This is a genomic window from Bacillus sp. JZ34 (assembly GCF_053903205.1).
In genome coordinates this window covers 4,300,001-4,357,500 of sequence record NZ_CP096403.1, presented here as the reverse complement: position 1 = coordinate 4,357,500, position 57,500 = coordinate 4,300,001, and the positions used below count along the sequence as shown (strand labels likewise).

The 57,500-nt window shown below is 45.3% G+C and carries 57 protein-coding genes, 2 tRNA genes, 2 rRNA genes and 1 pseudogene (2 of these 62 running past the window's edge); 61 read left to right on the top strand and 1 reads right to left on the bottom strand.

Annotation, left to right across the window (positions count from 1 at the left end):
* From M1D90_RS22150 to rsmI, 12 genes are all read left to right on the top strand, one after another.
* Positions 1–330, top strand: partial view of a 5-bromo-4-chloroindolyl phosphate hydrolysis family protein gene (locus M1D90_RS22150; protein WP_023855986.1) — the 3' portion only. The gene continues 288 nt to the left of window position 1, outside the view; only the last 330 of its 618 coding nucleotides appear in the window; its start codon lies off the left edge, out of view; its stop codon occupies positions 328–330.
* A gap of 16 nt (positions 331–346) precedes the next feature.
* Positions 347–1,540, top strand: a complete 1,194-nt coding sequence (locus tag M1D90_RS22145) for a toxic anion resistance protein (protein ID WP_224146600.1) — start codon at positions 347–349, stop codon at positions 1,538–1,540.
* Between the two features lie 139 nt (positions 1,541–1,679).
* A complete protein-coding gene (locus M1D90_RS22140) occupies positions 1,680–3,122 on the top strand; it encodes an aminotransferase class I/II-fold pyridoxal phosphate-dependent enzyme (RefSeq protein WP_456283050.1) in 1,443 nt (480 codons plus the stop codon).
* Positions 3,119–3,757 (top strand): dTMP kinase, encoded by a 639-nt coding sequence (gene tmk / locus M1D90_RS22135; protein WP_020449791.1) that lies wholly within the window; start codon positions 3,119–3,121, stop codon positions 3,755–3,757. Before M1D90_RS22140 ends, tmk begins: the two co-directional genes overlap by 4 nt.
* A 74-nt stretch (positions 3,758–3,831) precedes the next feature.
* The gene (locus tag M1D90_RS22130; RefSeq protein ID WP_003178156.1) at positions 3,832–4,161 is read left to right on the top strand and encodes a cyclic-di-AMP receptor; all 330 of its coding nucleotides are present in this window, start codon (positions 3,832–3,834) and stop codon (positions 4,159–4,161) included.
* Between the two features lie 11 nt (positions 4,162–4,172).
* Positions 4,173–4,613, top strand: a complete 441-nt coding sequence (locus M1D90_RS22125; RefSeq protein WP_020449792.1) for a YaaR family protein — start codon at positions 4,173–4,175, stop codon at positions 4,611–4,613.
* 11 nt (positions 4,614–4,624) lie between these two features.
* The gene (gene holB, locus M1D90_RS22120) at positions 4,625–5,614 is read left to right on the top strand and encodes a DNA polymerase III subunit delta' (RefSeq protein ID WP_020449793.1); all 990 of its coding nucleotides are present in this window, start codon (positions 4,625–4,627) and stop codon (positions 5,612–5,614) included.
* Positions 5,615–5,616: 2 nt separating this feature from the next.
* On the top strand, positions 5,617–6,444 hold the full coding sequence (locus tag M1D90_RS22115; protein WP_020449794.1) for a PSP1 domain-containing protein: 828 nt from the start codon (positions 5,617–5,619) through the stop codon (positions 6,442–6,444).
* A gap of 14 nt (positions 6,445–6,458) precedes the next feature.
* The gene (gene yabA / locus M1D90_RS22110) at positions 6,459–6,821 is read left to right on the top strand and encodes a DNA replication initiation control protein YabA (protein ID WP_256164616.1); all 363 of its coding nucleotides are present in this window, start codon (positions 6,459–6,461) and stop codon (positions 6,819–6,821) included.
* A 64-nt stretch (positions 6,822–6,885) separates the two neighbouring features.
* The gene (locus M1D90_RS22105) at positions 6,886–7,629 is read left to right on the top strand and encodes a tRNA1(Val) (adenine(37)-N6)-methyltransferase (RefSeq protein WP_020449796.1); all 744 of its coding nucleotides are present in this window, start codon (positions 6,886–6,888) and stop codon (positions 7,627–7,629) included.
* The gene (locus M1D90_RS22100) at positions 7,616–7,909 is read left to right on the top strand and encodes a GIY-YIG nuclease family protein (protein ID WP_020449797.1); all 294 of its coding nucleotides are present in this window, start codon (positions 7,616–7,618) and stop codon (positions 7,907–7,909) included. Before M1D90_RS22105 ends, M1D90_RS22100 begins: the two co-directional genes overlap by 14 nt.
* Positions 7,884–8,759, top strand: a complete 876-nt coding sequence (gene rsmI, locus M1D90_RS22095) for a 16S rRNA (cytidine(1402)-2'-O)-methyltransferase (protein WP_396279208.1) — start codon at positions 7,884–7,886, stop codon at positions 8,757–8,759. The genes M1D90_RS22100 and rsmI overlap by 26 nt, the downstream gene beginning before the upstream one ends.
* 49 nt (positions 8,760–8,808) lie before the next feature.
* Here rsmI and M1D90_RS22090 read toward each other — a convergent pair whose 3' ends face one another.
* Positions 8,809–9,099 (bottom strand): AbrB/MazE/SpoVT family DNA-binding domain-containing protein, encoded by a 291-nt coding sequence (locus M1D90_RS22090; protein WP_085959887.1) that lies wholly within the window; start codon positions 9,097–9,099, stop codon positions 8,809–8,811.
* A 507-nt stretch (positions 9,100–9,606) separates the two neighbouring features.
* Between M1D90_RS22090 and metG the strand changes: the two genes are divergently transcribed.
* From metG to M1D90_RS21845, 49 genes and pseudogenes are all read left to right on the top strand, one after another.
* Positions 9,607–11,595 carry a methionine--tRNA ligase gene (gene metG, locus M1D90_RS22085; protein ID WP_035337513.1) on the top strand — a complete coding sequence of 663 codons (1,989 nt, stop codon included), beginning with the start codon at positions 9,607–9,609 and terminating at the stop codon, positions 11,593–11,595.
* An 83-nt stretch (positions 11,596–11,678) separates the two neighbouring features.
* The gene (locus tag M1D90_RS22080) at positions 11,679–12,446 is read left to right on the top strand and encodes a TatD family hydrolase (protein ID WP_231006591.1); all 768 of its coding nucleotides are present in this window, start codon (positions 11,679–11,681) and stop codon (positions 12,444–12,446) included.
* 244 nt (positions 12,447–12,690) lie between these two features.
* Positions 12,691–13,887: a G5 and 3D domain-containing protein gene (locus tag M1D90_RS22075; RefSeq protein WP_020449801.1), complete on the top strand. Its 1,197-nt coding sequence runs from the start codon at positions 12,691–12,693 to the stop codon at positions 13,885–13,887.
* A gap of 167 nt (positions 13,888–14,054) precedes the next feature.
* Positions 14,055–14,615: a ribonuclease M5 gene (gene rnmV, locus M1D90_RS22070; RefSeq protein WP_035337508.1), complete on the top strand. Its 561-nt coding sequence runs from the start codon at positions 14,055–14,057 to the stop codon at positions 14,613–14,615.
* Complete coding sequence (gene rsmA, locus M1D90_RS22065) at positions 14,608–15,486, top strand: 16S rRNA (adenine(1518)-N(6)/adenine(1519)-N(6))-dimethyltransferase RsmA (protein WP_020449803.1); 879 nt, start codon at positions 14,608–14,610, stop codon at positions 15,484–15,486. The genes rnmV and rsmA overlap by 8 nt, the downstream gene beginning before the upstream one ends.
* A 159-nt stretch (positions 15,487–15,645) precedes the next feature.
* Positions 15,646–16,527 (top strand): sporulation peptidase YabG, encoded by an 882-nt coding sequence (gene yabG / locus M1D90_RS22060; RefSeq protein WP_023855980.1) that lies wholly within the window; start codon positions 15,646–15,648, stop codon positions 16,525–16,527.
* A 224-nt stretch (positions 16,528–16,751) separates the two neighbouring features.
* A complete protein-coding gene (gene veg, locus M1D90_RS22055; RefSeq protein ID WP_003178187.1) occupies positions 16,752–17,012 on the top strand; it encodes a biofilm formation stimulator Veg in 261 nt (86 codons plus the stop codon).
* A gap of 156 nt (positions 17,013–17,168) precedes the next feature.
* Complete coding sequence (locus tag M1D90_RS22050; RefSeq protein WP_003178189.1) at positions 17,169–17,354, top strand: small, acid-soluble spore protein, alpha/beta type; 186 nt, start codon at positions 17,169–17,171, stop codon at positions 17,352–17,354.
* Positions 17,355–17,590: 236 nt separating this feature from the next.
* Positions 17,591–18,460, top strand: a complete 870-nt coding sequence (gene ispE / locus M1D90_RS22045) for a 4-(cytidine 5'-diphospho)-2-C-methyl-D-erythritol kinase (RefSeq protein WP_025809574.1) — start codon at positions 17,591–17,593, stop codon at positions 18,458–18,460.
* 56 nt (positions 18,461–18,516) lie between these two features.
* Positions 18,517–19,370, top strand: a pseudogene (purR, locus tag M1D90_RS22040) (pur operon repressor); the annotation flags it as partial.
* Positions 19,368–19,745: a 2-iminobutanoate/2-iminopropanoate deaminase gene (gene ridA / locus M1D90_RS22035; protein ID WP_020449807.1), complete on the top strand. Its 378-nt coding sequence runs from the start codon at positions 19,368–19,370 to the stop codon at positions 19,743–19,745. The pseudogene purR and the gene ridA, both read left to right, overlap by 3 nt.
* Positions 19,746–19,925: 180 nt before the next feature.
* Entirely contained in the window at positions 19,926–20,219 is a 294-nt protein-coding gene (gene spoVG / locus M1D90_RS22030; RefSeq protein WP_003178198.1) for a septation regulator SpoVG, read from the top strand.
* A gap of 301 nt (positions 20,220–20,520) precedes the next feature.
* On the top strand, positions 20,521–21,891 hold the full coding sequence (glmU, locus tag M1D90_RS22025) for a bifunctional UDP-N-acetylglucosamine diphosphorylase/glucosamine-1-phosphate N-acetyltransferase GlmU (RefSeq protein WP_105980623.1): 1,371 nt from the start codon (positions 20,521–20,523) through the stop codon (positions 21,889–21,891).
* A 20-nt stretch (positions 21,892–21,911) separates the two neighbouring features.
* Positions 21,912–22,862 (top strand): ribose-phosphate diphosphokinase, encoded by a 951-nt coding sequence (locus tag M1D90_RS22020; RefSeq protein WP_020449809.1) that lies wholly within the window; start codon positions 21,912–21,914, stop codon positions 22,860–22,862.
* An 80-nt stretch (positions 22,863–22,942) separates the two neighbouring features.
* Positions 22,943–23,569, top strand: a complete 627-nt coding sequence (locus M1D90_RS22015; protein WP_456283049.1) for a 50S ribosomal protein L25/general stress protein Ctc — start codon at positions 22,943–22,945, stop codon at positions 23,567–23,569.
* A 116-nt stretch (positions 23,570–23,685) separates the two neighbouring features.
* Positions 23,686–24,252, top strand: coding sequence for an aminoacyl-tRNA hydrolase (pth, locus tag M1D90_RS22010; protein WP_026578998.1), 567 nt, complete (start codon positions 23,686–23,688; stop codon positions 24,250–24,252).
* Between the two features lie 56 nt (positions 24,253–24,308).
* Positions 24,309–24,539 (top strand): anti-sigma-F factor Fin family protein, encoded by a 231-nt coding sequence (locus M1D90_RS22005; protein WP_003178210.1) that lies wholly within the window; start codon positions 24,309–24,311, stop codon positions 24,537–24,539.
* 64 nt (positions 24,540–24,603) lie between these two features.
* The gene (mfd, locus tag M1D90_RS22000) at positions 24,604–28,137 is read left to right on the top strand and encodes a transcription-repair coupling factor (RefSeq protein ID WP_456283048.1); all 3,534 of its coding nucleotides are present in this window, start codon (positions 24,604–24,606) and stop codon (positions 28,135–28,137) included.
* Positions 28,138–28,274: 137 nt separating this feature from the next.
* Entirely contained in the window at positions 28,275–28,811 is a 537-nt protein-coding gene (spoVT, locus tag M1D90_RS21995) for a stage V sporulation protein T (RefSeq protein ID WP_020449813.1), read from the top strand.
* Positions 28,812–29,035: 224 nt separating this feature from the next.
* Positions 29,036–30,628 (top strand): putative polysaccharide biosynthesis protein, encoded by a 1,593-nt coding sequence (locus tag M1D90_RS21990; protein WP_096747835.1) that lies wholly within the window; start codon positions 29,036–29,038, stop codon positions 30,626–30,628.
* Positions 30,618–32,087: a bifunctional methyltransferase/pyrophosphohydrolase YabN gene (gene yabN, locus M1D90_RS21985; protein WP_456283047.1), complete on the top strand. Its 1,470-nt coding sequence runs from the start codon at positions 30,618–30,620 to the stop codon at positions 32,085–32,087. The genes M1D90_RS21990 and yabN overlap by 11 nt, the downstream gene beginning before the upstream one ends.
* A gap of 6 nt (positions 32,088–32,093) precedes the next feature.
* Complete coding sequence (locus tag M1D90_RS21980; protein WP_003178218.1) at positions 32,094–32,357, top strand: RNA-binding S4 domain-containing protein; 264 nt, start codon at positions 32,094–32,096, stop codon at positions 32,355–32,357.
* 76 nt (positions 32,358–32,433) lie between these two features.
* Complete coding sequence (yabP, locus tag M1D90_RS21975; protein WP_011197470.1) at positions 32,434–32,742, top strand: sporulation protein YabP; 309 nt, start codon at positions 32,434–32,436, stop codon at positions 32,740–32,742.
* Positions 32,739–33,365 carry a spore cortex biosynthesis protein YabQ gene (gene yabQ / locus M1D90_RS21970; protein WP_020449817.1) on the top strand — a complete coding sequence of 209 codons (627 nt, stop codon included), beginning with the start codon at positions 32,739–32,741 and terminating at the stop codon, positions 33,363–33,365. The genes yabP and yabQ overlap by 4 nt, the downstream gene beginning before the upstream one ends.
* A gap of 16 nt (positions 33,366–33,381) precedes the next feature.
* Positions 33,382–33,759 (top strand): FtsB family cell division protein, encoded by a 378-nt coding sequence (locus M1D90_RS21965; RefSeq protein ID WP_025809568.1) that lies wholly within the window; start codon positions 33,382–33,384, stop codon positions 33,757–33,759.
* A 79-nt stretch (positions 33,760–33,838) separates the two neighbouring features.
* On the top strand, positions 33,839–34,237 hold the full coding sequence (locus M1D90_RS21960) for a S1 domain-containing RNA-binding protein (RefSeq protein ID WP_003178226.1): 399 nt from the start codon (positions 33,839–33,841) through the stop codon (positions 34,235–34,237).
* 150 nt (positions 34,238–34,387) lie between these two features.
* Positions 34,388–34,461, top strand: a tRNA-Met gene (locus tag M1D90_RS21955).
* Positions 34,462–34,471: 10 nt separating this feature from the next.
* Positions 34,472–34,543, top strand: a tRNA-Glu gene (locus M1D90_RS21950).
* Positions 34,544–34,753: 210 nt separating this feature from the next.
* Entirely contained in the window at positions 34,754–37,243 is a 2,490-nt protein-coding gene (spoIIE, locus tag M1D90_RS21945) for a stage II sporulation protein E (protein WP_026578994.1), read from the top strand.
* Positions 37,244–37,319: 76 nt separating this feature from the next.
* Positions 37,320–38,057, top strand: a complete 738-nt coding sequence (locus M1D90_RS21940; RefSeq protein WP_020449820.1) for a vWA domain-containing protein — start codon at positions 37,320–37,322, stop codon at positions 38,055–38,057.
* A complete protein-coding gene (locus M1D90_RS21935) occupies positions 38,026–39,060 on the top strand; it encodes a protein kinase domain-containing protein (protein ID WP_020449821.1) in 1,035 nt (344 codons plus the stop codon). Before M1D90_RS21940 ends, M1D90_RS21935 begins: the two co-directional genes overlap by 32 nt.
* Positions 39,061–39,162: 102 nt before the next feature.
* Positions 39,163–40,593 carry a tRNA lysidine(34) synthetase TilS gene (gene tilS, locus M1D90_RS21930; protein WP_456283046.1) on the top strand — a complete coding sequence of 477 codons (1,431 nt, stop codon included), beginning with the start codon at positions 39,163–39,165 and terminating at the stop codon, positions 40,591–40,593.
* Positions 40,577–41,116 (top strand): hypoxanthine phosphoribosyltransferase, encoded by a 540-nt coding sequence (hpt, locus tag M1D90_RS21925; protein WP_003178236.1) that lies wholly within the window; start codon positions 40,577–40,579, stop codon positions 41,114–41,116. Before tilS ends, hpt begins: the two co-directional genes overlap by 17 nt.
* A 96-nt stretch (positions 41,117–41,212) precedes the next feature.
* The gene (gene ftsH / locus M1D90_RS21920) at positions 41,213–43,132 is read left to right on the top strand and encodes an ATP-dependent zinc metalloprotease FtsH (RefSeq protein WP_020449823.1); all 1,920 of its coding nucleotides are present in this window, start codon (positions 41,213–41,215) and stop codon (positions 43,130–43,132) included.
* A 200-nt stretch (positions 43,133–43,332) separates the two neighbouring features.
* Positions 43,333–44,109 (top strand): type III pantothenate kinase, encoded by a 777-nt coding sequence (locus M1D90_RS21915; RefSeq protein WP_003178242.1) that lies wholly within the window; start codon positions 43,333–43,335, stop codon positions 44,107–44,109.
* Positions 44,110–44,120: 11 nt separating this feature from the next.
* Positions 44,121–44,990: an Hsp33 family molecular chaperone HslO gene (hslO, locus tag M1D90_RS21910; protein ID WP_020449824.1), complete on the top strand. Its 870-nt coding sequence runs from the start codon at positions 44,121–44,123 to the stop codon at positions 44,988–44,990.
* Between the two features lie 52 nt (positions 44,991–45,042).
* Complete coding sequence (locus M1D90_RS21905) at positions 45,043–45,933, top strand: peptidyl-prolyl cis-trans isomerase (RefSeq protein WP_026578991.1); 891 nt, start codon at positions 45,043–45,045, stop codon at positions 45,931–45,933.
* Positions 45,934–46,008: 75 nt separating this feature from the next.
* A complete protein-coding gene (cysK, locus tag M1D90_RS21900) occupies positions 46,009–46,932 on the top strand; it encodes a cysteine synthase A (protein ID WP_020449826.1) in 924 nt (307 codons plus the stop codon).
* 198 nt (positions 46,933–47,130) lie between these two features.
* Complete coding sequence (locus M1D90_RS21895) at positions 47,131–48,561, top strand: anthranilate synthase component I family protein (RefSeq protein ID WP_186439859.1); 1,431 nt, start codon at positions 47,131–47,133, stop codon at positions 48,559–48,561.
* The gene (gene pabA / locus M1D90_RS21890; RefSeq protein ID WP_020449828.1) at positions 48,558–49,142 is read left to right on the top strand and encodes an aminodeoxychorismate/anthranilate synthase component II; all 585 of its coding nucleotides are present in this window, start codon (positions 48,558–48,560) and stop codon (positions 49,140–49,142) included. Before M1D90_RS21895 ends, pabA begins: the two co-directional genes overlap by 4 nt.
* Positions 49,139–50,008 carry an aminodeoxychorismate lyase gene (gene pabC / locus M1D90_RS21885; protein WP_096747836.1) on the top strand — a complete coding sequence of 290 codons (870 nt, stop codon included), beginning with the start codon at positions 49,139–49,141 and terminating at the stop codon, positions 50,006–50,008. The genes pabA and pabC overlap by 4 nt, the downstream gene beginning before the upstream one ends.
* Before the next feature lie 5 nt (positions 50,009–50,013).
* Entirely contained in the window at positions 50,014–50,871 is an 858-nt protein-coding gene (gene folP, locus M1D90_RS21880; RefSeq protein WP_035337486.1) for a dihydropteroate synthase, read from the top strand.
* A complete protein-coding gene (gene folB, locus M1D90_RS21875; RefSeq protein WP_023855968.1) occupies positions 50,864–51,226 on the top strand; it encodes a dihydroneopterin aldolase in 363 nt (120 codons plus the stop codon). The genes folP and folB overlap by 8 nt, the downstream gene beginning before the upstream one ends.
* Positions 51,223–51,723 (top strand): 2-amino-4-hydroxy-6-hydroxymethyldihydropteridine diphosphokinase, encoded by a 501-nt coding sequence (gene folK / locus M1D90_RS21870; RefSeq protein ID WP_020449832.1) that lies wholly within the window; start codon positions 51,223–51,225, stop codon positions 51,721–51,723. Before folB ends, folK begins: the two co-directional genes overlap by 4 nt.
* The gene (locus M1D90_RS21865) at positions 51,675–51,884 is read left to right on the top strand and encodes a helix-turn-helix domain-containing protein (RefSeq protein ID WP_031304995.1); all 210 of its coding nucleotides are present in this window, start codon (positions 51,675–51,677) and stop codon (positions 51,882–51,884) included. Before folK ends, M1D90_RS21865 begins: the two co-directional genes overlap by 49 nt.
* 16 nt (positions 51,885–51,900) lie before the next feature.
* Complete coding sequence (gene dusB, locus M1D90_RS21860; RefSeq protein ID WP_020449833.1) at positions 51,901–52,902, top strand: tRNA dihydrouridine synthase DusB; 1,002 nt, start codon at positions 51,901–51,903, stop codon at positions 52,900–52,902.
* Positions 52,903–52,986: 84 nt separating this feature from the next.
* On the top strand, positions 52,987–54,486 hold the full coding sequence (lysS, locus tag M1D90_RS21855) for a lysine--tRNA ligase (protein WP_146873940.1): 1,500 nt from the start codon (positions 52,987–52,989) through the stop codon (positions 54,484–54,486).
* Positions 54,487–54,781: 295 nt separating this feature from the next.
* Positions 54,782–56,331, top strand: a 16S ribosomal RNA gene (locus M1D90_RS21850).
* Positions 56,332–56,501: 170 nt separating this feature from the next.
* A 23S ribosomal RNA gene (locus tag M1D90_RS21845) occupies positions 56,502–57,500 on the top strand (it continues 1,931 nt past the right edge of the window).
* Together the 16S and 23S rRNA genes form the textbook arrangement of a ribosomal RNA operon.

Sequence of the window (57,500 nt, the reverse complement as noted above, 5' to 3'; positions counted from 1 at the left end):
ATTCAAACGATTAAACAAAATATAGAAATTCTCCGTATCGTCAGAAAAATTTACAGCATCACAAAGAACGAACCAAAGCGTTTTTACCAGGTTGAACGCTTTTATTATCAAAGCCTTGATTCAATTGTTGAACTGACGGAAAAGCATGCGTTTTTGGCGTCACAGCCAAAACGTAATGCGAAGCTTGAAGTTTCTTTAAGCGAAACACGCATGATGATCGATAAGCTTGCCAAGCAATTGGAAGACGACCTTTATGACTTGCTGAAAACAGACATTGACCACTTGGAGTTTGAACTGGACGTCGCAAAGCATTCAATGAAAAAAGGCTGACGGAGGAAAGCTGAAAATGAGCGAATATAAACCATCGTTACACAAAACTGGCGCACAGCTTAAAATTGATGATTTGCTTTTCGATCCTTTTGGACAAGGAGAAAAGTCTGTTTCCGGCATGGAGGAAGAACATCGCGGGCAGCAAGTAAATCTGGTTGATACGTTATCCGAAGAAAAACGCCGGCAGGCATTCCAACTGGCCGAACAGATCGATCCAAAACAACATGACAGCATGACTCTGTATGGAACGCAAGCTCAATCCAAACTCTTGAATTTTTCACACGAGATGCTTGAGCACGTCCAAAAAAAAGATATTGGTGAAATTGGGCAGGTCTTAAGCGACCTAATGAAAAAGCTTGAACAGGTCAGCCCTGATGAATTGAAAACTGAAAAAAGGAACTTTTTTTCCCGTTTTTTCGGAAGAGTATCCCATTCTGTTCAAGAAGTCTTATCAAGGTATCAAAAAACCGGCGCCCAAATAGACAGAATCAGCGTAAAACTTGAGCATTCCAAAAGCGCGCTGATCAATGATAATAAGATGCTCGAACGGCTGTATGAAAAAAATAAAGAATATTATGAAGCGCTGAATGTCTATATTGCAGCCGGTCAGCTGAAGCTTGAAGAATTAAAACATCAAACCATACCCGAATTAAAAGAGAAATCGAAAACAGAACATCATCATATGGCCGTTCAGGATGTAAATGATATGATTCAGTTTGCCGACCGGCTGGAAAAGCGGGTTTATGATTTAACATTGAGCAGACAAATTACACTGCAGAGCGCCCCGCAAATCCGTTTGATCCAACACACAAATCAAGTGCTGGCGGAAAAGATCCAATCATCGATTATGACAGCAATTCCTCTTTGGAAAAATCAGGTTGCTATTGCGCTTACTCTGTTGAGGCAGCGCCGAGCCGTAGAAGCTCAAAAAAAGGTTTCAGCCACAACAAACGAACTGCTCTTGAAAAATGCCGAGATGCTGAAGGCCAACACGATCGAAACTGCCAAGGAAAATGAGCGCGGCTTTATCGATATCGAAACATTGAAACAAGTGCAGGACAATCTGATCGGAACGCTAGAGGAGACGCTTAAAATTCAAGAAGAAGGCCGTTCAAAGCGCCTTCAGGCAGAAGAAGAAATAAGGGCAATGGAAGATGGTCTCAAGGCTAAGCTGCTGGACATGAAAGAAAACCAAAACCGTTTATCATAAGCAAGATAAACATTTACCAAAACGTCCGCCCTTTATGTAATCCGCCTTGAAGGGTATAATAAATGCAGAATGTCATACCGTCACCCGGGAGCACGAGGGTGACGAAGAAAATAGAGAAGATGACTAAAGGATCGGTTATATGAAGACACCTTTATATACAGCATTGGTGAACCATGCTGAAGGACATCATTATTCTTTTCACGTTCCGGGACATCACAATGGAGATGTCTTTTTTGATGAAGCGAAAACCTTTTTCGAAACGATTCTCAAAGTTGATCTAACTGAACTGACGGGTCTGGATGATTTGCATGAGCCATCAGGCGTCATCAAAGAAGCGCAGGATTTAGTTTCGCGGCTTTATGGCGCGGAAGAAAGTTTTTTTCTCGTCAATGGTTCGACCGTCGGGAATCTGGCGATGATCATGGCTGTTTGTCAGCCGGGTGACACGTTACTTGTTCAGCGGAACTGCCATAAGTCTGTATTTCATGCGATTGAACTTTCAGGCGCCCATCCGGTTTTTTTGACGCCGGAAATTGATGAGGCGATGGCCGTTCCCACACATATACTGTACGAAACGGCAAAAGATGCAATTTCACAATATCCGCACGCTAAAGGAATCGTGCTGACATATCCCAATTACTACGGACATGCTGTTGATCTGAAGCCGATCATAGAAGAGGCCCATCAACACGACATTCCCGTTCTAGTCGACGAGGCTCACGGCGCCCATTTTGTGCTGGGCCATCCATTTCCCCAGTCGTCGCTGAAAGCGGGCGCCGATGTTGTCGTTCAGTCTGCGCACAAAACGCTCCCGGCGATGACAATGGGATCTTATCTGCATATTAACAGCTGCAGGGTGAACAGGGACAGACTGGCATACTATCTCTCTGTACTTCAAAGCAGCAGTCCTTCTTATCCAATCATGGCATCTTTGGATATAGCTAGGGCATACGCCGAAAATATCTTGAAAACAAATCGAACAGCCGATATTGAGAAAGAGCTCCTCAACATGAGAGAAGCCTTTTCTCAAATAAACGGAGCCGAGATCGTCGAGCCGGCTGATGCCGGTATCCAGCAAGATCCGCTTAAGCTGTCTGTCAGATCAGCGTATGGCCACTCCGGTTTTGAACTGAAATCCATATTTGAAGCAAACGGCATCCATCCTGAATTGGCAGATGAAAGGCAAGTCCTGTTGATCCTGCCGCTTGAAGGAAAAAACAAGCCTGCGCCGGAACTGATCAGCACAATCGGCAAAGAAATCAGAGATACAGCTGTTCAACACGATTATCCTGCCGGAATCGGAATCCCTTCTGAAAAAGTCACAGCTTTGCCTTACCGGAAAAGCAAGTTGTCAGCCTTCAAAAAAGAATCGGTTCCTTTTACGGAAGCCGTGGGCAGAATAAGCGCGGAACCGGTCATACCGTACCCTCCGGGTATTCCGTTGATTATGGCGGGTGAGAGAATAACAAAAGAGACGATCAGCCGGCTGACGCGGCTCGTCGACCTGAATGTACACATTCAGGGCAGCAATCAGCTCAAACAAAAGCAATTAACTGTATATATAGAAGAGGAGAAATCATGAACGGATTATTTATTACTTTTGAAGGGCCTGAAGGTGCGGGAAAAACGACAATCCTTCAGGCTGCGGCAGACCAATTGACGAAAAACGGCTATTCTGTTCTTGCGACAAGAGAACCGGGCGGCATTGAAATATCTGAACGAATTCGCGAGGTTATTTTAAATCCAAGTCATACGGCTATGGATCCAAAAACTGAAGCCTTATTATATGCAGCCGCAAGAAGGCAGCACCTTGTCGAAAAAGTAAAACCGGCGCTTGAAAAAGGAAAAATCGTCTTATGCGACCGGTTCATCGACAGTTCACTTGCTTATCAGGGGTATGCCAGGGGACTCGGCATTGATGAAGTATTTTCTGTTAATCAATTTGCGATCGGCAATATGATGCCTAATATGACGATTTATTTCGACATCGACCCGGAAGAGGGAATGAAGCGGATCAATATAAATCATGCCAGAGAGAAGAACCGGCTTGATCTGGAAAAACTCCATTTTCATCAACTTGTTCAAAAAGGCTATAAAGAAGTTATGAACCGGTTTCCCGGCCGATTTCGGATCGTGGATGCCAGTCAGAATGTTGAACATGTGTTAAAAAGGGTAAATAACATCATTAAGGAAGCATTAAAAGAAAATCAGTTGTGACCTGTTTACCATTCATTGTTATAATGGTAGCAAGAGTATCCTTAAGTGTTTCCATCCAAAAGGGGGCTTTTCATATGAAGTTAATTATCGCTGTTGTTCAAGACCAAGACAGCAATAGGCTTTTAAAGGCTTTAACCGATCACAATTTTCGCGTGACTAAACTGGCGTCAACCGGCGGCTTTTTGAAATCGGGAAACACAACCTTCATGTTGGGTGTAGATGATATTCGAGTAGACAAAGCTTTAAGCTTGATAAAAGAAAACGGAAGCAAGCGCGATCAGCTGATTGCCCCTGTTTCTCCAATGGGCGGAAATGCCGATTCATATGTTCCTTATCCCGTTGAAGTTGAAGTGGGCGGAGCAACCGTTTTTGTACTGCCGATCGAGCAATTCCATCAATTTTAAGGGTTGAGGATATGAAAATAAGTCAAGAACTGCGTACAATGATAGAGAAACAGCAGACTCCGCCTGCAAGAGGAGAAAACGTTTCTGCTTCATTTAAAGAGAAGATGAATATACAAAGCGGCAAGCTACGAGTTGAACAGTTGACAATGCTTTTAACAGATATTGAAGCGTTCGGAAAACGCTTATCAAAGTCGAGGAACTTCAAGGATTTGGCCAGATTCAAAGGCTTGATCAAACGATTTGTAAAAGAGACCGTTGAAAACGGGCTGACGGTGGAGAATTCAAGAAGCTTCGATCTGTACGGAAACAGCCGGACATTGAGCATTGTAAAAGAACTGGACGAAAAGCTTGTGCAATTAACAGAGGACCTGATGGACCAAGAAAAATCTTCTATCGAACTTTTAGAACAGATTGGCGAAATCAAGGGTTTACTGATAAACCTTTACACATAGAGAGTGATGGTATGGCTACAACCTGGACAGAAATGCAGAAGCTTCAGCCACGGGTCATGAAGCTTTTGCAAAATAGTATAGAAAGAAACCGGCTTGCCCATGCCTATTTATTTGAAGGGCGCAAAGGGACGGGCAAATTAGACGCGGCAACCCTTCTGGCAAAAAGCTTTTTTTGCCTTGAAGACGGAGCGGAGCCATGTGAGTCGTGCCGGAACTGCCAGCGGATTGAATCAGGAAACCATCCGGACGTTCACGTCGTGCATCCGGACGGACTTTCGATTAAAAAGGGACAAATTCAGGCGCTTCAGGAAGAGTTTTCAAAGACCGGTTTGGAATCGCATAAAAAGCTGTACATTATCTCCCATGCCGATCAAATGACGGTCAATGCGGCGAACAGCCTTCTGAAGTTTTTAGAGGAGCCGAGCAGCGATACAATCGCTGTTCTTTTAACGGAACAGCCGCAAAAATTGCTCGATACGATCATATCGAGATGCCAAGTTTTATCCTTTCAGTCGTTGCAGCCCGAATCAATTGAAAAGGAACTGATCAAACAAGAGGTCTCACCGAATATTGCTGCCCTTTTGTCGAATATGACAAACAATTTATCGGAAGCGCTCGAATTGAGTCGAAATGATCAGTTTGCAGAGTCGCGAGCGAAAGTGATAAAATTGTATGAAGTCTTACACCAGCGAAAAGGACATGCTTTTTTCTATATTCAAGATCAGTGGATGCCCTTTTTCAAGGAGAAAGACCACCAAGAAATGGGTCTTGATATGCTTTTATTTATATATCGCGACGTGTTGTCCATTCAGTTGGGACATGAAGATAAAATACTATTTCAGGACTTATTCCAATCATTAAAACAGCATGCGCTGCAAACAACACAACAAAGAGTGACAAACCAGATACTTGCTGTTTTAGAAGCAAAAAAACGGCTTTATTCCAATGTGAATGCTCAAGGATTAATGGAGCACTTGGTTTTAATGCTGCAGGAGGGATAAGCTTGTACAACGTTATTGGTGTCCGTTTTAAAAAAGCGGGCAAAATATATTATTTCGATCCGAACGGATTTCAGATAGATAAAGACAGCTGTGTGATCGTCGAAACGGTTCGCGGTGTTGAATACGGGCAGGTTGTCATCGCCAACAAGAAAGTAGACGAGAATGATGTCGTGCTGCCTTTAAGAAAAGTGATCAGAGTTGCGGATGAGCGCGACCGCCTGATCGTTGAAGAGAATCAAGAAGCTGCGCTGTCCGCCTTTGATGTCTGCCAGAAAAAGGTTAACGAGCACGGCCTTGAGATGAAGCTGGTCGATGTGGAATTCACTTTTGACCGCAACAAAGTCATTTTTTATTTTACGGCTGACGGAAGAGTCGATTTTAGAGAACTCGTCAAAGATTTGGCGTCAATCTTTAAAACGAGAATCGAACTGAGGCAAATCGGCGTCAGGGATGAAGCGAAGATGCTGGGCGGCATCGGACCGTGCGGAAGAATGCTTTGCTGTTCCACATTTTTAGGTGATTTTGAGCCCGTGTCTATTAAAATGGCAAAGGATCAAAATCTGTCGCTGAATCCGACGAAGATTTCCGGACTATGCGGACGGCTGATGTGCTGTCTGAAATATGAAAACGATGAATACGAAACAGCAAAAGAACAGCTTCCGGATATTGGGGAAGTGATCGCCACGTCCAACGGCCCGGCAAAAGTCGTCGGCTTGAATATTCTTGAACGCATTCTCCAAGTTGAACTGACAGACTGTGACAAAGTCGTTGAATATACGTGGGATGAGCTGTTGCAAGAAGGTGTCGTATCTGCACAAACCACAGATTAACGAGGTGTGAAACCTTGGATAAAAAAGAATTGTTTGATACAGTGATAAGTTTAGAAGAACAAATCGGGTCCCTTTACCGCCAGCTTGGAGATCTCAAGCAGCATATCGGGGAAATGATTGAAGAAAACAATCATTTACAGCTTGAAAACGAGCATTTGCGCAAGAGGCTGGAAGAAACGGATCAAAGGCTAAAAAACGTAAAATCCGATGAAAAAGAGATAAAAGCAGAAAAGACAGGGCATGCTGATATTGGAGAAGGCCATGATAATTTGGCGCGCCTGTATCAGGAGGGTTTCCATATTTGCAACATCCATTACGGAAGTGTTCGCAAAGAAGGAGACTGCCTGTTCTGCCTCTCGTTCTTAAATAAAAAATAAGAAAGGCTTCCGGCGGAACGGAAGCCTTTTTAACGGTACAATGTGTTTAGGAAAGGGAAAAGACATGATTCAATTAAAAGACGATGAACGACTGGATTATTTACTTGCAGAAGATATGAAAATCGTGCAAAGCCCGACAGTTTTTGCGTTTTCCTTAGACGCCGTTCTGCTGTCGAAATTTGCATATGTTCCGATACAAAAAGGAAACATCATTGATCTGTGCACAGGGAACGGGATTGTTCCGCTGCTTCTCAGCACCCGCACAAAAGCCGCCATCACCGGGGTGGAAATTCAGGAAAGGCTGTATGACATGGCTCTCCGCAGCGTGGAATACAACAACCTACAAAAACAGATTCATCTCATCAGGGACGACTTGAACAATATGCCGCAGGTGCTCGGATATAATAAAGCTGATGTCGTCACATGCAATCCTCCTTATTTCAAGACGCCGCAAAAAACGGAGCAAAACTTAAATGAACATCTGGCCATTGCCAGACATGAAATTTACTGCACGCTTGAAGACGTCGTTCGCGTCAGCAGCAAGCTGTTAAAGCAGGGCGGCAAACTCGCTCTCGTTCACCGGCCGGGGAGGCTGCTCGAAATCTTTGAATTGATGAAGGCCTTCCAAATCGAGCCGAAGCGCGTCCAGTTTGTTTACCCGAAAAAAAGTAAAGAGGCCAACACCATTTTAGTGGAAGGAATAAAAGACGGCCGGCCTGACCTGAAAATTCTGCCTCCTTTATTCGTATATGATGAACAAGATCAATATACACCTGAAATAAGGAAGATTTTATATGGAGACGAGTAGCCATTATTTTTACGTGCTTTCGTGCCGGGACGGTAGCTTGTACGCCGGCTATACAAACAATATCGAGAAGCGCCTGAAAACCCATAATGACGGGAAAGGTGCGAAGTATACGAGGGCAAGGCTGCCGGTAAAACTCCATTATGCAGAGTGCTTTTCAACAAAGCGAGAGGCGATGCAGGCCGAATACTATTTTAAAAAATTATCGAGAAAGAACAAAGAACGTTATATAGAAGAAAAAAGACGGGAGGGTGTTGATTATCAACCGGCAAAAGAGCTTTGACCAAAAATCAGACATGGGCATGTTATATCTCGTTCCGACACCCATCGGCAATTTGGAGGATATGACATTTCGAGCGGTTTCTGTGTTGAAAGAGGCGGACATTATTGCTGCGGAGGATACGAGGCAGACGAAGAAATTGTGCCATGTATACGAAATCGAGACACAGCTTGTCAGCTACCATGAACACAATAAAGAAAGCAGCGGACACAAAATTTTGGAATGGCTGAAAGAAGGTAAAAATGTCGCGCTGGTCAGTGACGCCGGAATGCCGACAATATCTGACCCCGGGGCTGAAATCGTCCGCGATTTTATCGAAATGGGCGGCTATGTCGTGCCTTTGCCCGGTGCAAATGCTGCTTTGACCGCACTGATAGCCTCAGGCATTGCGCCGCAGCCGTTTTTCTTTTTCGGTTTTTTGGACCGTAACAAACGTGAAAGGAAAAAACAGCTCGAGGCTTTGAAAAACAGACAGGAGACGATGATTTTTTACGAGTCCCCGCATCGGCTGAAAGAAACCTTGTCAGCCATCAGAGAGGTATTCGGCAACCGGCAAATCGCATTGACAAGGGAACTCACGAAAAAATTTGAAGAGTTTATCAGAGGTTCGATCGAAGAAGCACTCACATGGGCTGAACAGGAACAGGTACGCGGAGAGTTTTGCCTTGTGATCGAGGGAAGCCGTGAAAAAACGATCGAAGAGTCGTTCTGGTGGGAGCACCTTTCAGAAAAAGAACATGTCGAGCATTATATCAGCGAAGGATATCATTCAAAAGAAGCCATTAAAAAAACCGCGGTAGACCGCGGCGTTCCGAAACGGAAGATTTATGACGCTTATCATATTCAAAACTAAAAAAACCGCCCTTGCTTCGGCAAGAGCGGTTTTTGTATAATCAAAATAATTATTTTTGAGATTGAAGTTGTGCTTGAATTTCGTTAATGATTTGCTCAGCGCCTTCAGGGCTAAGAACCAATTTACCGCCTGCAAGTTTAAGGTTGTCATCAGAAACTTCACCTGTAACTTGGCAAGTCATGTTTGGTTTATATTTTTTCAAGATGATTTTTTCGTCATCTACATAGATTTCAAGAGCGTCTTTTTCCGCGATTCCAAGCGTACGGCGAAGTTCGATCGGAATCACCACGCGTCCTAGCTCATCAACTTTACGTACAATACCTGTAGATTTCATATTCATTCTCCTCCCGAAAGATTGTTATTTTTATAGGTGTTTATTATCTTCGTCATTATTCGACAAAATCCTTACAGTCCTAGCATAACAAGGTTTCCAATAAACGTCAATCATTTTCTTTTCTATTGTTTGTAAAAATTAGATCATATAGTCAAAAGACCTTGGAAGAACTGATGTAACAAGGGAAATGAAGATGATAAAACAGTAGGATCAATCAAAAAAAAGCCCTTAAATCAAGACTTTCGAACTAAGGTTTTTCCTCATATCGATTATATACGACATTATTCGACAATGAAAGCATTTTTTTGTCGAAGTATAATATTTCTTTCTGTTAAAAAATTTGTAATCGACCGTATTCATGATGGATCGACAATGTATATTTTCTTGAACTTGAAGGCTAAGATGGTATCATATAAAGAGGGATTATATATTGAGTATATACTGAATGAATACACATGCCGCTCTCGTCCTTTGGGCGGGAGTTTTTTGACATTTTAATTGGGAGGTTCCATCATGCCGCAAGAAAAAAATACGTTTTACATCACTACACCCATTTATTACCCAAGTGGAAAGCTACATATTGGACATGCCTACACAACCGTTGCCGGTGATGCGATGGCTCGGTATAAAAGACTGAGAGGCTTTGATGTCAGGTACTTAACAGGTACAGATGAGCACGGACAAAAAATCCAGCAAACGGCGGAGAAGGAAAATATTACTCCGCAGGAATTGGTCGATCGTGCGGCAGAAGACATTCAGCAGCTTTGGAAAAAGCTCGACATATCCAATGACGATTTCATACGGACGACAGAGGAACGTCATAAAAACGTGATCGAAAAGGTTTTTCAGAAGCTGCTTGACAATGGTGATATATATCTTGATGAATATGAAGGCTGGTACAGCATACCTGACGAAACGTTTTACACCGAAACCCAGCTCGTTGATGTTGAGCGAAACGAAAAAGGCGAGGTAATCGGAGGAAAAAGTCCTGACAGCGGCCATCCCGTTGAGTTAATCAAAGAGGAATCTTACTTCTTCCGCATGGGAAAATATGCGGACCGGCTGCTCGCTTTCTATGAAGAAAATCCTGAATTCATTCAGCCTGAATCCCGCAAAAATGAAATGATCAACAACTTTATTAAACCGGGTCTTGAGGATTTGGCTGTTTCCCGGACGACGTTCGACTGGGGAATAAAAGTGCCCGGCAACCCGAAGCATGTCATCTATGTTTGGATAGACGCGCTGTTTAATTACATTACGGCACTTGGCTTTAATACGGCAAACGATGAAAATTATCAAAAATATTGGCCGGCAGACGTTCATCTTGTCGGTAAAGAGATCGTCCGTTTCCATACCATTTACTGGCCGATTATGCTGATGGCATTGGACCTTCCGCTGCCGAAAAAAGTTTTTGCCCACGGATGGCTGCTGATGAAAGACGGAAAAATGTCTAAATCAAAAGGAAATGTGGTCGATCCAGTCACATTAATCGACAAATACGGACTTGATGCATTGCGTTATTATCTTCTCCGCGAAGTGCCGTTCGGTTCTGACGGCGTATTTACACCGGAAGGATTTGTCGAGCGGATCAACTATGATTTAGCGAATGATTTAGGCAACCTGTTAAACAGAACGGTCGCCATGGTCAACAAATACTTTGACGGCCGGGTTCAGTCATACGAAGGCCCGGTTACCGCTTTTGACGAACAGTTGTCATCATTCTCACAAAAGACAATTGAAGCGTACGAACAGGCGATCGAAAATATGGAGTTTTCTGTAGCGCTTTCTTCATTGTGGCAGTTTGTCAGCAGAACGAATAAATACATTGACGAGACAGCCCCATGGGTACTGGCAAAAGATAAGGACAAAGAAAAAGATCTTCAATCGGTCATGTACCATTTGGCAGAGTCGTTGCGCATCACTGCTGTATTGCTGCAGCCGTTCTTAACGCAGACGCCTGAAAAGATTTTTGCACAGCTCGGTGTTACGGATGCGTCATTGAAAAACTGGGACAGCATTAAAAGCTTCGGCCAGCTGAAATCGGTCAAAGTACAAAAAGGAGAACCGTTGTTCCCGCGTCTTGAAGCGGAAGACGAAGTCGCTTATATCAAATCAAAAATGCAGGGAACGGCTCCAAAAGAAGAACCGAAACAAGAGGAAAAAGCAATTGAAAGGCTTCCGGAAATCACAATAGACGATTTTATGAGCACGGAGCTGAGAGTGGCTGAAGTCATCCATGCCGAACCCGTCAAAAAAGCGGACCGTCTGTTAAAGCTTCAGCTTGATTTGGGCTTTGAAAAACGCCAGGTCGTTTCAGGAATTGCCAAGCACTACAAACCTGAAGAGCTTGTCGGCCGGAAAGTCATTTGTGTAACAAACTTAAAACCGGTCAAACTAAGAGGAGAACTTTCTCAAGGCATGATATTGGCTGGAGAAGACAACGGCGTTCTGTCGCTTGCAGCGGTAGACAGTTCATTATCAAACGGAACGCGAATCAAATAAATGTTGGCAAAGGGTGTTCCACGTGTAACATTTCGTCGAACACCTTTTGTTTTTCGACAATATCTAAAAAAGGTGGCATTTTGATGTTATTTGATACACATGCACATTTAAATGCCGAGCAATTTAATGAGGATTTGGAAGAAGTCATTGCTCGGGCAAAGGAAGAAAAAGTGGAGCACATTGTTGTTGTGGGATTCGATCGTCCGACGATTAAGCGCGCAATGGAATTGATTGAAGCATACGATTTTATTTATGCTGCCATCGGGTGGCATCCGGTTGATGCAATTGATATGACCGATGAAGATTTGGCTTGGATCAAAGACCTCTCTGCCCATGAAAAAGTTGTGGCGATCGGTGAAATGGGACTTGATTATCATTGGGATAAGTCGCCGAAGGACGTTCAAAAAGAGGTGTTCAGAAAACAGATTGCTTTGGCAAAAGAAGTCGGCTTGCCAATCGTGATTCACAACCGTGATGCAACAGAGGATGTCGTTTCTATTTTGCGGGAAGAAGGGGCCGAGGAAGTCGGCGGGATCATGCACTGTTATACCGGAAGCGCCGAAATTGCACAAGAGTGCATAAATATGAATTTCTACCTATCTTTCGGCGGTCCCGTCACATTTAAAAATGCCAAAAAGCCGAAGGAAGTGGTCAAACAAATACCAAATGACCGACTTTTAATTGAGACGGACTGCCCGTATTTAACGCCGCATCCATACAGAGGAAAGCGGAATGAACCAAGCTATGTGAAGCTTGTCGCCGAACAAATTGCTGAATTGAAAGGGATGACTTATGAAGAAGTAGCGGCCATCACCACAGAAAATGCAAAAAAACTTTTCGGCATCAGCTGACACGATTTGATATCGAGCCTTGTTCAAGCTTGTCTCTTCGGGGGACGGTTCTAAAAAGTTCTACATGTCTGTTTGCACTCATAGGATATCTTTGTCGACAAGTCTTTCTTTCTTTTATGAGGTGGTTTTCCCATAATAAAAGAGATGGCGGGCTTGCGGAGAAATAGAGAGGAGGGTTGACAGGCTTGTAGATACTCTATATAATCTCCCCGAGGAGAAGGAGGCGTTTTTCATCATACAAAAAATGAAAAAGCTGTTTTCCGTAAAGCTTAGCAAAAGCAGATGGATACTGATTGCTGCTGGACTGCTTGTCGCAGGAAGCGGAACTGCTTACGGAGCACATGAGCTCGCTAAACAGCAAGTCACCATTTCGATAAACGGGAAAAAGCAGGATGTTCGCACGAATGCTGAAACCGTAGGTGAACTGCTGAAAAGCTTAGACATCGAGACGAGGAAAGAAGATCACATCTCTCCCGCTGAAGATACAAAATTAACGGCGAACACGAATGTTGAGTATGTTGCCGCAAAACCTGTTCATTTCGCGGTCGACGGACAGGAAAAAGAAATCTGGACAACAGCGGGTACTGTCGGCAAACTGCTGAAAGATTTAAATCTAGAGTTGGCGGAACACGATCAAATTGAACCCTCAGTTGATAAAGAAATAACGAAAGACATGAAGCTGACTTTGCAAAGGGCTTTTAAAGTAACCGTAAAGGATGCCGGTAAAGATAAAGATATATGGACGACTTCGACTACGGTCGCTGACTTTTTAAAACATCATAAGATCAGCATAAAAGGCGATGATGAAGTTAAGCCTGCGCTTGATAAAAAGCTGACAAAAGATCAGGCGATTCACATTACTCGTATCAAAAAAGTCACCGATGTAGTGGAAGAGAACATCCCTTTTGAAGTCCGCAAAAAAGAGGACGATTCACTTGAAAAAGGGAAAGAAAAAGTTGTACGGGACGGTAAACATGGCAAGCTTAAAAAGCACTATGCCGTTGTTATGAAAAACGGCAAGGAAGTTTCCAGAGAACTGGTTAAAGAGGAAACAGCCGCTGAAAGCAAAGCCAAAATTATTGCTGTCGGTACAAAGCAAGCCGCAGTGGCTACAGTCAGCGCGAATGTATCGCGCGGAAATCAATCCTCAGGAAAAGAATTTTATGTATCCTCTACAGCTTATACGGCAAGCTGCAACGGATGCTCTGGCCACACTGCGACCGGCGTTAACTTGAAAAATAATCCGGGTGCTAAAGTGATCGCTGTCGATCCGAGCGTCATTCCGCTGGGTTCTAAAGTACATGTAGAAGGATATGGCTACGCGGTTGCAGCCGATACAGGCTCAGCCATCAAAGGCCGTAAAATCGATGTATTCTTTCCGAGTAAGTCTACAGCTTACCGCTGGGGTAACAAAAGAGTTAAAATCAAGGTGTTGAACTAAATATCATTTATTACGCTTCTTATATAAGCAGAGGGATTTTGCGCCCTCTGTTTTTTTGGTTATAATAGATCCATCTTGTTTTCTAATTAATTAGACGGTTTTATTACAAAAAGGTTTCAATAATTTTAAAAATGTAATAAAAGGTTTTTCACTATACGGAGGAAGAAATGAAGATTAAAGAAATCATTGTTGTCGAAGGCCGTGATGACACAGCAAAAATCAAATCGGCTGTTGATGCTGATACGATTGAAACGAACGGATCTGCCATAGGGGAAGACGTCATCAAACGGATTCGGCTTGCCCAGGAAACGCGCGGGGTCATTATTTTAACCGATCCTGATTTCCCGGGGGAAAAAATCAGAAAAACGATTGCAGAAAAAGTCCCCGGCTGCAAGCATGCATTTTTACCCAAGCATTTGGCAAAGCCTAAAAATAAGCGCGGAATCGGTGTTGAACATGCTTCGCTTGAGGCAATCCGCGAATGCTTAAAAACCGTTCAGGAGGAAATGGAGGCGACGGAACCTGAGATTGAGGCTCAGGATTTAATCGAAGCCGGCCTGATCGGGGGCCCTCTGGCAAAACAAAGGCGGGAGCGGCTCGGCGAGATATTGAATATCGGCTATACAAATGGGAAACAGCTTCAAAAGCGGCTGCAAATGTTTCAGATCAAAAAGAGTGATTATTTAAGCGCACTGGATGTTGTGCTGCGGGAGGAAGAGCATGAATAAAGATATCGCCACCCCAATTAGAACTAAGGAAATTCTCAATAAATACGGATTTTCATTCAAAAAAAGCCTGGGGCAGAACTTCTTGATTGATACGAACATATTGGACAGAATTGTCGACCATGCGGGAGTGACGGAGCGTACCGGCGTGATTGAAATCGGTCCGGGGATCGGGGCATTGACCGAGCAGCTGGCAAAGCGTGCGAAGAAAGTGACGGCCTTCGAAATCGACCAAAGGCTCCTGCCGATTTTAAAAGATACGCTTTCTCCGTATGATAATGTGACTGTCATTCACCAGGATGTCCTGAAAGCCGATGTCCGGGCGGTAATGGACGAGCAGTTTCAAGACTGCGATGAGGTGATGGTTGTCGCCAACCTCCCGTATTACGTCACGACTCCCATCATCATGAAGCTTTTAGAAGAAAATCTGCCGCTGAAAGGGATCGTCGTCATGCTTCAAAAAGAGGTGGCGGACCGAATGGCTGCGAAACCTTCTACAAAGGAATACGGGTCCCTTTCCATCGCGGTTCAGTTTTATACCGAAGCCAAAACGGTCATGAATGTGCCAAAGACTGTATTTGTCCCTCAGCCTAACGTGGATTCCGCGGTCATCAGGCTGACGCTGAGGGGAGAACCGGCTGTCGCGGTTCAAGATGAAGCCTTTTTCTTTCAAGTCGTAAAATCCAGCTTTGCACAGCGCCGAAAAACGCTTTTCAACAACCTCGTTAACAACCTGCCGAATGGCAAAGAGAATAAATCAAAAATTGAAAGAGCGCTTCAGGATTCACAAATCGACGGAAAACGACGCGGGGAATCGCTGAGCATTGAAGAGTTCGCTGTCTTATCTGACCGCTTGAGAGCAGTCCTTCTTTAATGGAGGGCTTTTTTTATTTGAAGCCGGGCTTTAAGCCTGATCAGGCTTGTCATCCGTTCACCACTTGAAGGGCGGGCACATAGGCTAAAGAAGCACCTTTACTTTTCATTGCTTTATATTCATCAGGATGGGGCTTAGTCTATGTGTGGAGTGAAAAGCATGCAATTTAAAATAGGCGATATGGTCGTCAGAAAATCTTATCGAAGAGATATCTTATTTCGAATTATACGAATTGATCAATCGGCAAATGGAGAACCTGTGGCCGTTTTGCACGGAGATGAGGTCAGATTAATCGCTGACGCATATTTAACGGACTTGGAGATGGTCCGCGAGGCTGAGCGGCAGATGAGAAAGCGGGAAGAAGAATCGAGAATGAAGGAATCCCTCGATCTTCTCCGCCAGGATTACAAACTCCTTCACAATAAACATGAGTACCGCGCCACAAACCAATATAACAATCAACAGCAGTACTTTCATATGCCTGGAAGAGTCCTTCATTTAGACGGGGATTCGGCTTATTTAAAAAAATGTCTGGCGCTCTATGAAAAGATCGGGGTTCCTGTATACGGCATTCATTGTTATGAAAAGAAAATGTCATCGGTCATCGAGGAACTGATCGATGAGTACCGCCCGGATCTTCTCGTCATCACCGGACACGATGCCTATTCTAAGCAGAAGGGTGATATTAACAATCTGGATGCCTACAGGCATTCAAAAGATTTTATCGAAACCGTTCAAAAAGCGAGAAAAAAAATTCCCCATCTTGATCAGCTTGTCATTTTTGCAGGCGCATGCCAGTCCCATTTTGAATCACTGATCAGAGCCGGTGCAAATTTTGCAAGCTCTCCGTCAAGAGTCAACATCCATGCGCTTGATCCGGTCTATATAGTCGCAAAAATCAGCTTCACTCCGTTTATGGACCGCATTAACGTCTGGGAAGTGCTCAGAAACACCCTGACGAGGGAAAAGGGACTCGGAGGCATTGAGACGCGAGGCGTATTGCGAATCGGAATGCCATATAAAACAAAAGAAAACGATTAAACGAGCCCGCCGGATGGCGGGTTTTTGCCATACAGCCGAATGTTTTTACCTTTTTTTAAAAAAACATACATAATGAAACGAAAAATGAGGAAAATAAGGGAAAGTCGGCGTATAATTTGTCACAAATATTTTATTGACAGAGGCTTATGAACGTTGATATAATTTAAATTTTATTTGACAAAAATGGGCTTCTGGTGTATACTGAATATAGTGAGGTGGATGCAATGGCGAAAACGTTGTCCGATATTAAAAGATCGCTTGATGGACATTTGGGAAAAAGGCTGACGTTAAAAGCAAACGGTGGCCGCCGAAAAACGATTGAGCGTTCGGGCATTTTAGCTGAGACGTACCCTTCTGTTTTTGTGATACAACTAGACCAAGACGAGAATTCGTTTGAAAGAGTTTCATACAGTTATGCGGATATTCTTACTGAGACGGTTGAATTGAGATTTTCTGATGATAAAACCAGCTCAGTAGCCCTTTAATAAGCAGCGGACTTTATGTTTGCTGCTTTTTGTTTTGCCTTTTTTTATCCAGAATTTTTCGGGGAAGTTCTGCACAAATCGAGCAAAGCTAATACATGTCACTTGTTTTATGATGAGTCAGACGGATGGTATGATACTTGAAAGGGGCTGTTTCGCATGGGCAGACGTCGAAGCATCATGTCAGAGGAATTCAAAAATGAATTGGCTAAGGATCTTGGATTTTACGACACGGTAAAAACCGAGGGCTGGGGCGGAATTCGGGCCAGAGACGCCGGTAACATGGTGAAGAGGGCCATTGAATTAGCCGAACAGCATATGGCTCAAAACCAGCAAAATCATTAAAACAGTGACATACGGAGGGCGCTTCTGTCCTCCGTTTTTTTCATTGATCTGCATTCAGCCGATCAGGTGCTGCAAACGCCTTGAGGATTCGCTGAAGGGGGCAATCGCGATCTGCGGGAATGACCGCATGCTAAGAGCGCGGTGTCCTGCACGGGCGCATGCATTTGTACGTCCTGTACTTCAAAATATGTTACAATGTGGATACTTATGTTTAGATGGAGAAGTAGGTGAATGGATTGCGTATTTTAGAGAAGGCGCCGGCTAAAATTAATTTGTCGCTCGACGTTCGCCGCAAACGTCCAGATGGGTATCATGAAGTAGAGATGGTCATGACGACAATTGATTTGGCGGATCGGATTGAATTAACCGAGCTGGCAGAAGATAAAGTAACGGTTTCCTCGCATAACCGCTTTGTTCCCGACGATCAGCGAAACCTTGCTTATCAGGCTGCAATGCTCATGAAAGAACGATACGGCATTAAAAAAGGTGTTTCTATATTTATTACGAAAGTGATTCCCGTTGCTGCGGGGCTTGCGGGAGGAAGCAGCGATGCGGCTGCCGTCTTCAGAGGGCTGAACCGGCTGTGGGATTTGAAGCTTTCGATGAATGAACTGGCTGAGCTTGGCGCTGAGATCGGATCTGATGTCTCCTTTTGCGTACATGGAGGAACGGCTCTTGCAACGGGAAGAGGAGAGAAAATCCGTCATATCGAGACTCCGCCGCACTGCTGGGTTGTGCTGGCAAAGCCGACGATTGGCGTATCAACTGCAGAAGTGTACAAGCAGCTGAAAGTCGATGAGATTGAACATCCGGATGTTCAAGGTATGATTTCTGCGATCGAAGAGAAGAATTTTCAAAAAATGTGCGACAAACTCGGCAATGTTCTCGAATCTGTTACATTGAATATGCATCCCGAAGTCGCGATGATCAAAAATCAAATGAAGCGGTTTGGCGCCGATGCTGTGCTGATGAGCGGGAGCGGCCCCACTGTGTTCGGATTGGTTCAATACGAATCAAAAGTACAAAGAATCTATAACGGATTAAGAGGGTTTTGCGATCAGGTTTATGCGGTGCGGATGATCGGAGAACAAAATGAACTTGATTAAATCCGTATGTTAAGTTATATTATTTTTAAAAATATTCGGATTTTGGAGGTAAGTGCATGAAGTTTCGTCGAAGCGGCAGATTGGTGGATCTGACAAATTATTTGTTGACCCATCCGCATGTCTTAGTGCCATTAACCTTCTTTTCAGAACGGTATCAATCTGCTAAATCATCCATTAGTGAAGATTTAACCATTATTAAGCAGACCTTCGAGCAGCAGGGGATCGGGACGCTTCAGACCGTGCCGGGAGCAGCAGGCGGCGTTAAATACATTCCAAAGGTAAAACGCGATGAAGCGGAGGAATTTGTAAAGTCGCTCGGTGAGTCATTGATCGATTCGGAACGGATATTGCCCGGCGGATATTTGTATTTAACCGATATCCTTGGCAAGCCCTCTGTATTAACGAAGGCCGGCAAGATTTTTGCTTCAGCTTTTTCAGACAGGGAGATCGATGTCGTGATGACGGTGGCGACAAAAGGAATTCCTCTGGCATATGCGGTAGCCAGCTACCTTGATGTGCCGACGGTGGTCGTCAGAAAAGACAATAAGGTAACTGAAGGTTCAACGGTCAGCATTAACTATGTGTCTGGATCTTCCAACCGCATTCAGACGATGTCTCTTGCAAAACGCAACTTGCAGACGGGCTCGCGCGTTTTGATTATAGACGACTTTATGAAAGCGGGAGGAACGATCAACGGTATGATCAATCTTCTCGAGGAATTCAATGCCCATGTAGCAGGCATCGGTGTTCTTGTGGAGGCTCAGGGAGTCAAGGAGCGGCTGGTCGATGAGTACATGTCCCTTTTGACTCTTTCTGAAATTGATATGAAGGAAAAAAAGGTGGAAATCCAAAACGGAAACTTTCAGCGTTTTTTTGCAGACAATGAATAGGAAATGGGGAGTTTGAGATGACAAAGGTTGTTCAGACAAAAGAAGCACCGGCGGCGATCGGACCGTATTCACAAGGAATTGTTGTCAATAATATGTTTTACAGTTCAGGGCAAATTCCACTGACCCCGTCGGGTGAAATGGTGACTGGAGACATCACAGAACAGACGCATCAAGTTTTCCGCAATTTAAAAGCCGTGCTGAAAGAAGCGAACGCCTCTCTGGAGACTGTCGTCAAAGCAACTGTGTTTTTGGCGGATATGAATCAGTTCGCAGAGGTGAATGAAGTTTACGGACAGTACTTCGATACCCACAAACCGGCGAGATCATGTGTTGAGGTGGCAAGGCTGCCGAAAGACGCGCTCGTTGAAATAGAAGTCGTCGCATTAGTAAAATAGAAAAAACTCCGAAAAGATGGTTTTGGTCTCCAAAATCATCTTTTTTGTTTGGAAAATTTGTCAATTCAGTGTTTTTTTATCCCAATATTACAAAAATATTTTTAATTATGCAGGAAAACAAAAAAAACCGTTGAATAGTTACACTAATGTTTTTATATTGGGAAAAGGTGGTGAACTACTGTGGAAGTTACCGACGTAAGATTACGCCGCGTGAATACCGATGGTCGCATGAGAGCGATTGCATCCATCACGCTGGATCACGAATTTGTAGTGCATGATATTCGTGTAATTGATGGAAACAATGGTCTTTTCGTTGCGATGCCAAGTAAGCGTACACCTGATGGAGAATTTCGTGATATCGCTCATCCAATCAACTCAAGCACCCGCGGAAAAATTCAGGACGCGGTGTTAAATGAATATCATCGTTTGGGTGACGTTGAGGAAATAGAATATGAAGAAGCTGGAGCTTCTTAAAAAAAGAAGGGCTTATGGATAAGCCCTTTTTGTTTTGAAAAAAAATAATCTTATCATAATAAAATGACAATATATGGTTTGTGATTGCGTATAACAGAAACAGGAGGTAAAACATATGGCGGTTTGAGAATCCCATCCCGAAGGAATCAATTTGTCTCCCTGATCAGTAAATCCTAAATATACTCTGAATATCCAAAATATGCTGTCTTGATTTTCTGATTTCTCATTTTGGCTTGCTTGAAATCAACTCATATTTAGGATATATTTTTCTATGGATAATAGGGATAATGGAGGCCAATACATGGATAAGCGGTTTGCAGTTGTGTTAGCAGCTGGTCAAGGAACAAGAATGAAATCAAAGCTTTATAAAGTTCTTCATCCGGTTTGCGGAAAACCTATGGTCGAGCATGTTGTCGACGAAGCTCGCAAGCTATCATTAGAAAAACTTGTCACAATAGTTGGACATGGAGCCGAAGATGTCAAAAAACAGCTCGGGGAAAAAAGCGAATATGCCCTGCAGGCTGAACAGCTCGGAACAGCCCATGCCGTTAAGCAGGCCAAGTCGATTCTTGGAAGCGAAAAAGGAACGACTATCGTCATTTGCGGAGATACACCGCTTTTAACTGCCGAAACGATGGAAGCCATGCTCAATGAGCACCAGAAAAAAGCAGCAAAAGTGACGATTTTAACCGCTGTAGCGGAGGATCCGACAGGCTACGGACGCATTATTCGCAATGAAAACGGCGATGTTGCAAAAATTGTCGAACATAAAGATGCAACAGACGAGGAAAGACTTGTCAAAGAAATTAACACAGGAACTTATTGTTTTGACAACGAAGCTCTTTTTCAAACGATCGAGCAGGTTTCCAATGACAACGTACAAGGGGAATATTATCTTCCGGATGTCATTGAGATCTTGAAAAATCAAGGTGAGACTGTAGCCGCTTATCAGACTGGCAACTTCCAGGAAACGCTCGGAGTCAATGACAGAGTCGCCCTTTCACAAGCGGAAATTTATATGAAGCAGCGGATCAATAAACGCCACATGCGAAACGGCGTAAGCTTAATCGACCCCGACAACACATATATTTCACCGGAAGCCGTCATCGGCAGAGATACCGTGATTTATCCCGGCACCGTTATTAAAGGGCGGGTTGTCATCGGTGAGGACGCGGTCATCGGACAGAACAGCGAACTCGAAAACAGTACGATCGGCAGCAGAACGGTTATTAAGCAGTCCGTTGTCGTGAACAGTGAAGTCGGTGACGATGTTACAATTGGACCGTTTGCTCATATCAGACCCGATTCAAAGATCGGCAATGAGGTAAGGATCGGGAATTTCGTCGAAGTGAAAAAATCGGAATTTGGTGATCGCAGCAAAGCATCTCATTTAAGCTACATAGGGGACGCGGAAATCGGAACGGATGTCAATCTCGGCTGCGGGTCGATTACCGTAAATTATGATGGGAAACATAAGTTCAAAACGAAGATTGAAAATGGGGCATTTATCGGCTGCAACTCCAATTTGGTCGCTCCGGTGACAATCGGCGAAGGTGCATACGTAGCTGCGGGTTCAACGATTACCGACGATGTACCAGGCAAGGCTTTGTCTATTGCCAGAGCAAGACAAGTCAACAAAGAAGACTACGCTGAGAACATACACAAAAAATAATCCTAAATCGGAGGTTTACCATGTCTAAATATGAAGACGACAATTTGAAGATTTTTTCTTTAAACTCAAATCCGGGTCTTGCGAAGGAAATCGCAGATATCGTCGGAGTTGAGCTGGGGAAGAGTTCTGTTAAACGCTTTAGCGACGGTGAGGTTCAAATTAATATTGAAGAAAGCATCCGCGGCTGCGACTGCTATGTCATCCAATCGACAAGCGCACCGGTGAACGAGCATATTATGGAGCTTTTGATTATGGTGGATGCGCTGAAACGCGCATCGGCGAAAACGATTAATATCGTGATGCCTTACTACGGCTATGCCCGTCAGGACCGTAAAGCCCGTTCCCGTGAGCCGATCACAGCCAAACTGGTGGCAAACCTGCTGGAAACCGCCGGAGCTACCCGTGTGATTGCACTTGATCTTCACGCGCCGCAAATCCAAGGTTTCTTTGATATACCGATCGATCATTTAATGGGTGTTCCGATTTTAGGTAATTATTTTGAAGAGAAAAATTTCAAGGATGTCGTGATCGTGTCCCCTGACCACGGCGGTGTGACGCGTGCCCGCAAATTGGCGGACCGCTTGAAAGCGCCGATTGCGATTATCGATAAACGCCGACCTAAGCCGAATGTAGCCGAGGTTATGAATATCATCGGACATATTGAAGGGAAAACAGCCATTTTAATTGATGATATTATTGATACGGCAGGAACGATTACGCTTGCGGCTAATGCGCTCGTCGAAAGCGGCGCAGAGGAAGTGTATGCATGCTGTACACATCCGGTTCTTTCCGGTCCGGCGATCGAAAGAATCGACAATTCGAAAATTAAAGAGCTCGTTGTGACCAACAGCATTGAGCTTCCTGAAGAAAAGAAAATCGCGAAGTTCAAGCAGCTTTCTGTTGCACCGCTTCTGGCAGAAGCGATTATTCGTGTGCATGAAAAACAATCTGTCAGTTTCCTGTTCGATTAATTTGCTGATTCTGGTTTAAAGTTTTGTCGTTATGGGTATGGTTTTAGAAAGACCAATCTAACGATAGGATGGTGCTGAACATGGCAATTTTAAAAGCGGAAGAAAGAACGGATTCCAGACGGTCTTCTTTAAGAAAGATCCGGCAATCCGGGTATGTGCCGGGTGTCATTTACGGAAGAAACCTGGAAAACAAATCCGTTGCGTTAGACAGTATTGAGCTTTTAAAAATTTTGCGAGCTGAGGGCAAAAATACGATTATCAACTTGGATATAAACGGAGACCAGCACTCTGTTATGGTGACTGAGCTGCAGACGGATCCATTAAAAGATTCAATTGTACATGCCGATTTTAAAGTGGTTGATATGGAAGCGGAAATGGAGGCGACGGTTCCTGTAAACCTTACGGGTGAAGCAGAGGGGATTAAACAGGGCGGTGTTCTACAGCAGCCGCTTTACGAGCTGTCTGTCACAGCGAAGCCGAAGAACATTCCGCAAACGATCGAGGTCGATATTTCCAGTCTCGAAGTCAACGATGTTCTAACCGTCGGCGATATTCCGTCTAAAGGCGATTATTCATACAACCATGAGCCTGATGAAGTTGTTGCATCCATTCTTCCTCCTCAAAAGCAGGAAGAAACGGAAGCCGAATCAGCCGCTCAAGACGTTGAGGAACAAGAAAAAGGCACTGAAGAGGAAAAAGAAGAATAAGTACGTAAGACGTAATCCTCCCGCGGTTACGTCTTTTGTGCTAGAATGAGGGGAAATTAGGATGCTCCCCCTCAGTATGCTGAGGCAGGGTTTTGCTTAAGGGAGGATATAGAATAATGCTTGTGTTTGCAGGATTGGGCAATCCGGGTAAAACATATGAAAATACGAGACATAATGTAGGATTTATGACGATCGATGAGCTTTCAAAAGAGTGGAACGTTCCGCTTGATAAAACAAAGTTCAACGGTCAATACGGAATCGGATTTGTTTCCGGCAAAAAGGTTCTACTTGTTAAGCCGCTTACATATATGAATTTATCGGGAGAATGTTTGAGGCCGCTTTTGGACTATTATGAGATCCCTGTTGACAATTTGAAAGTGATTTACGATGACTTGGATCTTCCGACCGGAAGAATCCGTCTGAGGACGAAAGGAAGCGCAGGAGGCCATAACGGCATCAAATCGATGATTCAGCATCTGGGAACAACTGAGTTTAACCGGATCAGAATCGGAATCGGCCGTCCGGTCAACGGCATGAAAATCGTCGATTATGTGCTTGGCGCTTTTACAGATGAAGAAGAGCCGGTGATACAAGAGGCCGTCAGACAATCGGCCAAGGCCTGTGAAGCTTCTCTGGAAAAACCTTTTTTAGAAGTCATGAATGAATTTAACGCTAAGGTATAAGGCAGAAGGGAACGGAACATACTAGTTTTAAAAAGACTCGGTATGGAGGTTCCTTTATGGCTTTACATTATTATTGCCGGCATTGCGGCGTTAAAGTCGGAAGTCTTGATCATTCTTATGTAAACAGTGAACAGTTAGGCTTTAACCACTTAACAAACGATGAAAGAAACGATATGATTTCTTATATGGATAATGGGGATTTACACGTGAAGACGATATGTGAAGATTGTCAAGAAGCGCTTGAGCGAAACCCGGATTATCACCAATATCATTCGTTTATTCAATAAATAGCTTTGGTGTAGAGACTAGACCAAAGCATTTTTCTATTTGAGGAAGAGAGGAGGGGCTCATTTGAACAATATTCAATCCTATATCACAAAAAGCGATGATTTTAAATCCATCGTCAACGGCTTGAACGAAGGGCTGAAGGAACAGCTGCTTGCGGGGCTCTCCGGATCTGCCCGGTCGTTATTTACAGCCGCTCTTACAAAAGAAACGAGACGGCCGGTATTTTTAATTACGCATAACCTTTATCAGGCTCAAAAAATTACAGATGACTTGACAGGGCTGATAAAAGATCAGCCTGTCCTTTTATATCCTGTCAACGAATTGATTTCTTCTGAAATTGCGGTGGCAAGCCCTGAGCTGCGCTCGCAAAGGCTTGATGTCTTAAATCGGCTTGCAAGCGGTGAAACGCCTATCGTTATTGCTCCGGCAGCAGCCGTCAGAAGAATGCTGCCCCCTGTCGAAGTATGGCAAAACAGTCAGATTCGCATTGAGACGGGGCGCGACATCGACCCGGAACAGCTGCTTCAGAAGCTTGTTCAAATGGGGTATGAGCGTACGGATATGGTGGCGGCTCCAGGCGAATTCAGTATTCGCGGGGGGATTATCGATGTCTATTCATTGACCGAAGAAAACCCTGTCCGGATTGAATTGTTTGATACAGAAGTTGACTCGATTCGTATATTCAATACGGATGATCAGCGCTCACTGGAAACGCGCGATGAAGTAACGATCGGCCCTGCGAAGGAACTGATCGTGCGGGATGAAGATCGGCAAAGAGCGCTTGAACAAATCGATAAAGGTCTTGCCAACAGTCTTAAAAAGCTGAAGCTTGATAAACAAAAGGAAATTCTCGATCAAAATATCGCGGAAGATAAAGAGCGGCTCAAGGAAGGTCATATCGGCCAGGAAATGGTTAAATACCTTTCTTATTTCTATGAGAGGCCTGCTAGTTTACTAGATTATTTCCCAAAAAATACTTTGCTGATACTAGATGAGATCAGCCGTATTCATGAAATGGAAGACCAGCTTCAAAAGGAAGAGGCAGAATGGATTACGAGCCTGCTGGAAGAAGGGAAAATCCTTCATGATACAGCAATGTCATTTCCTTTTCACAGCCTCATTTCAAAACAGTCCCGCCCGATTTTGTATTACTCGCTGTTTTTAAGGCATGTGCAGCACACCAGTCCGCAAAACATCGTCAATGTTTCAAGCAAGCAAATGCAGAGCTTTCACGGACAAATGAATGTGCTCAAAAATGAGATTGAACGGTTTAAGAAATCGAAATATACAACGGTTTTTCTAGGGGACAGCAAAGAACGCGTCGAAAAACTTGCGTCTGTATTGTCCGATTATGAGATCGAAGCCGCCCAGGCCGACCAGGATGCAGCGCTTGCCCAAGGCCAGATTTACATTATGGAAGGCGGTCTTCAATCCGGCTTTGAACTTCCGATGATCAAGCTGGCCGTCATTACCGAAGAAGAACTGTTTAAAAAGCGTGTCAAAAAGCAGGCGCGCAAACAAAAACTGACCAATGCCGAACGGATCAAAAGCTACTCGGAGCTTCAGATCGGCGATTATGTCGTCCATGTGAACCACGGTATCGGAAAGTATTTAGGGATTGAAACGCTGGAGATCAACGGCATTCATAAGGATTACCTGAATATTCACTACCAGGGAAGCGACAAGCTTTACGTACCGGTTGACCAAATTGATCAGGTGCAAAAATACGTCGGTTCCGAAGGCAAAGAGCCGAAGCTTTATAAACTCGGGGGAAGCGAATGGAAACGGGTTAAGAAAAAGGTTGAAAGCTCTGTCCAGGATATCGCCGATGACTTGATCAAGCTTTATGCCGAAAGGGAAGCAAGCAAAGGTTACGCGTTTTCTCCCGACCATGAAATGCAGCGTGAGTTTGAAGCCGCATTTCCTTATCAGGAGACAGAGGACCAGCTGAGATCGATCCATGAGATTAAAAGAGACATGGAAAAAGAAAGACCGATGGATCGGCTCCTTTGCGGCGATGTGGGCTACGGCAAAACGGAAGTGGCGATCCGCGCCGCCTTTAAAGCGATTGCAGACGGAAAACAGGTCGCGATCCTCGTGCCGACTACGATCCTCGCACAGCAGCACTATGAAACGATATTGGAACGTTTCCAGGACTACCCGATTAATCTCGGTTTGCTCAGCCGGTTCCGGACGAGAAAAGAAGCAAATGAAACGATCAAGGGCTTAAAAAACGGAACGATTGACATCGTAATCGGCACTCACAGGCTGTTGTCCAAGGATGTCGTGTACAAAGATCTTGGACTGCTTATCATCGATGAAGAACAAAGGTTTGGTGTCACGCACAAGGAAAAAATTAAACGCATTAAAGCGAATGTCGACGTTTTGACGTTAACGGCAACTCCGATACCTCGAACCCTTCATATGTCCATGCTCGGTGTCAGAGATTTGTCAGTCATTGAAACGCCTCCGGAAAACCGCTTCCCTGTACAGACGTACGTTGTCGAATACAACGGGGCCCTAGTCAGAGAAGCGATAGAACGCGAGCTGGCCAGGGGCGGTCAGGTTTACTTCTTGTACAACCAGGTGGAGGATATTGAAAGAAAAGCGGAAGAAATCTCGATGCTTGTGCCTGATGCCAAGGTGACGTATGCCCATGGGAAGATGACAGAAAACGAACTCGAATCGGTCATGCTGAATTTCTTAGAGGGAGAATCGGATGTGCTCGTCAGCACAACGATTATTGAAACGGGCGTTGATATTCCAAACGTCAATACCCTAATTGTATTTGACGCAGATAAGATGGGGCTTTCCCAGCTGTACCAGCTGAGGGGCCGTGTCGGGCGCTCAAACCGTGTAGCTTACGCTTACTTTACGTACCGGAAGGACAAAGTCCTTACGGAAGTGGCCGAAAAAAGGCTTCAGGCGATTAAAGAATTTACAGAACTCGGGTCAGGATTTAAAATCGCGATGCGCGATTTGACGATCCGCGGCGCCGGAAACCTTTTAGGTGCGCAGCAGCACGGGTTCATTGATTCTGTCGGTTTTGATTTATATTCGCAAATGCTCAAGGAAGCAATAGAAGCTCGCAAGGGAGATGTACCGCAAGCTGAAAAATTTGAACCGGAAATCGATTTGGAGCTTGACGCATATATTCCGCAGACTTATGTGACAGACGGCAAGCAAAAAATAGATATGTATAAACGGTTCAGAGCGATTTCAACCATTGAAGAAAAGAGCGAGCTTCAAGACGAGATGATCGACCGCTTCGGCGAATACCCGAAAGAAGTCGAATATTTATTCGCCATCGCAGAGGCGAAGGTATATGCCATCACCGAACGCGTCGAGCTGATCAAGCAGGATAAAGACGCCGTCAGACTGACGATTGACGAAAAAGCTAGTGCCGAAATAGACGGCCAAAAACTGTTTGAACTCGGCAGTAAGTACGGCAGACAGATCGGCCTCGGGATGGAAGGAAAGAAATTGAAAATTTCGATTCAAGTGAAAAACCGAAATCCGGAAGAGTGGCTGGAAACGCTTCTCGAAATATTGAAAGGCCTTCAAAACGTTAAAAAGCAAACGATCGCTTCATCATAAAAATTTGTTGTTTCTCGCGTATATTACATTTGATGTGAAGGATACTAAAACCAATCAAGAGTGGAGAGTGTTACATAAGTACACAGCTCTGTTTATATCCACCAGATATATCATCAAATGAAAGAGAGGCAGCAGAGATGAAAGCAACTGGTATCGTACGTCGAATTGATGATTTAGGCCGGGTCGTGATCCCGAAGGAAATCCGCAGAACTTTGCGCATTCGTGAAGGAGACCCTTTGGAAATATTTGTGGACCGGGATGGGGAGGTTATTTTAAAAAAATATTCTCCGATCAGCGAGCTCGGCGACTTTGCAAAGGAGTATGCTGATGCGCTTTATGACAGCATGGGCCATTCCGTGCTGATTTGCGACCGGGATGTGTATATCGCAGTATCCGGGGGGTCTAAAAAAGACTATTTAAACAAATCGATCAGCGACATGGTCGAAAAGGCGATGGATCAGCGAAATTCTGTTTTGGAAGGAGACGCCAAGACAATTCAGCTTATTGATGGTATTGACGAAGAGGTTGCTTCTTATACCGTCGGTCCGATTGTTGCAAACGGCGATCCGATCGGAGCGGTTGTCATTTTTTCGAAAGACCAGTCAATCGGCGAAGTGGAACATAAAGCGGTTGAAACCGCCGCTGGTTTTTTGGCCCGTCAAATGGAACAATAGGTCTCATTCCTTTTATTTTGACATTCCTGCTCGAACGAGCTGGAATGCCGAAAGCGTTTTTCTCAGCTTGAATCAGCATCAGCAGTTGGAACAGCACCTTTTGGGCTGTTCTTTTTTAGTTCACAGTTGCAGGCGGGGTATGAGTCTTGAATATGGTATAATAAGCACGTTTCGTGCGCTTTTTAGAAAGCTGAGAGAAAGCGCATTGGAAGGAGCTTAAAGGGATGGGGTTTTTAAAAGGCCAAAGACAATGGATTTGGCAAGGCGCCTTTGTTTTATCATTGGCGGGGATATTATCAAAGATATTAAGCGCTGTATATAGAGTGCCTTTTCAAAATATAGTTGGAGATGTCGGTTTTTATATTTTTCAGCAGGTGTATCCGATGATCGGAATATCTGTGATGCTTGCCACCTCCGGGTTCCCGGTCATCATTTCAAAGTTGTTGAATGATTACGGGACGGCAAACCGGGCAAAAATTCTCCGGGTGTCTATGTTTTTTTTGTCGGTCGTGGGCCTTGGCTTTTTTCTTCTCTTGTTTGCCGGAGCCGAAGCCATCGCAGGGTTTATGGGTGATCCCGACCTTGACGGGGTGATCCGCGCGGTGTCGTTTTCTTATTTGCTGCTGCCGCTCGTGTCTTTGCTTAGAGGCTATTTTCAAGGAGGCGAACGGATGCTTCCGACGGCACTTTCTCAAATTGGAGAACAGACACTCAGGGTCGGGGCGATCCTCATTTTGACGTGGTGGCTCGTCAAAAACGGCTTTTCCTTATATGACGCCGGGGCAGGGGCTGCCTTTGGCTCCCTTGTCGGCGGCCTTGCGGCGTTTTTCATTCTCGCCGTGTTTTGGGCCAAGCGTGAAAAGCATCCCGCTGCCGCCGGGATAGAGGCCGGTACAGGCGATATTTTGAAGCAGCTGTGTCTGTACTCGGTTACGATTTGCACGGCCGGCCTCATGCTGATTCTCATCCAGCTCGTCGACGCATTGAACTTGTATTCATTGCTGGCCGGACAAGGAATGGACGAACTTCAGGCGAAACATACAAAAGGGGTGTATGACAGAGGTCAGCCGCTTTTGCAGCTTGGAACCGTTTTTGCTGCGAGCATTGCGACAGCTCTTGTCCCGTCCCTTACAAAAGCGAAGAAAAATGGAGAAACGGCGGTTCTGGAGGAAAAGATCCGTTATTCGCTAAAAATGAGCTTCGTCATCGGCACTGGAGCAGCCGCCGGTCTGATATGCATTTTGGAGCCGGTGAATGTCATGCTGTTTAAGAACAGCGATGGAACGGCTGCGCTGCAGATTTTCAGCGTGTCGATTCTGTTTGCATCGTTGGCGATCACGATGACTGCTGTTTTGCAAGGACTCGGCAATACATGTCTTCCAGCTGTTTCCGTCTGCTGCGGCTTTTTTGTGAAAGCCGTATTGAACGAGTTCCTGATCCCCGGTTTCGGCATTTCCGGCGCCGCTTTTGCGACTATGATGTCATTCGCTGCTGTCGCTGGACTCAATTTTTTTCAGCTGAAAAGGAAAGGCTGGATCAAGTTGCCGGAATACAGGATAGCGGGAGTTTTGCTGTCGGCTGTGATCATGTCGGCCGCTCTGGCGGTGTGGCTTTTTGCTTTTGAAGCGGCCATACCTCATGAAAACAGATGGATCGCGGCGGCGGAAAGTCTTAGCGCCGTATTCGTCGGCGGCATTGTCTTTTTGTCCGGTATCTTCACATTACGCGTGTTTTCAGAAAAAGAACTTGAGCTTGTACCTTTTGGCAGCAAGCTCCTGACATTAAAACGAGAAAGGGGCGGCAGGCATGGCCGGTAAAATCACGGTAGTCGGCCTGGGGGCAGGCGATATGAATCAATTAACCCTCGGTGTATATAAACGGCTCACACAAGCGGAGGTTCTTTATGTCAGGACGAAAGACCATCCGTTAATAGAAGACCTGAAAAAAGAAATAGCTGAGATGCATTTTTTTGATGAGGTCTATGAAAAGCATGATCAATTCGAAGATGTTTACGAGGAGATCGTAGAGCGGCTGTTTGAGGAGGCGAAGCAGCGCGATGTGCTCTATGCCGTTCCGGGCCATCCGTTCGTCGCTGAAAAAACGGTTCAGCTTTTGCTTGAGAGGCGGGGCGCTCATCAGGCCGATGTCGTTGTCGAGGGAGGCCACAGCTTTATTGATGCGACATTAAATGCTTTGCAGATCGATCCGATTGACGGGTTTCAGTTTGTCGACGCCGTCCGGTTTTCCGCTGACGAAGTCGAGCTCCGTCATCATTTGATTATTTGCCAGGTATATGATCAAATGACGGCATCAGAGGTCAAACTGACGTTGATGGAAAAGCTCCCTGATGACTATGAAGTCGTCATTGTCACAGCGGCCGGAAGCAGTATGCAAGACATTCGGACAGTGCCTCTTTACGAATTGGACAGAAGTGTCGGTATCAATAATTTAACGAGCGTCTACGTTCCGCCGGTCAAAGACGAGGAGGTTCTGTACAAGGAATTTTCGATGTTCCGCAGCGTCATCAGGAAGCTGCGCGGACCGGACGGCTGCCCGTGGGATCGGAAACAAACCCATGAATCGCTCAAAAAATACTTAATTGAAGAATGCTATGAGGTGCTCGAGGCGATTGATGAAGAAGATCCCGACCACCTTGTTGAGGAGCTCGGCGATGTGATGCTCCAAGTTCTGCTGCATGCGCAGATCGGCGAGGATGACGGTCTTTTTAAAATTGACGATGTGATTCGCGGCATTACGGCAAAAATGATCAGAAGGCATCCGCATGTCTTCGGAGAAGTATCTGTTCGTGATGAGGCCGACGTCATGGTAAACTGGGAAGAGATCAAGAAACAGGAGAAACAAGCGGACGATCCATCCCTTCTCGACGACATTCCAAAGCCGCTGCCTGCTTTGTCAAAAGCGAACAAGCTTCAGAAAAAGGCGGCAAAGACCGGATTCGACTGGTCGAATGTCCAGGATATTTGGGATAAAGTTCACGAGGAAATGAAAGAATTTTCTTCAGAAATTTCCGAAGCCGAACAGTCCAGCAAAAAAATGAAAGAAGAGTTCGGCGACCTTTTATTCGCTCTCGTGAACATCGGCCGGTTTTATAAAATTGAACCGGAAGAAGCCCTGGCGATGACAAATGCCAAGTTTTACAGAAGGTTCACGCATATTGAACAATCTGCAAAGCGCATGGGCAAGGATCTGGAAAGTATGACGCTTGAAGAAATGGACGAATTGTGGAATGAAGCGAAAGACATTGAAAGGAGCTGACAAGTGATGAGACTCGACAAATTTCTCAAAGTATCAAGGCTGATTAAAAGACGGACGCTTGCAAAAGAAGTGGCTGACCAGGGAAGAATTTCGATCAATGGCCAGCAGGCGAAAGCAAGCTCTGTTGTCAAAGCGGGAGACGAGCTTGCGGTGCGTTTTGGCCAAAAGCTTGTAACCGTCAAAGTCAATGAATTGAAGGATACGACAAAAAAAGAAGAAGCCGCTGATATGTATACCGTTCTCAAAGAAGAGAAGCTGGGAGGAGAATAGGCTTGTTCTAAAAAAATCCCCCGTCTCATACAATGCAGTATCGAATCTTTAGTATGAGGATATGGGGGATGAATCGATGAATGTATATTATGATCAGCACAACCCTTCCGGCGGGGCATCTGGTCCTGAACATAATGTGACGATGAAGGGCCGCAAGCTGCTGGATATATCCGGTGTCAAACAGGTCGAGAGCTTTGACAATGAGGAATTCTTACTTGAGACGGTCATGGGCATGCTGGCAGTCAGAGGCGAAAACCTGCAGATGAAGAATCTCGATGTGGAAAAAGGCGTTGTCTCCATCAAGGGAAGAGTGCTTGATCTCGTCTATTTGGATGAGCAGCAGGGGGAGAAAGCTAAAGGATTTTTTAGCAAGTTGTTTAAATGACGCTGACCACTCAGTTCTATACGATGCTGGCCATGGCCGGAATGGGGGCATGGCTTGGCGCTTCCCTTGACACCTACACCCGTTTTGTCGTTCGCTCAAAAACAGCAAGGTGGCTGTTGTTTCTCCATGACTTTTTGTTTTGGGTGGTACAAGGTCTCCTTTTTTTCTATGTTTTGCTGAGCGTGAATGAAGGGGAATTCCGAATTTATATCTTTCTGGCGGTCATGCTTGGATTTGCCGCTTATCAAAGCCTTTTTAAGCAGATCTATATCAAGCTTTTGGAATGGATGATTTCCTTTTTCATATTCATCTCCAGGCTGGTCTCAAAGATGATGCAGATGATGGTGTTTCGGCCTGTTGTATGGACGTTTCAAGCTATTTTTGCCATCATTCTTTTTACAATGAGAAATATCTATGTTCTTTTTCGTTTTTTTGCGGTATGTTTATATAAGATATTAAAATTTGCAGGATATCCGATTTATTTTATACTATATCAATGCTGCAGGCTTCTTCCCGCCCCGGTTCGGGGATTGTTGAGACGCTTTTTGCAAAAAGGAGCAGGATTTTTCGAAAAGGGGAAGAAACTATTCATAACAATTAAGGCAAAACTTTTAAAAAAATGAGGGGAGGCCGTCTGGAATGAATGATCCCACGAGACGCAACATATCGCAAATACAGAACGAATACAAAGAGCAGATGGAGCGAAAACAGCAGCAGCTGAAAAGAAAAAGACGCGGTCTATACAGACGGTTGATGGTTTTCGGCGCCGTTGTGCTGCTGTCGGCGATTGTGATTGTCAGTTCGCTTTGGTCGCAGACTTCGGATATCAGCGCGAAGCAAGAGAAGAAAGAAGACCTTTTGAAACAATTGGAACAACTGGAAGCAAAAAAATCGGATTTGAAAGATGAGATTGTGAAATTAAAGGATGAGGACTACGTTGCAGAGCTTGCCAGAAAGGATTATTACCTCTCAAAAGATGGCGAAATCATCTTCAAGTTTGAAGATAAGAGCAAGTAGCCTTGTTGACACTTAATTTTTTCTTTATGTATAATTAAACAAATGATCTTTTTTAAGTCTAAGGAGGAGCACTTTTTTTATGTCGATTGAAGTTGGCAGCAAGTTGCAAGGGAAAGTAACAGGTATTACAAATTTCGGAGCGTTTGTTGAACTGCCTGGAGGATCAACAGGTCTTGTTCATATTAGCGAAGTAGCCGATAACTACGTGAAGGACATTAATGATCATCTGAAGGTTGGTGATCAAGTAGAAGTTAAAGTCATCAATGTTGAGAAAGATGGGAAAATCGGCTTGTCGATCAAAAAGGCTGTAGACCGTCCTCAATCATCAAGACCTGCGAGACCTAAAAATGATTTCCGCTCTAAAGAAACGTTTGAACAGAAAATGAATAAGTTTTTAAAAGACAGTGAAGATCGCTTATCGTCTCTAAAACGCAACACGGAATCAAAACGTGGAGGGCGCGGAGCAAGAAGAGGTTAACTTGCTGCTTTCTATATATACGAAAGGCATTCGTCTTATCCCAACGGATGCCTTTTTATTGTCTTATAAAATTTTTATTAAAATTTCTATTGACGGATAGGACAATCCTTTGTATTATAGAACTTGTGCGTTAAAAGAAATCAACAACATGGCGGTGTAGCTCAGCTGGCTAGAGCGTACGGTTCATACCCGTGAGGTCGGGGGTTCGATCCCCTCCGCCGCTACTTATATGAAGGCCCGTTGGTCAAGTGGTTAAGACACCGCCCTTTCACGGCGGTAACACGGGTTCGAATCCCGTACGGGTCATTCCGGAAACCGGCTTCTTCTGAAGCCGGTTTTTTTGCTGCATAAAAATACGCAAAATAACGGGAATGGACTCGACTTATCAAGAGTGATTGAAGCATGCTACAAAAAGCGTCGAACAGTTCTTTGAATTCATTACCTTCTTTTGACAAAATCCTATTTCATCTTTCGTTATAATGGCAAGCAACGAATAAACGAGTGGGAGATGAGAGCATGGAAAAAGCGGAAAGAAGAGTGAACAGCCCAATAGCTGGACCTGTTGTTCAAAAATTGTATTCATGGATTGGCAGCAAGACGAAGCTTGTAATGCAGCATTTATATTCCCTCTTTTTTTATAAAGGGCTGATCTATATGATCATCGGTTTTTTATTGGGACGAGCCTTCATTCTGTCAGAGGTCATTCCCTTTGCTCTTCCATTTTTCGGAGCGATGCTTTTAATTAAAAAAGATAAAGCTTTTCTTGCATGCCTGGCACTTCTTGCCGGGGCTCTGAGCATATCGCCTCAGCATTCGCTGTTCGTGCTTGCGGCTCTGTTTGCATTTGCGATATGTTCCAAAATGACGTCTCTTATTATAAAAGACCGCGTCAGAACGCTGCCTGTCGTCGTCTTTTTAGCGATGGCTGTGACAAGATGCGGATTCGTATATGCCGAATACGGAACGGTTTCGGGTTATCACTATATTATGGCTTTTGTTGAAGCCGGGTTATCGTTTATCCTCACACTGATTTTTTTGCAAAGCCTGCCGATTGTTACATCAAAGCGGGCGAAACAGTCGCTGAAAATTGAAGAGATCATTTGTTTTATGATTTTAATCGCTTCTGTTCTCACAGGTTTGACAGGCGTTTCTTTTCAAGGCATGCAGGCTGAACTGATATTGGCCCGTTATGTCGTGCTCGCTTTCGCGTTCATCGGGGGCGCGAGCATCGGCTGTACAGTCGGGGTTGTGACCGGGCTGATCCTCAGCCTTTCAAATATCGGCAATTTATATCAGATGAGCCTGCTGGCTTTTTCAGGCCTTCTCGGCGGTTTGTTAAAAGAAGGAAAAAAGTTCGGTGCAGCGGTCGGCTTATTGATCGGATCTCTATTGATTTCTCTGTACGGAGAAGGTTCAGCTGAACTTGTGCCGACGCTTTATGAATCACTGATTGCAATCGGCCTGTTTCTTTTAACCCCTCAGTCGATTACGAAAAAAGTGGCTAAGTATATACCGGGAACGACTGAACACGCTCAGGAACAGCAGCAATATGCAAGAAAAATCCGCGATGTCACCGCGCAGAAGGTCGATCAGTTTTCGAGTGTTTTTCACGCATTATCCGAAAGCTTCGCTACCTTTTATCATTCGGTTCCGGATGATGAAGGAAAAGAAAAAGAGATCGATCTGTTTTTGAGCACTGTAACAGAACACTCCTGCCAGTCCTGTTATAAAAAAAACAAGTGCTGGGTTCAGAACTTTGATAAAACATATGACTTGATGAAACGAGTTATGCAGGAAACAGAAGAAAAGCAATATTTTAAAAACCGCAAGCTGAAAAAGGAGTTTCATCAGCACTGCTCCAAATCAAAGCAAGTAGAAGCGCTGATGGAAGACGAGCTGTCTCATTTTAGGGCAAACCAGACATTAAAACAAAAGGTGCATGACAGCAGGCGTCTCGTCGCAGAGCAGCTGCTCGGGGTTTCTCAGGTCATGGCGGACTTTTCTCGGGAAATAAAAAGGGAGAGGGAGCAGCATTTTATTCAAGAAGAACAAATTCGGGATGCGCTGCAGCATTTCGGCATTGAAATTCAACAAGTCGAAATTTACAGCCTAGAGCAGGGAAATATCGATATCGAAATGAGTATCCCGTATTGCAACGGTCACGGGGAGTGTGAAAAAATCATCGCTCCGATGCTGTCCGATATTTTGGAAGAACAAATTATCGTCAAAGCGGAACAGTGCGCCGGCCATCCGAATGGATATTGTCATGTTGCTTTCGGTTCGGCGAAGTCATACAGGGTGGTGACGGGAGCCGCACATGCAGCAAAAGGAGGAGGGCTTGTCTCCGGCGACAGCTACAATATGATGGAGCTCGGCACCGGCAAATATGCGGCCGCCATCAGCGATGGTATGGGAAATGGCGCAAGGGCCCATTTTGAAAGCAATGAGACGATCAAGCTGTTGGAAAAGATTCTTCAGTCGGGCATCGACGAAAAAGTGGCGATTAAAACGATCAACAGCATTCTTTCATTAAGGACGACAGATGAAATATATTCGACATTGGATTTATCGGTCATCGATCTTCAGGATGCGAGCTGCAAGTTTTTGAAAATCGGCTCCACCCCGAGCTTTATTAAAAGAGGCGATCAGATTATCAAAGTGCAGGCCAGCAATCTGCCGATCGGCATCATTACAGAATTCGATGTTGATGTAGTCAGCGAGCAATTAAAAGCGGGAGACCTTTTGATTATGATGAGCGACGGAATCTTTGAAGGGCCTAGACATGTTGAAAATCATGATCTGTGGATGAAGCGCAAATTGAAATCTCTGAAAACCGAGGAGCCGCAGGAAATCGCCGACTTGATCATGGAAGAAGTGATTCGGACAAGGTCGGGTCTGATTGAGGACGATATGACGGTGATTGTTATCAAGCTGGACCATAATACGCCAAAGTGGGCCTCCATTCCGGCGCCGTCTTTTTTCCAAAAGAATCAAGAGATTTCTTAGCCTTCGTATAAATCAAATTTCTTCTGGCGATGATGGAACTAAATCAAGATATCTTTGTCCAGGAGGAATAAAAACGATGAAAAAGGGGCACTTGAATCAAATCCTGCTTTTGACGGACGGCTGTTCAAACCGCGGCGAAGACCCGCAGGCCATGGCCGCCTTTGCGAAGGAGCAGGGAATTACCGTGAATGTGATTGGGATTATGGACGAGCATGAAATGGATCAGGAGGCGATGAAAGAAGTTGAAGGGATCGCCCTCGCAGGCGGGGGAGTTCACCAGGTTGTTTACGCGTCGCAGCTGTCGCAGACCGTTCAAATGGTGACAAAAAAGGCGATGACGCAAACCCTTCAAGGCGTTGTCAATAGTGAGCTCAAACAAATTCTCGGCAAGCATACCGAAATGGATGAACTGCCTCCTGATAAACGCGGTGAAGTTATGGAAGTCGTAGATGAGCTCGGCGAGACCGTACATCTTCATGTATTGGTTCTTGTCGATACAAGCGCGAGCATGAATCCGAAGCTGCCGACTGTTAAAGAAGCATTGATAGACCTTTCCATCAGTCTCAATTCAAGAATCGGCGAAAATGAATTTGCGATGCTTATATTTCCCGGGAAAAAACAAGAGGTCGAGCTTGTGCTTGATTGGACCCCGAAGTTTGAATCTCTTTCTTCAATATTTTCCAAGCTTTCAGCCGGCGGCATTACGCCGACAGGACCCGCAATACGAGAGGCGATTCAGCATTTTAACAAAATCGGCTCAAGAAGGAGAATGTTAGAAGACGATGAAAAACACTTCGACGAGTTTGGCGGCTAGTCTAAAGCCGGGTGCAGCCGTTGTTGGAAAGTGGAACAATCATTCCTACAAGATCATCAGACAGCTTGGAAAAGGGGCGAATGGCGTTGTGTATCTGGCCGATTCGGGAAAGGGCCGCGTTGCATTAAAAGTGAGCGATGACAGCCTGTCCATTACCTCGGAAGTGAATGTTCTGAAATCTTTCTCAAAGGCCCAGGCAAAAGCAATGGGGCCTTCTTTTTTTGATGTGGATGACATGATGGTTGCGGGTGCGGGCAAAAAACTTTCATTTTATGTCATGGAATATATTGAAGGTCCGCTTCTTTTAAGATATGTAAACGAAAAAGGCGAGGAATGGATACCGGTGCTGATCAGCCAGCTTCTCTCAAGTTTGTCGGCCATTCATCGCGAAGGATGGGTGTTTGGAGATTTAAAGCCCGAGAATTTAATCGTGACGGGCCCGCCGCCGCAAATCCGCTGCATTGATGTGGGCGGGACGACAAAAGAAGGCCGGGCAATCAAGGAATATACAGAGTTTTTTGACAGAGGCTATTGGGAATTTGGAACCCGTAAGGCTGAGCCTTCGTATGATCTGTTTTCAGTCGCCATGATTATGGTGAACTGTGCGGTGAAAAAAGAATTTAAAAAGACAGCAAGACCTCAGGAACAGCTTATGTCAGTCATCGACGGACAGCCGTTTTTAAAGCGGTATAAGCCGGTTCTTGCTTCTGCTTTAAAAGGAAGCTATCGAACAGCTGATGAAATGAAGGGAGACCTCCTGGCAATCGGACGGCCAGCCAGAATGCAAAGCAGCCGCCAGTCGAGAACCGCCCGCTCTTCATCGGCATCCGCCCCGTCTCAAGGCCCGCGGCATAAGCGGGGGACGCCTCAGCAGCAAATGTTAAGAAGCGGGCGCAGAAAGCAAAGAAACAGTTCTAAATCCGGCGGTGTTTTTGAAACGCTGCTGATCGTCGTAAGCGTTCTTGCCCTTTACTTTGCGTATATCGTTCTCTTTTTTATTTAGCTCTGCTTTGCCGGCGGATAGCTCTTCTTTGCAGGGACCGATTGAAAGTGTTAGGATATTTATATCTTTTGAAATACACCCTGCTCTTAGTGGGAGGACATTGTGAAAAGTATTGAAGATTTCATGAGAAAATACGAACTGTCATTTGATGGAGCGACACTGATTGCAGGCGTCTCCGGCGGGCCTGATTCGATGGCGCTGCTGCATGCTCTGCAACGTACGGTTCCTGCCTCGGCGACGCTGATTGCCGCACACGTCGATCATATGTTCAGAGGCGAAGAGTCTGAGCATGATATGCGGTTTGTTCAGGACTACTGCGAGGCGGAAGGCATACAATGCGAGGCGGTGCAAATCGATGTCCAGACATTTGCCGCGGAAAACAATCTGAATAAACAGGCTGCTGCGAGAGAATGCCGGTATGCGTTTTTTCAAGAATTAATGAAAAGGCGCCGGGCTGAATACCTGGTTCTGGCTCATCATGGCGATGATCAGGTGGAAACGATGCTGATGAAGATGGCAAAAGGCACTGTCGGGCTCGGGCTTGCTGGAATTCAGCCAAAGCGCCGTTTTGACAGCGGCTGGCTGCTTAGGCCGTTTCTAAGGCTGTCAAAGGATGATCTTTTGGCTTACTGCAAAGAGAATCGAATACCGTATAGAACCGATCCGAGCAACAATGAGGATGATTACACAAGGAACCGGTTCAGGCACCATGTTCTCCCTTTTCTGAAGAAAGAGTCGGAAGATGTCCATAAAAGGTTTCAATCCGTAAGTGAATTCCTGACAGAAGACGAATTATACTTACAGGCATTAACGAAAGGCAAAATGAATACAGTAATCACAAGCAAGTCAAGTTCCGGTGTCGAAATCAGCATCGATCGGCTTCTTGCGCTCCCTATGCCTTTACAAAGAAGGGGAGTTCATCTAATATTAAACTATCTTTATGAAAACGTTCCATCAGCGTTTTCAGCCCATCATATTCAAGTGTTTCTGGATTGGATTTCACAAGGTGGACCATCCGGTTCCCTTGATTTTCCGAATGGGCTAAAAGTTGCAAAATCTTATCATACATGTTTGTTTACATTTCAGCGTTTACAATGTGAAAATGTTTCCTATCATTATGAAATAAGCGGGGCAGACGAAGAAGAACTGAAGCTTCCCGACGGCTCCTCCCTTCATGTGAGCGGACCCGGTTCAACCCGGAAGCTGCAAGGAAACGATGTTTTTGCAACAAGTCCCAAGCAGGTTCAATTCCCCCTTTATGTACGGACAAGGCAAAACGGAGACCGAATCAAACTTAAAGGGATGAACGGCTCAAAAAAGGTTAAAGATATATTTATTGATGAAAAAGTGCCTCTTGCGAAAAGAGACAGCTGGCCCATTGTAACAGACGCGGTTGGAAACATTATTTGGATACCTGGTCTGAAAAAAACCATTTTTGAGGAACTTGATGTTACAAACAATGATCGCATTGTATTACAATATAGACAGCATGAAAAGTGTAGGGGGCTAGCAAAGAATGAAACAGGATATTGAAAATATCTTGATCTCAGAAGAAGAGATCCAAAAGAAAGTCAAGGAGCTGGGCGCAACTCTGACAGAAGAGTACAGCGGCAAGTTTCCGCTGGCAATCGGTGTGTTAAAGGGAGCCATGCCGTTTATGGCTGATCTTTTGAAGCATATTGATACATATTTGGAAATGGATTTCATGGATGTATCAAGCTACGGCAGTTCAACGGTTTCTTCCGGAGAGGTAAAAATCATTAAAGATTTGGACACATCTGTAGAGGGCCGTGACATCTTAATTATTGAGGATATCATCGACAGTGGGCTGACCTTGAGTTATCTTGTAGAGCTTTTCCGATACCGCAAAGCAAAATCGATTAAGATCGTAACCCTTCTTGATAAACCAAGCGGACGAAAAGCGGATATCAAAGCGGATTACGTCGGCTTTGAAGTTCCCGATGCATTCGTTGTCGGATATGGTCTCGATTATGCTGAACGCTATCGTAACCTTCCGTACATCGGAGTGCTGAAACCTGCGGTTTATGAGAGCTGATTCGGGCTTGTTAGCGAAAGGGATATCTGTTGTATTGGAACGATTTTCTATGATACTATTGAACATAGTTGTGCTTACTGTGGGAGGAGGTAAGGAATGAATCGGGTCTTCCGTAATACCATTTTTTATTTACTTATTTTATTAGTTGTGATCGGAGTTGTGAGCTACTTCCAAACCGCAAATCCGAAAACAGAAAATATGACGTATAGTGACTTTGTTTCAAACCTAGATAAAGGGAAGGTTGAAAATGTCTCCATCCAGCCTGTCAGGGGCGTGTACGAGGTTCGGGGACAGCTGACGACCTATGAGAAAGATCAATATTTCCTGACCCATGTTCCTGAAGGAAAAGGGGCAGATCAAATCATTGATCAAGTGAAAAAAACGAAGATACAAGTAGAACCTGCACAGGAAGCAAATGGATGGATGACGTTCTTTACCACCATCATCCCTTTTGTTATTATCTTCATTCTTTTCTTCTTCCTGCTTAATCAGGCTCAAGGCGGCGGAAGCCGTGTTATGAACTTTGGAAAAAGCAAGGCGAAGCTCTATACAGAAGAAAAGAAACGCGTCAAATTCAAAGATGTGGCAGGAGCGGATGAAGAAAAGCAAGAGCTTGTGGAAGTCGTTGATTTCCTCAAGGATCCCCGCAAGTTCGCTGAACTCGGAGCAAGGATTCCGAAAGGCGTGCTTTTGGTCGGACCTCCGGGTACCGGTAAAACATTGCTGGCGAAAGCTTGTGCCGGAGAAGCAGGGGTGCCTTTCTTCAGCATCAGCGGTTCTGACTTCGTTGAAATGTTCGTCGGGGTTGGTGCATCACGTGTTCGCGACTTATTCGAAAACGCTAAGAAAAATGCACCGTGTCTGATTTTCATCGATGAAATTGATGCTGTCGGACGCCAGCGGGGAGCAGGTCTTGGCGGAGGGCACGATGAACGTGAACAGACGCTCAACCAGCTTCTTGTTGAAATGGACGGATTTAGCGCCAATGAAGGAATCATCATTATCGCTGCGACAAACCGCGCCGATATTTTAGACCCTGCATTGCTGCGTCCGGGACGTTTTGACCGTCAAATTACAGTTGACCGCCCAGATGTTAAAGGCCGTGAAGCTGTACTTCAAGTACACGCAAGAAACAAGCCGCTTGATGAATCCGTAAACTTAAAAGCGATCGCGATGCGGACGCCTGGATTCTCAGGTGCAGATCTTGAAAACCTTTTAAATGAAGCGGCTCTCGTAGCAGCGCGTCAAGATAAGAAAAAGATCGATATGCGAGACATCGATGAAGCGACAGACCGCGTCATCGCCGGACCTGCAAAGAAAAGCAGGGTCATTTCGAAAAAAGAACGCAATATCGTGGCTTATCACGAGGCGGGACACACTGTAATCGGACTTGTCTTGGATGAAGCGGATATGGTGCATAAAGTAACGATCGTACCGCGCGGCCAAGCGGGCGGATACGCCGTTATGCTTCCTAAGGAAGACCGTTATTTCCAAACCAAACCCGAACTTCTCGATAAGATCGTCGGCTTGCTTGGAGGCCGTGTAGCTGAAGAGATCATCTTCGGTGAGGTCAGCACGGGTGCCCATAACGACTTCCAGCGCGCTACAGGCATTGCCAGACGAATGGTAACTGAATTCGGTATGTCTGAAAAGCTCGGTCCTCTTCAATTCGGACAATCGCAAGGCGGGCAAGTGTTCTTGGGACGCGATTTCAACAATGACCAAAACTACAGCGACGCGATTGCGTATGAAATCGATAAAGAAATTCAGCGCTTCATTAAGGAATGTTATGAACGTGCAAAAACAATCCTTACTGAAAATCGCGACAAACTTGAGCTGATCGCTCAAACATTGCTGGAAGTTGAAACGCTCGACGCTGAGCAAATCAAACATTTGTCTGAGCACGGAAGACTTCCTGATCGCACATATTCGGATGATCAGGAAAAGACAGACGATGTGAAAGTCAACATCAATAAACGAGATGACGAAGAAAAAAACGAGGATGAGAAAGAATAACGACTTATTTCCGCCTCTTCAGGAAAACTGCCAAGCTCTGCTTTTGGCAGTTTTCTTTTTTTATGGTTAAAAAACCTCTTTGGAAAATCTTTGTTCACTACGATTTGATTCGTTTACAAACAGAATCGGCATCGTGTATTGTATGATGGTAGAATGTTTTATGCCCAAGTAAGAGAAACTAGTCAAAAGTGGTGATCAGAATGTTGCTTGTTATAGATGTGGGAAATACAAACACCGTCCTTGGCATCTACCACGAAGGAGAGCTCGAATATCATTGGCGGATTGAGACAAGCCGCCATAAAACGGAAGATGAATTCGGCATGCTTCTTCGTTCTTTATTTGATTATGTCGGACTGATGTTTGACCAGATCGAAGGAATTATTATTTCATCAGTTGTACCTCCGATCATGTTCTCCCTCGAAAGAATGTGTATTAAATATTTTCAGATCGAGCCTCAGATTGTCGGTCCGGGAATGAAAACAGGATTAAACATAAAATACGATAATCCGAAAGAAGTCGGAGCAGACCGCATTGTAAATGCAGTGGCGGCTATTCATCTCTATGGGAGCCCCCTGATTGTCGTTGATTTTGGAACCGCTACGACGTACTGTTATATTAACGAGCGCAAGGAGTACATGGGCGGTGCGATCGCGCCGGGCATCACGATTTCAACTGAAGCGCTTTATTCGAGAGCTGCCAAGCTTCCCAGAATTGAAATTGCACGGCCCGATCATATTGTCGGCAAAAGTACGGTCAGCGCGATGCAGTCCGGAATCCTTTACGGCTACGTCGGACAGGTTGAAGGCATTGTCAAACGGATGAAATGGCAGTCCAAGAAAAATCCGAAAGTCATTGCGACGGGAGGTCTTGCTTCCTTGATAGCAGACGAATCGGACTGCATCGATATCGTTGACCCGTTCCTTACATTGAAGGGACTAGAGCTTATTTATGAACGGAATCGTGTTGAAAGTGTATAGGAGGATGAGGTATGGATTATTTAGTGAAAGCCATCGCATATGACGGCAAAGTGAGAGCATATGCAGCGAATACAACAGAAACGATTCATGAAGCCCAAAGAAGGCATAACACATGGCCTACCGCTTCCGCCGCTTTAGGAAGAACGATGACGGCGGCTGTCATGCTCGGTGCCATGCTGAAAGGCGAAGACAAGCTTACCGTCAAGATTGAAGGAGGCGGACCTATCGGCGCGATTGTCGCTGACGGAAATGCAAAAGGAGATGTCAGGGGCTACGTGTCCAATCCGCACGTTCATTTTGACTTAAATGAACACGGCAAACTGGACGTCAGAAGAGCCGTCGGTACGTCCGGCACACTAAGCGTAGTAAAAGATCTCGGTCTCCGCGATTTATTTACAGGCCAGGTTGAGATCGTTTCCGGAGAAATCGGCGAGGATTTTACATATTATCTCGTATCTTCTGAACAGGTTCCTTCTTCGGTGGGTGTAGGGGTGCTCGTCAACCCCGACAATACGATTTTAGCTGCAGGCGGATTTATCCTTCAGCTGCTGCCGGGCACGGACGATGAAACCATCACGAAGCTTGAAACAAACCTTTCTCAAGTGGAGCCCATTTCAAAGCTGATTCAGAAAGGTTTGACACCTGAGGAAGTGCTGGCTGCGGTATTGGGAGAAGAACCGGAAATACTGGAAACCGTTCCTGTCCGGTTTACATGCAATTGTTCAAAAGAGCGTTTCTCAGGAGGCATCATCGGTCTTGGCAAAGATGAAATTCAACAGATGATTGATGAAGATGGCCAAGCTGAGGCTCAATGCCATTTTTGCAATGAGAAGTATCTGTTTACAAAGGAAGAGCTTGAAGCGCTTCGAGATGAAATATAAGCCCGCTATGCAGTAGCGGGTCTTTTACAATGGGGAAAGGGGAGACACCATATTGAAATCAAGAACACTTTGGCCGATTATTTTAGGTGCGATCTTTGTCAACTGTATCGTGATCGCGTATGTTTTGACGAAATCGCAGACTGCTTCTTCACCGTCCGCTCAAGAAGTCATTGCACATATCGGAAAAAACGGCATCACGCGTGAAGAATGGCTGAGCGAAATGGAAGAGCGCTATGGAAAATCAACGCTTGAAGATATGATCAACGACCGCGTTGTTACCCAAATGGCCGAAAAAAATAAGATCAAAGTGTCTGATGAAGACATTGAAAGAGAATTTCTGCTGATTAAAGCTGTATACAATTCCTTCTACGAAGACGAAGCCACAACAGAAAAAGAATGGAAAGAGCAGATCAAGCATAATATTCTTCTAGAAGAGCTCCTGACAAAAGATATTGTCATTTCTGACAGCGAATTGAAGTCATTCTATAACAAAAATAAGGACTTATATAAATTCGATGATTCTTATCGCCTCAAGCATATCGTTGTCAAAGATAAAGACGAAGCAGAACAAGTTCTTAAAGAGCTGAAGGAAGGATCCAGCTTTGAAGCGGCCGCGGCTGAACATTCGACTGACCGGTATACTTCTCCTTACGGCGGCGACCTCGGGTTCGTCAATGATCAGCACGAAAACATTCCGGCCGAATATTTAGAGAAAGCTGAGCAGCTAAAGGAAAATCAATGGGTGGATGAACCGATTAAAACGAGCCAAGGCTATGCAATCATCCAGCTCAAAGAAAAGCTCCCGGGGCAAGCTTTCACTTACAGCGAAGTGAAAAATCAAATCAGAAGGCAGATCGCGATGGATCAATTAGGCGACAAAGCTTCGGTGAAGACACTTTGGAAAGATGCGAAAGTATCTTGGTTTTATGACGATAAAAAATAAAGATTGACAAAATATTTTGATATTGATAAATTAGATATAATCCCAATAAAATTACTCGGAAATTGAGGTGTTCAAATGGTTCGCGTTGCAAACTCTGTTTATGACTTAATCGGAAATACACCTGTCGTTAAATTAAATCGACTAGTTGATGAAGACAGTGCTGAAGTATATGTGAAACTGGAGTATATGAACCCTGGAAGCAGCGTAAAAGACCGGATTGCGCTTGCCATGATAGAAGATGCTGAAGAGAAAGGCCTTCTGAAAGAAGGAGATACACTGATTGAACCGACCAGCGGAAATACGGGAATCGGACTTGCCATGGTCGCTGCAGCGAAGGGCATCAAAGCGATTCTTGTTATGCCTGATACAATGAGTTCTGAGCGCCGCAACCTTCTGCGTGCATATGGAGCTGAGCTTGTGCTGACTCCGGGTGCTGAAGGAATGAAAGGCGCGATTAAAAAAGCGGAAGAACTGGCTGAGGAGCACGGCTATTTTATGCCTCAGCAATTTAACAACCCTGCGAACTCAGAAGTTCACCGCCGCACAACGGGAAAAGAAATCGCCGAACAATTCGGAGACGGTTTAGATGCATTCATTGCAGGTATCGGAACCGGCGGAACGATAACAGGTGCCGGAGAAGTCCTGAAAGAAAAAAATCCGTCCATCAAGATTTTCGCGGTGGAACCGACTGATTCTCCTGTTCTTTCCGGAGGAAAACCAGGTCCGCACAAAATTCAGGGAATCGGAGCGGGATTCGTTCCGAAAATCTTGAATACGGAAATTTACGATGAAATCATCACAGTGAAAAACGAAGAAGCCTTTGAATTTGCCCGTAAAGCGGCGAGAGAAGAAGGAATTCTCGGAGGAATTTCTTCGGGTGCTGCGATCTGTGCTGCTCTTCAAGTCGCTAAAAAGCTTGGGAAAGGCAAAAAAGTTCTCGCTGTTCTTCCTAGTAACGGAGAGAGATACTTAAGCACGCCTCTTTATCAATTTGAATAGGCTCCAGTTGAAACGGGAGGCTGCCGACAATGTCGGCGGCCTTTTGTTTTTCACGGGCGAAGCCCTTTTAAAAGTTCGGTGTCCTTGAGTGAACATGCTCAAGGACTTTTTTCTATATTGGAAATGAAATTCTCTTTTCCTAGAAAAAAGATATGCATTACAATAAGGACATTAGACTAACGGCAGAGGAATGATATGATGAGACAACGAAGGCCTGTAGCCAGAGCGTTCCCATTTTCCAATCAACGGTTTTTAGAGCAATTTGAAAGCCTGTCGAAAGGAAAGCAATACCGCGTTCTGCTCGAAAGTGCGAGAGGCGGAGAATACAGCATAGCCGGGCTCGACCCTGTCGCAATAGCAAAAGGGAAAGACGGCATCACGACGATTCAATACAAAGGGGACATCATATTCAAAGAGGGGGATCCGTTTCAGCAGTTTTCTCAGTGGTTTGAAACGCTGAAAACGGAGACGGTTGCAGATTTTCCCGACTTTCAGGGCGGGGCTGTCGGTTTTCTAAGCTATGACTATGCCCGATATATTGAGAAATTCAAAATCCTGTCTATCGATGATCTGCAAACGCCGGATTTATTCTTTCTCGTATTTGATGATATAGCCGTCTATGATCATAAGCAGCAGCAGCTTTGGGTGATTACCCACACCGTTGAAGAATCGCCGGCCGCTTCGGAAGAGAAACTGGACAGGCTTGAGCAAATGTGGAAGACGGAACATCCGAAGACCGCTGGCGGTCATCAATCAAATGATAATAAAAGCCCGTTATTCGCAGCTTCATTTACAGAAGCCGGCTTTTCTCAGGCTGTTGAGAAGGTGAAGCAATACATTGCAAGCGGCGACGTATTTCAGGTGAACCTTTCTGTTCGCCAGTCGGAGCGCCTGTCTGCGCCTCCTTATGAGGTATACAAAATGTTAAGAGAAATCAACCCTTCGCCGTACATGTCCTACTTGGAAACCCCGGATTTTCAAATCATCTGCGGGTCGCCCGAACTGCTCATTAAGAAAAAGGGCACCAGGCTTGAGACAAGACCGATTGCCGGGACGAGATCCCGCGGGGCGGATGAAGCGGAGGATGAAGCGCTCGCGAACGAACTGATCATGAATGAAAAAGAGCGCGCCGAACATGTGATGCTCGTTGATTTAGAGCGTAATGACCTCGGCAGGGTCTCCAAGTACGGTTCGGTCAGGGTCGATGAATTCATGGTGATTGAGAAGTATTCCCATGTCATGCATATCGTCTCTAATGTGTGCGGGGAACTAAGGGACGAATGCGATGCCGTGGATGTCATCCATGCCGTGTTTCCCGGCGGTACGATTACAGGAGCGCCGAAAGTTAGAACGATGGAAATTATAGAGGAGCTTGAGCCGACGAGACGGGGGCTTTATACTGGTTCTATAGGATGGTTCGGATATAATCAGGATATGCACTTTAATATCGTTATCCGAACGATATATGTGAAAGCGGGCCAGGCGTTCATGCAGTCCGGAGCTGGAATCGTCATCGATTCCAACCCTAAGCATGAATATAAAGAGTCAATTAAAAAGGCCCTGGCGATGAAAAAGGCGCTGCAGTTGAGTGAAGAAGAGAAAAAAGAGCAGAGGAGAGCTGAGATATGATTCTAATGATCGACAATTACGATTCATTTACGTACAATTTGGTTCAGTATTTAGGTGAGCTTGGCGAGGAGTTAGTCGTCAAGCGGAACGATGAGATCACGCTTCAGGAAATAGAGGATATGTCGCCTGACTTTTTGATGATATCTCCCGGTCCTTGCAGTCCGGATGAGGCCGGGATCAGCCTTGAAGTGATCCGCCATTTTGCCGGGAAGATACCGATTTTCGGGGTCTGTCTCGGACATCAGTCGATCGCCCAGGTTTTCGGAGGCGATGTCGTCAGGGCGGAACGGTTAATGCATGGGAAAACTTCCGAGATCTTGCACGACGGGTTGACGGTCTTTAAAGACTTGGAACATCCGCTCACGGCCACGAGGTATCATTCGTTGATCGTCAAACCGGATACGCTGCCCGGTTGTTTTGTGACATCGGCTTGGACGGAAGAAGGGGAGATTATGGCCATCAGGCATAAAGAACTGCCTATTGAAGGCGTTCAGTTCCATCCGGAGTCGATTATGACTGCCTCCGGAAAAGAAATGCTGAAGAATTTTATTGAGACTTACCGAAAGAAAGTGAACACATGATCATTTACCTGAACGGTCAATATGTGAAGGAGGAGGAAGCAAGACTTTCTCCTTTTGACCATGGTTTTTTATACGGAATCGGGGTATTTGAAACGTTCCGCCTTTATGAAGGGGAGCCCTTCCTTTTAGACTGGCATATGGACAGACTGAACAACGCTTTGGAACAGCTGAGAATTGAGCTTGAGCTGACAAAAAGCGAAGTGCTTGCCATTCTTGACAGGCTGCTTCAGTTGAATCAGCCCCCAAATCTGGATGCCAAGGTCCGGTTAAATATATCTGCCGGTCCCGGTGACTCAGGTCTTTTTCCTGATTCATACAAAAAACCCGGTGTTATGGTGATGATGAATCCTTTTCATCCTGAATCGGTTCCGGTTGAAAAGGAGGGTGTCATTTTACAGGTCCGACGCAATACGCCAGAAGGTCCGTTCCGCTTGAAATCACATCACTTTTTAAATAATCTGTTCGGAAAAAGAGAGCTCGGACCAGACGCTGCCAAAGAAGGGATTTTTCTTACCGAAGGCGGAGCTGTAGCCGAAGGGATCATTTCCAACATTTTTTGGGGAAAAGACGGTTGTGTGTATACACCTTCTCTTGATACCGGCATATTAGGCGGCGTCACCCGGCGTTATGTCATCGAGCGCCTTGCAGATATGGGAATCGAAGTTATGCAGGGGGTATACCCTTTAAAGGAGCTTCTCTTTGCGGACGAAGCATGGATGACCAATTCCGTTCAGGAAATCGTTCCATTCCGGAGAATCGGCAGCACTCAATTTCCGGGAAAGGATGGAAATTTGTCGAAACGTCTGCAAGAGGCATACACTAACGATAGAAAAGCAGCAAAAGACTATATTTCAATTAAAGGGTGAAGGATATGGCGCTTCAAACAGCGGTGCGTTCAAAGAAGTTGACCGCAAAGCAATACACATTGTCTTATGAAGATAAAACATTGATCATGGGGATTTTAAATGTGACGCCCGATTCTTTTTCAGACGGCGGAAAATATAACAGCATCGACCGCGCCGTTATTCATGCAAAGCAAATGATCGAAGACGGCGCCCATATCCTTGATATCGGAGGAGAATCAACGAGGCCGGGGGCGGAAAAGGTTTCTCTTGATGAGGAGCTGTCAAGGGTCATACCTGTAATTGAAAAACTTGTTCAGGAAATCGACGTGCCGATTTCTGTTGACACTTATAAAGCAAAAGTGGCGGATGAAGCCCTTAAGGCCGGTGCAACGATTATCAATGATGTCTGGGGAGCAAAAGCAGACCCTGACATGGCCCGGGTTGCGGCCGCTCATAATGTGCCGATTATCTTGATGCATAACCGCGAGGAACGGAATTATAAGGACTTGATCCCGGACATGCTGTCTGATTTGATGGAATGTGTGAGCATTGCAAAATCAGCAGGCGTTCAAGATCATCACATCGTACTTGATCCGGGTATCGGCTTTGCCAAAACGTATCATGACAATCTGGCGGTCATGAACCAGCTTGAGAAATTCAGCGAACTCGGATACCCGGTTTTATTGGGGACGTCACGCAAAAAATTTATCGGCCGTGTTCTGGATCTGCCGCCTGAGGAGAGGGCGGAAGGCACGGGCGCGACGGTATGCCTCGGTATTCAAAAAGGGTGCGATATCGTCAGGGTGCATGACGTCAAGCAAATTTCCAGGATGGCAAAAATGATGGATGCCATGATTGATAAAGGAGGCGTTTATCATCGATAAAGTGTATGTAGAGGGCATGGAGTTTTACGGATATCACGGTGTTTTCAAAGAAGAAAACAAACTTGGCCAAAGATTCCGCGTTGATCTGACAGCATTTCTAGACTTAAGCGAAGCCGGAAAAACGGATCGTATTGATGCCACCATTAATTATGCTGATTTGTATAAGCTGTGCAAAGAGGTTGTGGAGGGAGAGCCGGTCAACCTTGTGGAGACCCTCGCAGAAACGATTGCCGCAAAAGTGCTGAAGCATTTTGAAGCGGTTCAGGAATGCACGGTCAAAGTCGTCAAGCCTGACCCGCCTATACCGGGACACTATAAATCGGTGGCCATCGAGATGACGAGGAAACGACAATGAACAATTCGGCATATATAGCGCTCGGCTCGAATATCGGCCAGCGGGAAGAATATTTAAAAAAAGCTGTCTCTCTCCTCCATCAACATCCGTCTGTACAGGTGACAGACATCTCGTCGATTTATGAAACAGATCCTGTCGGGTATACAGACCAAGATCTATTTTTAAACATGGCTGCAGCTGTTAAAACATCTCTTTCACCGTTTGAATTGCTTGATTTGACTCAGCGTATTGAAAAAGAACTCGGCCGCAAACGCGACATCAGATGGGGGCCGAGAACTGCAGACCTTGACATTTTGTTGTATAATCGTGAAAATATTGAGACAGAGCAACTTATCGTTCCTCATCCTAGAATGCATGAACGTTTGTTTGTGCTCATCCCGCTGCTGGAGATTTATCCCGAGCTTGAGGGAGCTGTCAATCATGCGAAAAATCAAGAAGGTGTAAGAGTATGGAAGCAGAAATCTGGGGTAGACGAATTCGTGCATATCGAAAGCTGAAGGGTTATACTCAAGAAGGGTTTGCAAAAGCATTGGGTATATCCGTTTCTGTGCTTGGTGAAGTAGAACGCGGGAATCGTATGCCGTCGGAGAGCATGCTCAGGGATGTAGCCAATACTTTAAATATAACAGTGGAGGAATTATCTCCATCAGAAGAATAAGAAAGGAGGACTAAAAATGTTTAAAATCGGTGATATAGAATTAAAAAACAGGGTTGTGCTTGCGCCGATGGCCGGTGTCTGCAACTCCGCCTTCCGCTTGACGGTTAAGGAATTCGGAGCGGGTTTGGTCTGCGCCGAAATGGTCAGCGATAAAGCGATCCTTTACAATAATGCAAAAACAATGGGAATGCTTTATATCGATGAACGTGAAAAGCCGCTCAGCCTGCAGATCTTCGGCGGCGAAAAAGAAACGCTTGTCGAAGCGGCGAGGTTTGTTGACCAAAACACAACTGCGGATATTATTGATATAAACATGGGATGTCCGGTGCCAAAGATTACAAAATGTGATGCAGGAGCCAAATGGCTGCTTGATCCGAATAAAATTTATGAAATGGTTTCTGCAGTAGTGGAGGCTGTTGACAAGCCGGTGACCGTAAAAATGAGAATGGGCTGGGATGAAGACCATATCTTTGCCGTTGAGAATGCGAAAGCTGTAGAGCGCGCAGGCGGAAAAGCGGTCGCTCTTCACGGGCGGACCCGCGTGCAAATGTACGAAGGAACGGCAAATTGGGATATTATCAAAGAAGTGAAGCAGTCCGTTTCAATACCGGTAATCGGAAACGGTGATGTCAAAACTCCGCAAGATGCAAAACGCATGCTTGATGAAACAGGGGTTGACGGTGTCATGATCGGCCGTGCAGCGCTGGGTAACCCGTGGATGATTTACCGTACGGTTCACTATTTAGAAACAGGCGAATTGAAAGATGAGCCGAAAGTGCGTGAGAAAATGTCTGTCTGCAAACTTCACCTTGACCGATTAATCGGACTGAAAGGCGAAAATGTTGCGGTTCGCGAAATGAGAAAGCACGCAGCCTGGTATCTAAAAGGCATAAGAGGAAACGCAAAGGTCCGGAATGAAATTAATCATTGCGAAACGAGGGATGAGCTCGTTCAGCTTTTAGACGCGTTTACGATTGAAGCCGAGGCAAAAGAGCTTCAGGATGCAAAAGTAGGATAAATCCGACCTCTGCTCACTGCCAGTTTTCACTGGCAGTTTTTCTGCTTTTTTCCTGAAAGACTAAAAGTAACGGAGTGATATATGATGAGTCATGAAGAGCATAACCATGAAGAATTAAACGACCAGCTGCAAGTCAGACGCGATAAAATGAATCAATTGAGAGAAAACGGGAAAGATCCTTTCGGGCAGCGTTTTGACCGCACCCATCAATCAACTGATCTCATTGAATCATATAATGAATTCTCAAAAGAAGAATTAGAGGAAAAAGCAATTGAAGTGACGATTGCCGGCCGGATGATGACAAAGCGTGGAAAAGGAAAAGCGGGATTCGCGCACATTCAGGATTTAAAGGGCCAGATTCAGATCTATGTCAGGAAAGACAGTGTCGGTGAAGAGCAGTACGAATGGTTTAAAAGCTCTGACCTCGGGGACATTGTCGGCGTTACAGGCGTCATGTTTAAAACGAATGTTGGCGAATTGTCTGTCAAAGCTACATCCTTTGATTTATTAACAAAAGCACTTCGTCCGCTTCCGGACAAATATCACGGATTAAAAGACATCGAACAGCGCTACCGTCAGCGTTATTTGGACTTGATCGTAAACCCGGAAAGCAAAAATACGTTTATTACGCGCAGCAAAATCATTCAATCGATGAGAAGATACTTAGATGACCACGGATACTTAGAAGTTGAGACGCCTACGATGCACGCGATTCCGGGCGGAGCGTCTGCCCGTCCGTTCATTACGCATCATAATGCGCTTGATATGCCGCTTTACATGAGGATCGCTATCGAGCTCCATTTGAAAAGGCTGATTGTCGGCGGATTGGAAAAAGTCTATGAAATCGGACGTGTATTCAGAAATGAAGGAGTTTCCACACGGCACAATCCTGAATTTACAATGATTGAACTTTACGAAGCTTATGCTGACTATAAAGATATTATGAGCTTGACGGAAAACCTTATCGCTCATATTGCACAAGAAGTGCTTGGCACTACAACCGTTCAATACGGAAATTATGAAGTTGACCTCAAGCCTGAATGGAAGAGACTTCATATGGTCGATGCTGTTAAAGAAGCCACCGGTGTAGACTTCTGGAAAGAAGTATCGGTAGAAGAAGCAAGAACATTCGCGAAAGAACACGGAATTGAAATTTCTGAAAGCATGTCAGTAGGACATATCATTAATGAGTTCTTCGAGCAAAAAGTTGAAGAAACGTTGATTCAGCCTACTTTTATATACGGACACCCTGTGGAGATTTCTCCGCTTGCTAAGAAAAACCCTGAAGACCCTCGATTTACAGACCGTTTTGAGCTGTTTATCGTCGGCCGTGAACACGCGAATGCATTTACTGAATTAAATGATCCTATCGACCAAAAAGAACGCTTTGAAGCTCAATTAAAAGAACGTGAAGAAGGAAACGATGAAGCGCATATGATGGATGAAGACTTTGTCGAAGCACTGGAGTACGGAATGCCTCCTACCGGCGGTCTTGGAATCGGCATTGACAGACTGATTATGCTTTTGACGAATTCTCCTTCAATCAGGGACGTTTTACTATTCCCGCAAATGAGACATCGTTAAATGACGTTTGGGCAGCAGCCGTGTAACAAGCGGCTGCTGCGCATTTAAAACAAATTAAATTTTTTCTCAAAAAAGTATTGCACAATCATAAATACGGTGGTATATTATTATTCGTTGCCGCAAAACGGCGGCGAAAGAAAAAAAGAACTTAAAAAAAGTTCTTGACTTAATATCCGAGATTGGATATAATATAAAAGTCGCTTTAATAATGATCTTTGAAAACTAAACAAGACAAACGTACCTGTTAATTCATTAAATAAATCGTACATGCGAATGTGCGTAGTCATTATCAAACTTCATGGAGAGTTTGATCCTGGCTCAGGACGAACGCTGGCGGCGTGCCTAATACATGCAAGTCGAGCGGACAGATGGGAGCTTGCTCCCTGATGTTAGCGGCGGACGGGTGAGTAACACGTGGGTAACCTGCCTGTAAGACTGGGATAACTCCGGGAAACCGGGGCTAATACCGGATGCTTGATTGAACCGCATGGTTCAATTATAAAAGGTGGCTTTTAGCTACCACTTACAGATGGACCCGCGGCGCATTAGCTAGTTGGTGAGGTAACGGCTCACCAAGGCAACGATGCGTAGCCGACCTGAGAGGGTGATCGGCCACACTGGGACTGAGACACGGCCCAGACTCCTACGGGAGGCAGCAGTAGGGAATCTTCCGCAATGGACGAAAGTCTGACGGAGCAACGCCGCGTGAGTGATGAAGGTTTTCGGATCGTAAAACTCTGTTGTTAGGGAAGAACAAGTACCGTTCGAATAGGGCGGTACCTTGACGGTACCTAACCAGAAAGCCACGGCTAACTACGTGCCAGCAGCCGCGGTAATACGTAGGTGGCAAGCGTTGTCCGGAATTATTGGGCGTAAAGCGCGCGCAGGCGGTTTCTTAAGTCTGATGTGAAAGCCCCCGGCTCAACCGGGGAGGGTCATTGGAAACTGGGGAACTTGAGTGCAGAAGAGGAGAGTGGAATTCCACGTGTAGCGGTGAAATGCGTAGAGATGTGGAGGAACACCAGTGGCGAAGGCGACTCTCTGGTCTGTAACTGACGCTGAGGCGCGAAAGCGTGGGGAGCGAACAGGATTAGATACCCTGGTAGTCCACGCCGTAAACGATGAGTGCTAAGTGTTAGAGGGTTTCCGCCCTTTAGTGCTGCAGCAAACGCATTAAGCACTCCGCCTGGGGAGTACGGTCGCAAGACTGAAACTCAAAGGAATTGACGGGGGCCCGCACAAGCGGTGGAGCATGTGGTTTAATTCGAAGCAACGCGAAGAACCTTACCAGGTCTTGACATCCTCTGACAACCCTAGAGATAGGGCTTCCCCTTCGGGGGCAGAGTGACAGGTGGTGCATGGTTGTCGTCAGCTCGTGTCGTGAGATGTTGGGTTAAGTCCCGCAACGAGCGCAACCCTTGATCTTAGTTGCCAGCATTCAGTTGGGCACTCTAAGGTGACTGCCGGTGACAAACCGGAGGAAGGTGGGGATGACGTCAAATCATCATGCCCCTTATGACCTGGGCTACACACGTGCTACAATGGGCAGAACAAAGGGCAGCGAAGCCGCGAGGCTAAGCCAATCCCACAAATCTGTTCTCAGTTCGGATCGCAGTCTGCAACTCGACTGCGTGAAGCTGGAATCGCTAGTAATCGCGGATCAGCATGCCGCGGTGAATACGTTCCCGGGCCTTGTACACACCGCCCGTCACACCACGAGAGTTTGTAACACCCGAAGTCGGTGAGGTAACCTTTTGGAGCCAGCCGCCGAAGGTGGGACAGATGATTGGGGTGAAGTCGTAACAAGGTAGCCGTATCGGAAGGTGCGGCTGGATCACCTCCTTTCTAAGGATATTATACGGAATATAAGACCTTGCGGTCTTATAGACAGGTGCGTTTAGATCTTGTTTAGTTTTGAAGGATCATTCCTTCAAAGCGTGTTCTTTGAAAACTAGATAACAGTAGACATCACATTCAATTAGTAAGCAAGATATCACGTAGTGATTCTTTTTAACGGTTAAGTTAGAAAGGGCGCACGGTGGATGCCTTGGCACTAGGAGCCGATGAAGGACGGGACGAACACCGATATGCTTCGGGGAGCTGTAAGCAAGCTTTGATCCGGAGATTTCCGAATGGGGAAACCCACTGCTCGTAATGGAGCAGTATCCATATCTGAATTCATAGGATATGAGAAGGCAGACCCGGGGAACTGAAACATCTAAGTACCCGGAGGAAGAGAAAGCAAATGCGATTCCCTGAGTAGCGGCGAGCGAAACGGGAACAGCCCAAACCAAGAGGCTTGCCTCTTGGGGTTGTAGGACACTCTGTACGGAGTTACAAAAGAACGAGGTAGATGAAGAGGTCTGGAAAGGCCCGCCATAGGAGGTAACAGCCCTGTAGTCAAAACTTCGTTCTCTCCTGAGTGGATCCTGAGTACGGCGGAACACGTGAAATTCCGTCGGAATCCGGGAGGACCATCTCCCAAGGCTAAATACTCCCTAGTGACCGATAGTGAACCAGTACCGTGAGGGAAAGGTGAAAAGCACCCCGGAAGGGGAGTGAAAGAGATCCTGAAACCGTGTGCCTACAAGTAGTCAGAGCCCGTTAACGGGTGATGGCGTGCCTTTTGTAGAATGAACCGGCGAGTTACGATCCCGTGCAAGGTTAAGTTTGAAAAGACGGAGCCGCAGCGAAAGCGAGTCTGAATAGGGCGCATGAGTACGTGGTCGTAGACCCGAAACCAGGTGATCTACCCATGTCCAGGGTGAAGTTCAGGTAACACTGAATGGAGGCCCGAACCCACGCACGTTGAAAAGTGCGGGGATGAGGTGTGGGTAGGGGTGAAATGCCAATCGAACCTGGAGATAGCTGGTTCTCTCCGAAATAGCTTTAGGGCTAGCCTCAAGGTAAGAGTCTTGGAGGTAGAGCACTGATTGGACTAGGGGCCCCTACCGGGTTACCGAATTCAGTCAAACTCCGAATGCCAAAGACTTATCCTTGGGAGTCAGACTGCG

What these genes read in the sequence shown, in the direction of transcription:
- M1D90_RS22145 (WP_224146600.1), top strand. Translation starts at nt 347, where the DNA reads ATGAGCGAATATAAACCATCGTTACACAAAACTGGCGCACAGCTTAAA.
- M1D90_RS22140 (WP_456283050.1), top strand. Translation starts at nt 1,680, where the DNA reads ATGAAGACACCTTTATATACAGCATTGGTGAACCATGCTGAAGGACAT.
- tmk (WP_020449791.1), top strand. Translation starts at nt 3,119, where the DNA reads ATGAACGGATTATTTATTACTTTTGAAGGGCCTGAAGGTGCGGGAAAA.
- M1D90_RS22130 (WP_003178156.1), top strand. Translation starts at nt 3,832, where the DNA reads ATGAAGTTAATTATCGCTGTTGTTCAAGACCAAGACAGCAATAGGCTT.
- M1D90_RS22125 (WP_020449792.1), top strand. Translation starts at nt 4,173, where the DNA reads ATGAAAATAAGTCAAGAACTGCGTACAATGATAGAGAAACAGCAGACT.
- holB (WP_020449793.1), top strand. Translation starts at nt 4,625, where the DNA reads ATGGCTACAACCTGGACAGAAATGCAGAAGCTTCAGCCACGGGTCATG.
- M1D90_RS22105 (WP_020449796.1), top strand. Translation starts at nt 6,886, where the DNA reads ATGATTCAATTAAAAGACGATGAACGACTGGATTATTTACTTGCAGAA.
- M1D90_RS22100 (WP_020449797.1), top strand. Translation starts at nt 7,616, where the DNA reads ATGGAGACGAGTAGCCATTATTTTTACGTGCTTTCGTGCCGGGACGGT.
- M1D90_RS22090 (WP_085959887.1), bottom strand. Translation starts at nt 9,099, where the DNA reads ATGAATATGAAATCTACAGGTATTGTACGTAAAGTTGATGAGCTAGGA.
- metG (WP_035337513.1), top strand. Translation starts at nt 9,607, where the DNA reads ATGCCGCAAGAAAAAAATACGTTTTACATCACTACACCCATTTATTAC.
- M1D90_RS22080 (WP_231006591.1), top strand. Translation starts at nt 11,679, where the DNA reads ATGTTATTTGATACACATGCACATTTAAATGCCGAGCAATTTAATGAG.
- M1D90_RS22075 (WP_020449801.1), top strand. Translation starts at nt 12,691, where the DNA reads ATGAAAAAGCTGTTTTCCGTAAAGCTTAGCAAAAGCAGATGGATACTG.
- rnmV (WP_035337508.1), top strand. Translation starts at nt 14,055, where the DNA reads ATGAAGATTAAAGAAATCATTGTTGTCGAAGGCCGTGATGACACAGCA.
- rsmA (WP_020449803.1), top strand. Translation starts at nt 14,608, where the DNA reads ATGAATAAAGATATCGCCACCCCAATTAGAACTAAGGAAATTCTCAAT.
- yabG (WP_023855980.1), top strand. Translation starts at nt 15,646, where the DNA reads ATGCAATTTAAAATAGGCGATATGGTCGTCAGAAAATCTTATCGAAGA.
- veg (WP_003178187.1), top strand. Translation starts at nt 16,752, where the DNA reads ATGGCGAAAACGTTGTCCGATATTAAAAGATCGCTTGATGGACATTTG.
- M1D90_RS22050 (WP_003178189.1), top strand. Translation starts at nt 17,169, where the DNA reads ATGGGCAGACGTCGAAGCATCATGTCAGAGGAATTCAAAAATGAATTG.
- ridA (WP_020449807.1), top strand. Translation starts at nt 19,368, where the DNA reads ATGACAAAGGTTGTTCAGACAAAAGAAGCACCGGCGGCGATCGGACCG.
- glmU (WP_105980623.1), top strand. Translation starts at nt 20,521, where the DNA reads ATGGATAAGCGGTTTGCAGTTGTGTTAGCAGCTGGTCAAGGAACAAGA.
- M1D90_RS22020 (WP_020449809.1), top strand. Translation starts at nt 21,912, where the DNA reads ATGTCTAAATATGAAGACGACAATTTGAAGATTTTTTCTTTAAACTCA.
- M1D90_RS22015 (WP_456283049.1), top strand. Translation starts at nt 22,943, where the DNA reads ATGGCAATTTTAAAAGCGGAAGAAAGAACGGATTCCAGACGGTCTTCT.
- pth (WP_026578998.1), top strand. Translation starts at nt 23,686, where the DNA reads ATGCTTGTGTTTGCAGGATTGGGCAATCCGGGTAAAACATATGAAAAT.
- M1D90_RS22005 (WP_003178210.1), top strand. Translation starts at nt 24,309, where the DNA reads ATGGCTTTACATTATTATTGCCGGCATTGCGGCGTTAAAGTCGGAAGT.
- spoVT (WP_020449813.1), top strand. Translation starts at nt 28,275, where the DNA reads ATGAAAGCAACTGGTATCGTACGTCGAATTGATGATTTAGGCCGGGTC.
- M1D90_RS21990 (WP_096747835.1), top strand. Translation starts at nt 29,036, where the DNA reads ATGGGGTTTTTAAAAGGCCAAAGACAATGGATTTGGCAAGGCGCCTTT.
- yabN (WP_456283047.1), top strand. Translation starts at nt 30,618, where the DNA reads ATGGCCGGTAAAATCACGGTAGTCGGCCTGGGGGCAGGCGATATGAAT.
- M1D90_RS21980 (WP_003178218.1), top strand. Translation starts at nt 32,094, where the DNA reads ATGAGACTCGACAAATTTCTCAAAGTATCAAGGCTGATTAAAAGACGG.
- yabP (WP_011197470.1), top strand. Translation starts at nt 32,434, where the DNA reads ATGAATGTATATTATGATCAGCACAACCCTTCCGGCGGGGCATCTGGT.
- yabQ (WP_020449817.1), top strand. Translation starts at nt 32,739, where the DNA reads ATGACGCTGACCACTCAGTTCTATACGATGCTGGCCATGGCCGGAATG.
- M1D90_RS21965 (WP_025809568.1), top strand. Translation starts at nt 33,382, where the DNA reads ATGAATGATCCCACGAGACGCAACATATCGCAAATACAGAACGAATAC.
- M1D90_RS21960 (WP_003178226.1), top strand. Translation starts at nt 33,839, where the DNA reads ATGTCGATTGAAGTTGGCAGCAAGTTGCAAGGGAAAGTAACAGGTATT.
- spoIIE (WP_026578994.1), top strand. Translation starts at nt 34,754, where the DNA reads ATGGAAAAAGCGGAAAGAAGAGTGAACAGCCCAATAGCTGGACCTGTT.
- M1D90_RS21940 (WP_020449820.1), top strand. Translation starts at nt 37,320, where the DNA reads ATGAAAAAGGGGCACTTGAATCAAATCCTGCTTTTGACGGACGGCTGT.
- M1D90_RS21935 (WP_020449821.1), top strand. Translation starts at nt 38,026, where the DNA reads ATGAAAAACACTTCGACGAGTTTGGCGGCTAGTCTAAAGCCGGGTGCA.
- hpt (WP_003178236.1), top strand. Translation starts at nt 40,577, where the DNA reads ATGAAACAGGATATTGAAAATATCTTGATCTCAGAAGAAGAGATCCAA.
- ftsH (WP_020449823.1), top strand. Translation starts at nt 41,213, where the DNA reads ATGAATCGGGTCTTCCGTAATACCATTTTTTATTTACTTATTTTATTA.
- M1D90_RS21915 (WP_003178242.1), top strand. Translation starts at nt 43,333, where the DNA reads ATGTTGCTTGTTATAGATGTGGGAAATACAAACACCGTCCTTGGCATC.
- hslO (WP_020449824.1), top strand. Translation starts at nt 44,121, where the DNA reads ATGGATTATTTAGTGAAAGCCATCGCATATGACGGCAAAGTGAGAGCA.
- cysK (WP_020449826.1), top strand. Translation starts at nt 46,009, where the DNA reads ATGGTTCGCGTTGCAAACTCTGTTTATGACTTAATCGGAAATACACCT.
- M1D90_RS21895 (WP_186439859.1), top strand. Translation starts at nt 47,131, where the DNA reads ATGAGACAACGAAGGCCTGTAGCCAGAGCGTTCCCATTTTCCAATCAA.
- pabA (WP_020449828.1), top strand. Translation starts at nt 48,558, where the DNA reads ATGATTCTAATGATCGACAATTACGATTCATTTACGTACAATTTGGTT.
- pabC (WP_096747836.1), top strand. Translation starts at nt 49,139, where the DNA reads ATGATCATTTACCTGAACGGTCAATATGTGAAGGAGGAGGAAGCAAGA.
- folP (WP_035337486.1), top strand. Translation starts at nt 50,014, where the DNA reads ATGGCGCTTCAAACAGCGGTGCGTTCAAAGAAGTTGACCGCAAAGCAA.
- folK (WP_020449832.1), top strand. Translation starts at nt 51,223, where the DNA reads ATGAACAATTCGGCATATATAGCGCTCGGCTCGAATATCGGCCAGCGG.
- M1D90_RS21865 (WP_031304995.1), top strand. Translation starts at nt 51,675, where the DNA reads ATGGAAGCAGAAATCTGGGGTAGACGAATTCGTGCATATCGAAAGCTG.
- dusB (WP_020449833.1), top strand. Translation starts at nt 51,901, where the DNA reads ATGTTTAAAATCGGTGATATAGAATTAAAAAACAGGGTTGTGCTTGCG.
- lysS (WP_146873940.1), top strand. Translation starts at nt 52,987, where the DNA reads ATGAGTCATGAAGAGCATAACCATGAAGAATTAAACGACCAGCTGCAA.